Annotated in this window: 55 protein-coding genes; 45 read left to right on the top strand and 10 right to left on the bottom strand. The window is 71.5% G+C overall.

Annotation, left to right across the window (positions count from 1 at the left end):
- The first annotated feature begins 27 nt into the window (after positions 1–27).
- The 4 genes from VMR86_14205 to holA all read left to right on the top strand — a co-directional run bounded on the left by VMR86_14205 (position 28) and on the right by holA (position 4,138).
- Entirely contained in the window at positions 28–1,272 is a 1,245-nt protein-coding gene (locus tag VMR86_14205; GenBank protein ID HTO08199.1) for a DUF4388 domain-containing protein, read from the top strand.
- A 116-nt stretch (positions 1,273–1,388) separates the two neighbouring features.
- Positions 1,389–2,399, top strand: a complete 1,011-nt coding sequence (locus VMR86_14200) for a zinc-ribbon domain-containing protein (protein ID HTO08198.1) — start codon at positions 1,389–1,391, stop codon at positions 2,397–2,399.
- A 253-nt stretch (positions 2,400–2,652) separates the two neighbouring features.
- Entirely contained in the window at positions 2,653–3,174 is a 522-nt protein-coding gene (lptE, locus tag VMR86_14195; GenBank protein ID HTO08197.1) for an LPS assembly lipoprotein LptE, read from the top strand.
- Between the two features lie 13 nt (positions 3,175–3,187).
- Positions 3,188–4,138 carry a DNA polymerase III subunit delta gene (gene holA, locus VMR86_14190; GenBank protein ID HTO08196.1) on the top strand — a complete coding sequence of 317 codons (951 nt, stop codon included), beginning with the start codon at positions 3,188–3,190 and terminating at the stop codon, positions 4,136–4,138.
- A gap of 123 nt (positions 4,139–4,261) precedes the next feature.
- On the opposite strand, the gene rpsT is transcribed toward holA, so the two are convergent.
- Positions 4,262–4,615: a 30S ribosomal protein S20 gene (rpsT, locus tag VMR86_14185; GenBank protein HTO08195.1), complete on the bottom strand. Its 354-nt coding sequence runs from the start codon at positions 4,613–4,615 to the stop codon at positions 4,262–4,264.
- Between rpsT and murJ the strand changes: the two genes are divergently transcribed.
- The 20 genes from murJ (at position 4,602) to lpxK (ending at position 29,299) form a co-directional block, all read left to right on the top strand.
- Positions 4,602–6,197, top strand: coding sequence for a murein biosynthesis integral membrane protein MurJ (gene murJ, locus VMR86_14180; protein ID HTO08194.1), 1,596 nt, complete (start codon positions 4,602–4,604; stop codon positions 6,195–6,197). The genes rpsT and murJ overlap by 14 nt on opposite strands.
- A gap of 53 nt (positions 6,198–6,250) precedes the next feature.
- Positions 6,251–8,089, top strand: a complete 1,839-nt coding sequence (locus tag VMR86_14175; protein ID HTO08193.1) for a hypothetical protein — start codon at positions 6,251–6,253, stop codon at positions 8,087–8,089.
- Positions 8,086–9,171, top strand: a complete 1,086-nt coding sequence (locus VMR86_14170; protein ID HTO08192.1) for a DUF4388 domain-containing protein — start codon at positions 8,086–8,088, stop codon at positions 9,169–9,171. Before VMR86_14175 ends, VMR86_14170 begins: the two co-directional genes overlap by 4 nt.
- A 9-nt stretch (positions 9,172–9,180) precedes the next feature.
- Positions 9,181–10,140 carry a PhoH family protein gene (locus VMR86_14165; protein HTO08191.1) on the top strand — a complete coding sequence of 320 codons (960 nt, stop codon included), beginning with the start codon at positions 9,181–9,183 and terminating at the stop codon, positions 10,138–10,140.
- A 7-nt stretch (positions 10,141–10,147) separates the two neighbouring features.
- Positions 10,148–12,589, top strand: a complete 2,442-nt coding sequence (locus VMR86_14160; protein ID HTO08190.1) for an HDIG domain-containing protein — start codon at positions 10,148–10,150, stop codon at positions 12,587–12,589.
- Positions 12,576–12,926 (top strand): rRNA maturation RNase YbeY, encoded by a 351-nt coding sequence (ybeY, locus tag VMR86_14155; GenBank protein HTO08189.1) that lies wholly within the window; start codon positions 12,576–12,578, stop codon positions 12,924–12,926. Before VMR86_14160 ends, ybeY begins: the two co-directional genes overlap by 14 nt.
- Positions 12,923–14,500 carry an apolipoprotein N-acyltransferase gene (gene lnt, locus VMR86_14150; GenBank protein ID HTO08188.1) on the top strand — a complete coding sequence of 526 codons (1,578 nt, stop codon included), beginning with the start codon at positions 12,923–12,925 and terminating at the stop codon, positions 14,498–14,500. The genes ybeY and lnt overlap by 4 nt, the downstream gene beginning before the upstream one ends.
- 1 nt (position 14,501) lies before the next feature.
- Positions 14,502–15,597, top strand: a protein-coding gene (gene prfB / locus VMR86_14145) for a peptide chain release factor 2 (GenBank protein ID HTO08187.1) whose coding sequence is annotated in 2 segments (ribosomal slippage) — positions 14,502–14,558 and positions 14,560–15,597 — 1,095 coding nt in all. Because the reading frame shifts where the segments join, the coding sequence is not laid out codon by codon here.
- Complete coding sequence (gene lysS, locus VMR86_14140; protein HTO08186.1) at positions 15,598–17,094, top strand: lysine--tRNA ligase; 1,497 nt, start codon at positions 15,598–15,600, stop codon at positions 17,092–17,094.
- On the top strand, positions 17,087–18,850 hold the full coding sequence (locus tag VMR86_14135) for a lipoprotein-releasing ABC transporter permease subunit (GenBank protein ID HTO08185.1): 1,764 nt from the start codon (positions 17,087–17,089) through the stop codon (positions 18,848–18,850). The genes lysS and VMR86_14135 overlap by 8 nt, the downstream gene beginning before the upstream one ends.
- Complete coding sequence (locus VMR86_14130; protein HTO08184.1) at positions 18,843–19,514, top strand: ABC transporter ATP-binding protein; 672 nt, start codon at positions 18,843–18,845, stop codon at positions 19,512–19,514. The genes VMR86_14135 and VMR86_14130 overlap by 8 nt, the downstream gene beginning before the upstream one ends.
- Before the next feature lie 109 nt (positions 19,515–19,623).
- A complete protein-coding gene (gene bamA / locus VMR86_14125; GenBank protein ID HTO08183.1) occupies positions 19,624–22,239 on the top strand; it encodes an outer membrane protein assembly factor BamA in 2,616 nt (871 codons plus the stop codon).
- Positions 22,240–22,302: 63 nt separating this feature from the next.
- Positions 22,303–22,827 (top strand): OmpH family outer membrane protein, encoded by a 525-nt coding sequence (locus tag VMR86_14120; GenBank protein HTO08182.1) that lies wholly within the window; start codon positions 22,303–22,305, stop codon positions 22,825–22,827.
- A 2-nt stretch (positions 22,828–22,829) separates the two neighbouring features.
- On the top strand, positions 22,830–23,285 hold the full coding sequence (gene fabZ, locus VMR86_14115; protein ID HTO08181.1) for a 3-hydroxyacyl-ACP dehydratase FabZ: 456 nt from the start codon (positions 22,830–22,832) through the stop codon (positions 23,283–23,285).
- On the top strand, positions 23,282–24,064 hold the full coding sequence (gene lpxA, locus VMR86_14110; GenBank protein ID HTO08180.1) for an acyl-ACP--UDP-N-acetylglucosamine O-acyltransferase: 783 nt from the start codon (positions 23,282–23,284) through the stop codon (positions 24,062–24,064). The genes fabZ and lpxA overlap by 4 nt, the downstream gene beginning before the upstream one ends.
- Before the next feature lie 27 nt (positions 24,065–24,091).
- The gene (lpxI, locus tag VMR86_14105) at positions 24,092–24,916 is read left to right on the top strand and encodes a UDP-2,3-diacylglucosamine diphosphatase LpxI (GenBank protein HTO08179.1); all 825 of its coding nucleotides are present in this window, start codon (positions 24,092–24,094) and stop codon (positions 24,914–24,916) included.
- A 1-nt stretch (position 24,917) separates the two neighbouring features.
- Complete coding sequence (locus VMR86_14100; protein HTO08178.1) at positions 24,918–25,889, top strand: Gfo/Idh/MocA family oxidoreductase; 972 nt, start codon at positions 24,918–24,920, stop codon at positions 25,887–25,889.
- A complete protein-coding gene (gene lpxB / locus VMR86_14095; protein ID HTO08177.1) occupies positions 25,886–27,013 on the top strand; it encodes a lipid-A-disaccharide synthase in 1,128 nt (375 codons plus the stop codon). The genes VMR86_14100 and lpxB overlap by 4 nt, the downstream gene beginning before the upstream one ends.
- Positions 27,010–28,242, top strand: coding sequence for a glycosyltransferase N-terminal domain-containing protein (locus VMR86_14090; GenBank protein HTO08176.1), 1,233 nt, complete (start codon positions 27,010–27,012; stop codon positions 28,240–28,242). Before lpxB ends, VMR86_14090 begins: the two co-directional genes overlap by 4 nt.
- 4 nt (positions 28,243–28,246) lie before the next feature.
- Positions 28,247–29,299 carry a tetraacyldisaccharide 4'-kinase gene (lpxK, locus tag VMR86_14085; protein HTO08175.1) on the top strand — a complete coding sequence of 351 codons (1,053 nt, stop codon included), beginning with the start codon at positions 28,247–28,249 and terminating at the stop codon, positions 29,297–29,299.
- Here lpxK and VMR86_14080 read toward each other — a convergent pair.
- The gene (locus VMR86_14080) at positions 29,296–29,661 is read right to left on the bottom strand and encodes a DoxX family protein (GenBank protein ID HTO08174.1); all 366 of its coding nucleotides are present in this window, start codon (positions 29,659–29,661) and stop codon (positions 29,296–29,298) included. The genes lpxK and VMR86_14080 overlap by 4 nt on opposite strands.
- A gap of 100 nt (positions 29,662–29,761) precedes the next feature.
- On the opposite strand from VMR86_14080, the gene bioB reads away from it, so the two are divergent.
- The 3 genes from bioB to VMR86_14065 all read left to right on the top strand — a co-directional run bounded on the left by bioB (position 29,762) and on the right by VMR86_14065 (position 31,919).
- A complete protein-coding gene (bioB, locus tag VMR86_14075) occupies positions 29,762–30,823 on the top strand; it encodes a biotin synthase BioB (protein ID HTO08173.1) in 1,062 nt (353 codons plus the stop codon).
- A 62-nt stretch (positions 30,824–30,885) separates the two neighbouring features.
- Positions 30,886–31,737 carry a 3-deoxy-8-phosphooctulonate synthase gene (gene kdsA, locus VMR86_14070; GenBank protein HTO08172.1) on the top strand — a complete coding sequence of 284 codons (852 nt, stop codon included), beginning with the start codon at positions 30,886–30,888 and terminating at the stop codon, positions 31,735–31,737.
- The gene (locus VMR86_14065) at positions 31,734–31,919 is read left to right on the top strand and encodes a Trm112 family protein (protein HTO08171.1); all 186 of its coding nucleotides are present in this window, start codon (positions 31,734–31,736) and stop codon (positions 31,917–31,919) included. Before kdsA ends, VMR86_14065 begins: the two co-directional genes overlap by 4 nt.
- Here the strand turns inward: VMR86_14065 and VMR86_14060 are convergent.
- Entirely contained in the window at positions 31,888–32,778 is an 891-nt protein-coding gene (locus tag VMR86_14060; protein ID HTO08170.1) for a lipopolysaccharide kinase InaA family protein, read from the bottom strand. The two genes, VMR86_14065 and VMR86_14060, sit on opposite strands and share 32 nt — an antisense overlap.
- The gene (locus tag VMR86_14055; protein HTO08169.1) at positions 32,778–33,899 is read right to left on the bottom strand and encodes an LptF/LptG family permease; all 1,122 of its coding nucleotides are present in this window, start codon (positions 33,897–33,899) and stop codon (positions 32,778–32,780) included. Before VMR86_14055 ends, VMR86_14060 begins: the two co-directional genes overlap by 1 nt.
- Before the next feature lie 8 nt (positions 33,900–33,907).
- Here VMR86_14055 and VMR86_14050 point away from each other — a divergent pair, with 8 nt between their 5' ends.
- The 12 genes from VMR86_14050 to VMR86_13995 all read left to right on the top strand — a co-directional run bounded on the left by VMR86_14050 (position 33,908) and on the right by VMR86_13995 (position 45,618).
- Positions 33,908–34,936 (top strand): glycosyltransferase family 9 protein, encoded by a 1,029-nt coding sequence (locus tag VMR86_14050; GenBank protein HTO08168.1) that lies wholly within the window; start codon positions 33,908–33,910, stop codon positions 34,934–34,936.
- 55 nt (positions 34,937–34,991) lie between these two features.
- Positions 34,992–36,074, top strand: coding sequence for a lipopolysaccharide heptosyltransferase II (waaF, locus tag VMR86_14045; protein HTO08167.1), 1,083 nt, complete (start codon positions 34,992–34,994; stop codon positions 36,072–36,074).
- Positions 36,071–36,985, top strand: a complete 915-nt coding sequence (locus VMR86_14040; GenBank protein ID HTO08166.1) for a glycosyltransferase family 2 protein — start codon at positions 36,071–36,073, stop codon at positions 36,983–36,985. Before waaF ends, VMR86_14040 begins: the two co-directional genes overlap by 4 nt.
- Positions 36,986–37,025: 40 nt before the next feature.
- Positions 37,026–37,898, top strand: a complete 873-nt coding sequence (locus tag VMR86_14035; protein HTO08165.1) for a YicC/YloC family endoribonuclease — start codon at positions 37,026–37,028, stop codon at positions 37,896–37,898.
- The gene (locus tag VMR86_14030; GenBank protein ID HTO08164.1) at positions 37,895–38,152 is read left to right on the top strand and encodes a DUF370 domain-containing protein; all 258 of its coding nucleotides are present in this window, start codon (positions 37,895–37,897) and stop codon (positions 38,150–38,152) included. The genes VMR86_14035 and VMR86_14030 overlap by 4 nt, the downstream gene beginning before the upstream one ends.
- Complete coding sequence (gene gmk / locus VMR86_14025) at positions 38,149–38,721, top strand: guanylate kinase (GenBank protein ID HTO08163.1); 573 nt, start codon at positions 38,149–38,151, stop codon at positions 38,719–38,721. Before VMR86_14030 ends, gmk begins: the two co-directional genes overlap by 4 nt.
- Positions 38,722–40,872, top strand: coding sequence for a bifunctional (p)ppGpp synthetase/guanosine-3',5'-bis(diphosphate) 3'-pyrophosphohydrolase (locus VMR86_14020; GenBank protein ID HTO08162.1), 2,151 nt, complete (start codon positions 38,722–38,724; stop codon positions 40,870–40,872).
- The gene (locus tag VMR86_14015) at positions 40,865–41,641 is read left to right on the top strand and encodes a glycosyltransferase family 2 protein (protein ID HTO08161.1); all 777 of its coding nucleotides are present in this window, start codon (positions 40,865–40,867) and stop codon (positions 41,639–41,641) included. Before VMR86_14020 ends, VMR86_14015 begins: the two co-directional genes overlap by 8 nt.
- Positions 41,638–42,768, top strand: a complete 1,131-nt coding sequence (locus tag VMR86_14010; protein ID HTO08160.1) for a glycosyltransferase family 4 protein — start codon at positions 41,638–41,640, stop codon at positions 42,766–42,768. The genes VMR86_14015 and VMR86_14010 overlap by 4 nt, the downstream gene beginning before the upstream one ends.
- 229 nt (positions 42,769–42,997) lie before the next feature.
- On the top strand, positions 42,998–43,471 hold the full coding sequence (locus VMR86_14005; protein HTO08159.1) for a GNAT family N-acetyltransferase: 474 nt from the start codon (positions 42,998–43,000) through the stop codon (positions 43,469–43,471).
- A gap of 10 nt (positions 43,472–43,481) precedes the next feature.
- Entirely contained in the window at positions 43,482–43,958 is a 477-nt protein-coding gene (locus VMR86_14000) for a pyridoxamine 5'-phosphate oxidase family protein (GenBank protein HTO08158.1), read from the top strand.
- A 40-nt stretch (positions 43,959–43,998) separates the two neighbouring features.
- Positions 43,999–45,618 carry an AAA family ATPase gene (locus VMR86_13995; GenBank protein HTO08157.1) on the top strand — a complete coding sequence of 540 codons (1,620 nt, stop codon included), beginning with the start codon at positions 43,999–44,001 and terminating at the stop codon, positions 45,616–45,618.
- Between the two features lie 64 nt (positions 45,619–45,682).
- On the opposite strand, the gene VMR86_13990 is transcribed toward VMR86_13995, so the two are convergent.
- Positions 45,683–46,240, bottom strand: coding sequence for an NADAR family protein (locus VMR86_13990; protein ID HTO08156.1), 558 nt, complete (start codon positions 46,238–46,240; stop codon positions 45,683–45,685).
- Positions 46,241–46,303: 63 nt separating this feature from the next.
- Here VMR86_13990 and VMR86_13985 point away from each other — a divergent pair, with 63 nt between their 5' ends.
- Positions 46,304–47,791, top strand: coding sequence for a HEAT repeat domain-containing protein (locus tag VMR86_13985; GenBank protein HTO08155.1), 1,488 nt, complete (start codon positions 46,304–46,306; stop codon positions 47,789–47,791).
- Between the two features lie 3 nt (positions 47,792–47,794).
- Here VMR86_13985 and VMR86_13980 read toward each other — a convergent pair whose 3' ends face one another.
- Complete coding sequence (locus tag VMR86_13980; protein ID HTO08154.1) at positions 47,795–48,508, bottom strand: crotonase/enoyl-CoA hydratase family protein; 714 nt, start codon at positions 48,506–48,508, stop codon at positions 47,795–47,797.
- Positions 48,509–48,578: 70 nt separating this feature from the next.
- On the opposite strand from VMR86_13980, the gene VMR86_13975 reads away from it, so the two are divergent.
- The 3 genes from VMR86_13975 to VMR86_13965 are packed head-to-tail and all read left to right on the top strand — an operon-like array spanning position 48,579 to position 50,777.
- Positions 48,579–49,187 (top strand): TetR/AcrR family transcriptional regulator, encoded by a 609-nt coding sequence (locus tag VMR86_13975; protein ID HTO08153.1) that lies wholly within the window; start codon positions 48,579–48,581, stop codon positions 49,185–49,187.
- A gap of 31 nt (positions 49,188–49,218) precedes the next feature.
- The gene (locus VMR86_13970; GenBank protein ID HTO08152.1) at positions 49,219–49,902 is read left to right on the top strand and encodes an FKBP-type peptidyl-prolyl cis-trans isomerase; all 684 of its coding nucleotides are present in this window, start codon (positions 49,219–49,221) and stop codon (positions 49,900–49,902) included.
- 8 nt (positions 49,903–49,910) lie between these two features.
- On the top strand, positions 49,911–50,777 hold the full coding sequence (locus VMR86_13965) for a pirin family protein (GenBank protein ID HTO08151.1): 867 nt from the start codon (positions 49,911–49,913) through the stop codon (positions 50,775–50,777).
- Between the two features lie 7 nt (positions 50,778–50,784).
- Here the strand turns inward: VMR86_13965 and VMR86_13960 are convergent, their stop codons facing one another.
- The 4 genes from VMR86_13960 to VMR86_13945 are packed head-to-tail and all read right to left on the bottom strand — an operon-like array spanning position 50,785 to position 55,399.
- Positions 50,785–51,939 (bottom strand): aspartyl protease family protein, encoded by a 1,155-nt coding sequence (locus VMR86_13960; protein HTO08150.1) that lies wholly within the window; start codon positions 51,937–51,939, stop codon positions 50,785–50,787.
- Positions 51,940–51,964: 25 nt separating this feature from the next.
- The gene (locus VMR86_13955; protein HTO08149.1) at positions 51,965–53,815 is read right to left on the bottom strand and encodes an ABC transporter ATP-binding protein; all 1,851 of its coding nucleotides are present in this window, start codon (positions 53,813–53,815) and stop codon (positions 51,965–51,967) included.
- Positions 53,816–53,821: 6 nt separating this feature from the next.
- Entirely contained in the window at positions 53,822–54,013 is a 192-nt protein-coding gene (gene rpmB / locus VMR86_13950) for a 50S ribosomal protein L28 (protein ID HTO08148.1), read from the bottom strand.
- A 60-nt stretch (positions 54,014–54,073) separates the two neighbouring features.
- On the bottom strand, positions 54,074–55,399 hold the full coding sequence (locus VMR86_13945; protein HTO08147.1) for an FAD-dependent oxidoreductase: 1,326 nt from the start codon (positions 55,397–55,399) through the stop codon (positions 54,074–54,076).
- 102 nt (positions 55,400–55,501) lie between these two features.
- Here VMR86_13945 and VMR86_13940 point away from each other — a divergent pair, with 102 nt between their 5' ends.
- Together VMR86_13940 and VMR86_13935 are read left to right on the top strand one after the other, a co-directional pair.
- Entirely contained in the window at positions 55,502–56,170 is a 669-nt protein-coding gene (locus VMR86_13940; GenBank protein ID HTO08146.1) for a TIGR04283 family arsenosugar biosynthesis glycosyltransferase, read from the top strand.
- Positions 56,167–56,856 (top strand): SAM-dependent chlorinase/fluorinase (locus VMR86_13935; protein HTO08145.1); only part of this gene is annotated, 690 nt, incomplete at its 3' end. The genes VMR86_13940 and VMR86_13935, both read left to right, overlap by 4 nt.

Here is a 56,856-nt window from a genome sequence, read left to right as displayed (position 1 = left end):
AGCGGCAAAATCCGATTCTTTGTCCGGATGAGTCTCGCCGGAAATCTGTCCGACTTGAGCTTGCCCGAGCTCTTGCAGGTCGTCGCGCTGTCGCGAAAGACCGGAGCGCTCGAGATCTGTTCCGAGCAGGGCGGAGTGGCGTGGCTCGGGCTGCGCGACGGCGGCATCGTGCGCGTGGCGCTCGAGAGCGGCGACTTGAACCGCGACGAGATCCTGCGCAAGGCGGGCCTCGACGAGGGCGGTGACTCCGACGTCGCCGCCGCCATGCTGTGGGACGCGGCGGTGCAGGCGATCCTCGCGATCTTCGACTGGGCCGAGGGCGATTTCACCTTCGAGCCGCTCGACGACCCGGCGCTGCAGTGGCGCGGGCCGCAGGGCATCCTGCTGCCGAGCCCCCTGTCTCCCGAGTTTCTCGCGCTCGAGGGCGCGCGCCTCGAAGACGAGAGCGCCGCACAGAACGTCGACGTGGTGTTCGAGGGCGAGGAGCCGCCCGCGAAGGCCGAGCCGGCAGTCACCGAGCCGGAGCCGGAGCCGGAGCCAGAGGAGATCGAGGTCACCGAGGCCGAGCCCGAGCCGATCGCAGCCAGCGCGGAAGAAGTCGAGGAGGAGGAGGTCGAGGCTGCGCCCGCCCCGAGCGTGCCCGAGATCGAGCCGCCGCCCGAACAGGAGCCGGCCCCCGACCTCGAGGCCGCGCCGCTGGTGCCGCCGCGCGAAGACGACGACACGCCGGTGCGCATGCGCCTGGGAGTCACTCCGGCCAGCGCGCGGCCCGCGCTGCGCGATCCCGACGCGACCGTGGTGTCGGGCACGCCGCTCGCCGACAGCGACGAGCCGGTCACCACCGAGGTGCGCGTTCCGGGCACGGCCAAGCTCCCGACCTCGCTGATCTGCATCGATGCCGACCTGCCGCTGCTCGAGAAGCTGAAGTCCGGGCTCGCCAGCCAGCCGATCCGCGTGCACATCTTCCAGAGCCCGGCCGACGCGCTGGCGCGCTTCAAACAGTACGTGGTGCGCGGCGAGATCCCGGCCGTGGTGCTGGGCTCGGCGGTCGAGGACCCGATCGACGCGCGCCAGGGCCTGGGCTGGCGCCGCTTCGCGGGCCGCATGCTGGCGATCGCGCCCCGCATGCGCCTCGTGGTGCTGGCCAAGCTGGGCGAGAAAGTCGCGGCACCGGGCCTCGCGGTCTTGCACCGGCCCGAGCCGCGGCCCAAGCCCGGCGACCTCGAGCACTTCCTGCGCGCGTTGACGAACGCGCTCGCCTCGGGCGCATAAAGCGTGGCCAAGTCACGGCCGATACTGCGTGCGGCTGCCTCCGGCGTGCACACATCAGTCACGCGACAAGTGGACGGCGCGGGCCTGCCCACGCTTCCGGACTCGAGGAGTCGCTCGTGATCGCCTCCTGCCCCCAGTGTCAGACCCGCTACCGGCTCGCCCGGGAGAAGATCGGTCCGCAGGGGGCCCGCATCCGCTGCAGTCAGTGCCAGACCATCTTCCGCGTGCAGGCGCCGCCCGAGGGCTCGCCGCCCACGCCGCCCGAGGCGAAGCCGTCGCCGGTGGCCGCCGCTCCCGCGAAGCCCGCAACTGTGCCGGCAGCGAAAGTGACTCCGCCGGCGCCCGCCGCGCCGCCGCCTGCGCCGCCCAAGCCCAAGCCGCTGCCGCCGCTCGCGCGCGCACTGATCGCGGAGCGCGACTCCGACGCGGCCAAGGCCGTGGTCGAGCTGTTCGCCGCGTGGCGCATCGAGAGCGACGTGGTCGACGACGGCGCCGAGGCGCTCGTGCACCTGTTCCGCCAGCCGCCGGCGCTTGCGGTGCTGGGCGAGGGCCTGCCCTCGCTGCCCGGCTCGCGCATCGCCGAGATCGCGCAGCGCGCCAGCGACCTGGCCGCCGTGAAGCTGATCCGCGTGGCGGGCTCGACCGACCAGACGGGCACCCCGGGCTACGACGCCGAGGAGATGCTCGAGGCCGGTGACTACCCCGCGGGCCTGGCCGAGATCCTGGAGCGGATCGGCGTGGGCGCGAAGCCGACCCAGGCAGTGACTCCGCCCGCGCCGGTCGCCAAGCCCGCTGCCCCCGTCGCGAAGCCGAGCCCCGTGGCCCCGCCCAAGCCCGCGCCTGCCCCGGCGGCCAAGCCGGCACCCGCCGCTCCGCCGCCACCCTCGAGTGACCCGGCGATCGCGGCGGCCGAACGCCTGGCGCGCATCGCCGTCTCCGACGTGATCCTCTACAACCAGGAGAAGTTCGCCGCGGCCGCCGCGCGCGGCACCGCGTCGAAGGAGCTCGCAGGCGAGCTCGCCGAAGCCCGCCAGCACTTCAACTCGCGCGTCGCCCCGGCCGTGCGCGCCGAACGCGACTTCCTGGTCGAAGAGCTCGAGCGCCGCGCGGCCCCTCTGCGGGCCTGATTGGCTTCGTTCGCCTGCGGCTCACTGCCGACATCGGACCGCGGGCCGATGTCCCGCGGTGGGGCTCGACCTGTGATCGCATGGGCACCCTACCCACGCTCGGCGCTTGCGGGCCTCGCTCAGGGCGGCCTTCGCTCGGCCTGATTGGCTTCGTTCGCCTGCGGCTCACTGCGCGCGCCTACGGCGCTTGCGGGCCTCGCTCAGGGCGGCCTTCGCTCGGCCGGTCCCCAATTGAGGGCTAATATCGCCAGCGATGAGTCGGTGGCGCGCGGGCCTGTGGCTCGCTGTGGTTCTCGCTCTGTCGGGGTGCGGCTATCAGGCGCTGAACGGCCGCAATCCGTTCGGACCCGGCGCCCAGTCGATCGAGCTCAAGTCGTTCGAGAACGACACGCGCGAGCCTGGCTTGGAGCAGCTCGTGGGCGAGGCGATGAACGAGGAGTTCGCGCGGCGCGGCTTGCTGAAGCCGCAGCTCGAAGGGCAGGGGGCGGCGGACCTCGTGCTGCGCGGCACCCTGCTCAGCGCTACGGTGCACTCGAGTTCGTATTCGTCGGGTGCGCTCGCCCTCGAAGAGGGCATCGACGTCGCGTTCAACGTCAGTGTGCACCGGGTCAGCAACGGCGAGCTCGTCTGGCAGCACAACGACCTCCACATGCGCGAAGTGTTCCTGTCGAGCGCCGATCCGCAGGTATACGTGAGCAACAAGGAGCAGGCGCTGCGCCGGATCTCGTCCGAGATTGCCGAGCGGGTCCACGATGAGCTCTTCCAGAAGTTCTGAATCTGTCGCGTCCGTGGTCCTGGTCGAAGGGCCGGAAGCGACGCTGCGCGATGCGGCGCTCGCCGAGCTGCGCGAAACCGTGTTGGCTGGCGCGCTGCGCGAGTTCAACGAGGACCGCTTCGACCTGTCGCTGTCCGGGCTGGATCCGCTCGCGATCATCGCAGCGGCGCGCACGCTGCCGGTCATGGCGCAGCGCCGGCTGGTGCTGGTGCGCGGCCTGGCCGAGAAGCGCGCGGAGAAGTTTCTCGACGGGGCGCTGCTCGAGTATCTCGAGGCGCCGCTCGAGACCACCTGCCTCGTGCTGGAGGCCGAATCGGTCGACAAGCGCCAGAAGTGGGTGAAGCGGGTGGCGAAGATCGGGCGCGTGATCGAGTGCGCCCCGCCGAACCGTCCGGCCGACGTGCGGCGCTGGATCGAGGGCCGGATGAAGCAGCGCGGTGTGCGCGCCGAGAGCGGCGTGGCCTCGACCTTGTTCGACCTGGTGGGACCCGACCTCGACCGGCTCGCGCTCGAGATCGAGAAGCTCGCGCTGTATCTCGGCGACGCCGGCACGCTCGACCCCGACGACGTGGGCGAGCTCGTGGGCCAGCTGCGCGAGCGCGCGGTCTACGAGCTGTGCGACGCGATCGGAGAGCGCCGGCTCGCGAACGCGCTGCGCATGGTGGGCGAGATGTCCGCGCAGGGGCAGCCGCCGCTCATGCTGGTGGGCGCGCTCGCGAATCACTTCCGGCGCCTCTTGCGCGCGCGCGAGCTGCGGCCGCTCGAGGCGAGCGCGGTGCAGCGCAAGCTCGGAATTCACCCGTTTGCGGCGGAGAAGCTGGTCGAACAGGCCCGCCGCTTCGACCTGCGCCGCCTGCGCGCGTGTCTCGATGCCGTGCGGCGCACGGACCTCGCGCTCAAGGGCGGCGTGCCGATCGGCCCGCGCATGGCCCTCGAACGCCTGGTGCTCGCCGTCTGCGCGTGACCAGGCCGAGCGAAGGCCGCCCTGAGCGAGGCCCGCAAGGCCCGAGCGTGGGTAGGGTGCCCACGCGGTCACATGACGAGCCGCGCGCAGTGAGCCGCAGGCGAACGAACGCCAGTAAGACGACTACCGGGCGAGCTTTGACAGGCGCGAGACCGTTCGCGACACGGTGCGCTTGTGGATCACGCCCTTGCTGGCGGCTTTGCGGAGCAGCCGCTCGGCGTCGCGCAGCAGGCTCGGAACTTCCTTGGATCCCGCGGCTTTGGCCTCGCGCAGCTTCCGGACCGCGCCGCGCACGGTCTTGTGGATCTGGTTGTTGCGCGCCCGGCGCCGAAGCGATTGAGCGTGGCGCTTCTTCGCCGATTGGTGGGTAGCCATGGAGACCTCCGAGGGAGCCGGTAAGTACCCCGAGGCGACCACGGTGTCAACGGACGCCGTGGCGCGGGTTTCCCGCTCGGCGGGCGTCGTGGCCGCCGCCACGATGGCCAGCCGCGTGCTCGGACTCGTGCGCGACAGCCTGATCGCGTACGCGTTCCCGGTCGCGGCGAGCGACGCGTTCTTCGTGGCGTTCACCATCCCCAATCTGTTCCGGCGGCTGGTGGGCGAGGGCTCGCTCACGCTCGCCTTCGTGCCGATCTTCAGCCGCGCGCTGCAGCGCTCCGACGACGAGGCGCGCCGGGTCTTCCACGCTACCTGGACGCTGGCGCTGCTGGCCGGGCTCGCGATCTGCCTGGTGGGCATGTGGGCGGCGGATCCTTTGGTGGTGACCTTCGCACCGGGCTACGCGGCCGACCCGGTGAAGCGCGCACTCACCGGCGACCTGCTCCGGCTGTGCTTCCCGTATATCGTGAGTCTCACGCTGGTCGCGGTGGCGATGGGCGCGCTCAACGTGATGGGTCACTTCTTCCGCCCGGCGATCGCGCCGGTGTTCCTGAACCTGTGTCAGATCGTCGCGGTGTTCGCGGGCGTGTGGTGGTTCGATCCGCCGATCACGGCTCTGGCCTGGGGCGTGGTGGCGGCCGGAGTGCTGCAGGTGCTGGCACAGCTCGGGCCGTTGCGCGAGCGCGGCTTCGCGCCGCGCATCCTGTGGGCGCCGAACGACCCCGCGATCCGCCAGCTCTTGATCATGCTGCTGCCGTCGATCGTCGGGGCGTCGGCCTACCAGCTCAACACGATCACCACCCGCGCGATCGCCAGCTTCTTCGGCGATGGCCCGGTCTCGTACATGTACTACGCGACGCGCCTGCTCGAGCTGCCGCTGGGCGTGTTCGTGTTCGGCATCGCCACGTCGAGCCTGCCGCTGTTCGCGCGCCAGGTCGCGAGTCAGGACCGCACGGGCCTGGAGCGCTCGTTCGCGCAGACCATCGGCCTGGTGCTGGCACTCACTCTGCCGTGCACCGCGGGCCTGGTCGTGCTGCGCGACCCGATCGTGTCGGTGCTGTTCGGCTGGAACCCGAGCACGTTCGGCCCCGAGGCGGTGCGGGGCTGCGGTCTCTCGCTGCTCTACTACGGCCTCGGGCTGGTGCCGATCGGCCTGGCGCGCATCTGGGTGAACTTGTGCATCGCCCACCACGACACGCGCACCGGCGCGCAGGCGGCGGTCGTGAGTCTTTTGGTGAACGTGATCGCGGCGCTCACCTGCGTGGGTCCGCTGCCCGCGGGCGTGCTGCCCGAGTGGGCGGTGGCCGCGCAGCACCGCTGCGTGATCGTCGACCTGGGCTGGCTGGGCGTGGCGTTCGCGACCTCGGCCGCGGCCGCGGCCAATGCCGGCTACGTGATCGCGGTCTCGCGCCTGCGCTACGGCGCGCACGTGCACGCGAGTGACTGGGCCGGCTATCTGCGGCTGGTGGCGGCCACGGCGCTCATGTCGCTCGTGCTCTGGGCCGGCGGGGCGCTCGCGCCCGCGCGGGCCTCGGTGGCCGCCGCGATCCGCCTGACGCTCCTGATCAGCGCTGGCGGGCTCGTCTATCTGGCGGGTCTCTGGCTGTTCGGCGCGCCGGAGTTCGCGCTCGTGCGCGGCGTGCTGCGCCGCGCGCTGCGCCTGCGACCTTCAGCGGCCTAGTCCGCGAGCCGAATCAAGGCACTGACTCGGTCTAGTTCCTGGAAGGGAGAGGCGTGCCCGCGATCTGGCGAATGCGCGCGATGGCGCTGGCGCTGCTGGCGCTCGCGACCGTCGCGGTCGCGCCTGGGGCGCTGGCCGGCGCGTCCGGTCAGCAGAAGCCGCTCGAGGTCCCGAGCGGGCCGCTGCCCGAGCCCGAGAGCGGGGCGGGGCTGTCGACGCCCGACCGCGTGAGTGGCGCCGCCGAGGCCATGCACGACCGCGGCTTCGACGAGCTGCCGATCCTGGCCTGGGCGCTGCTCGAGACCGCCCGCGCCGAGGCCCGGCCGGAGCTCGTGGACAAGGCCGTCGCGCTCGCGCCCGGCTCGCCCGGCGTGCGCTTCGAGGCGGCGCGCATCTCGGGCGATCCCAAGGAACTGTTCTTCGCGCTGCGCGCGCTCGGCTCGTGCCTGCCGGGTGCCCTGTTCGCGCTGGCGCTGTTCGCGATCACGGTCGGTGGGGGGATCCTCGCGCTGGCCGTGGGCGCTTCGATCTTCGCGGCGCTGCGCGGCTTCGGGCTGCACGGCCACGCCTTCGGCCACACGCTCTCGGCCCGGAACCCGCCGGGCTGGCCCGGAGTGCTGCTGCTGCTGGCGGCGCTCGGCGCAGCGCCGCTCTTCGGCATCGGACCGATCGCGCTGGCGGCGCTGTTCGGCGCGATCGGCGCCATGCGGCTGCCGCGGCGCGAGGCGCTGTTCGTGGCGGGGTCGCTCGCGGCCGCGGGCTTCGCGCTCGGGCCCGGGCTCGAGCGCAGCTCGCCGGCGCTCGCGGCGGTGGGTCGCGAGCCGGCGCTGATGGCCGCCTACCGCATCGACCGCGGCCAGTCACTTCCCGGCGACTTCGAGCGCGTGCAGGCGGCGAGTCAGCGCCAGCCCGACGACGCGCTGATGCGCCTGGCCCTGGCGACCGCCTGGCTGCGGCGCGGCGAGCTCGGGCGCGTGGAGGACGCGCTGGGCACGCCGAGTGACTCGCTGCCGCCGGCGATCCGTGCCGCACAGCTCAACCTGCGCGGCATCGTGCGGCTCGCGCGCGGCGACGTGAGCGAGGCGATCTCGAGCTTCGAGCGGGCGCGCGCCGCCGAGGAGACCGCGCCGGTGGTCTTCAACCTGTCGCAGGCCTACGGCCGCGCGTTCCGGCTCACCGAGCGCCCGGTCGCCTTCGACGCCGCGCGCGCGCTCGATCCCGAGCTGGTGAGCCGCTACAACGCGAACGAGGGCGTGAACGTGCACAAGTGCCTGATCGCGCCGTCGCTCTCGCTCGCGATCTACGGCGCCCGCGCGCTCGCGCCCAGCGAGGACTCTCGCGCGCTCGCGGCCGAGCTGCGCGAGCGCCTGCTCGGCACGTTCCAGCGCGACCGGCTGTGGATGCTCCTGCCCGCAGCCGCGCTGCTCGCGCTCGTGCTGCGCCGCGACAGCGTGTCGCGCTGCAGCCGCTGCGACCAGCCGATCTGCGCGCGCTGCTCGCGCGAAGCGCGCTCGGCGGGCACCTGCATGCGCTGCGTGCGCCTGTTCATCAAGCGCGAGCGCACCGACCCGCGCCTGCGCAAGCTCGAGCTCGACCGCGACCGCCGCCGCCAGCGGCGCGCGATCCTGAGTCAGTCACTCGCTTCGCTGGCCGCGCCCGGCTTGGTCGATCTGGTCGACGATCGCACCGTGCGCGGCACCTGGCTCTTGTTCTCGCTCGGGTCGGGGCTGGCGGCGCTGCACGCGCCGGGCATCCTGCCCGTGCCCTGGGACCTGGGCACGCTCGGCTTCGCGCTGCCGGTCGCGCTGGCGCTGTTCTTCCTGGCGCCGCCGGTCGCGCTGGGCGTGCTGCAGAGTGTCTCGAAGCTCGGCGGGCTGCGGAGGCCGGAATGAGTCTCTCGGGCATCCTCGCCGACTTCCCGGTCGCCGACGTCTTCCAGCTGATCGCGCAGCAGCGCAAGACCGGCGTGCTCGAGGTCGAACGCAAGGGCCGCACGCTCTTGGTGTATTTCCTGGAGGGCCAGGTGCTCGCGGCGCGGCCGTCCGAGACACGGCCCGACGGGTCACTCGCCGGCTACCTGCTGCGCGCGGGCGCGCTCTCCGAGTCGGCGCTGTCCGACGCGCGCAAGCACCAGGAGCAGACACTCGAGGGCCTGGTGCCGACGCTTTTGGCGCAGAACCTGGTGCCGCGCGCCGACCTGGAGCAAGTCACCAAGCTCGCCACCGGCGAGACGATCTTCGAGCTCTTCCTGTGGGACGAGGGCCGCTTCGCCTTCCGCGCCGAGGACGTGCACGCGGGCCCGGTCGACAAGGCCACGCCGGCCGAGATGGTGCTGCTCGACGCGCTGCGCATGCGCGACGAGTGGGTCTCGATCCAGGGCTGGCTTCCCGACCTGTCGGTCGTGCTGGTGCCGAACCAGGACGTCGAGGGCTTCCGCGCCAAGCGCGCCTCGATCGAGTCGGGCTCGGGCGTGCCCGGCGCCGACCTCGAGAAGCTGTTCACGCTGGCGAACGGCCGGCTGGCCGCGCGGCGGGTGATCGACCTCTCGCGCCTGGGCACCTTCCAGGGCGCGCGCGGTCTGGTGGCGCTGATCCGCAACGGCTCACTGCGCCCCGAGCAGCGCGAGGCCGAGGCCGAGGAGGAGCGCCCGGAGCGGCGCGCGGACCGGCCGCCGATCGCGGCGCTGGCGCTGCTCGTGGTGTCGGCCGTGCTGGCCGGCGCGCTGTTCCTGGCCAAGCTGCCCGCGCATCCGGGCCGGCCGCTGCCCAGCGATCCGGTCGCCGAGCTGCGCGAGAGCGCCGCCACCGAGCGCATCCAGGCCGCGCTCGAGGCGCACCGCTGGGCGAGCGGCCAATACCCCGAAACGCTCGACGGCCTGCGCGACGCCGGCGCGCTCTTGGCAGCGGTTCCGCTCGACCGATACAGTTACCAGCGCTCGCCCGACGGCTACCGTCTGTGGCGAATACGCCCCTAGGGAGGATCGTTGGCCGACGAAGATCCGCTGGTTCTCGAGGACAACGCGCTGGCCCAGGTCGTGTACGGACAAGGCGACCGGAACCTGCGAAAGCTCGAACAGCTCGTCGGCGTGCGTATCTCGGCGCGGGGAAATCGGGTACGCGTCTCGGGGCCGATCCTCGAGTCCAAGCTCACCCGGCGCGTGATCCGCGACCTGTACGACCTGGCCGCGGCCGGCGCGCCGGTCGAGGAGTCCGACGTGCGCCAGATGGTGCACCTGGCCGAGGACGGGCCTTCGCAAGCCGCCAGCGCGCTCATCTCGGGCACCAGCGTGGAGGTCGGGAGACACAAGCGCATCCTGCCGCGCACCGAGAACCAGCGGCTCTATCTCGAGACGATCCGCGAGCACGCGCTCACCTTCGGCATCGGCCCCGCGGGCACCGGCAAGACCTATCTGGCCATGGCCATGGCGGTCGAGTCACTCCTGCGGCGCGAGGTCGGGCGCATCATCCTGACCCGGCCCGCGGTCGAGGCCGGTGAGAAGCTCGGCTTCCTGCCCGGCTCGCTGTTCGACAAGGTCGACCCGTATCTGCGGCCGCTCACCGACGCGCTGCACGACATGCTGCACGGCGAGGAGGTCACGCGGCGCATGGAGCGCGGCGTGATCGAGATCGCGCCGCTCGCGTTCATGCGCGGGCGCACGCTGAACGACGCCTTCATCATCCTCGACGAGGCGCAGAACACCACCTCGGAGCAGATGCGCATGTTCCTCACGCGCATGGGCTTCGACTCCAAGGCCGTGATCAACGGCGACGTGACTCAGATCGACCTGCCGCGCGGCACGACTTCGGGGCTGATCGAGGCCAAGAAGGTGCTGGCCGAGGTGCCGGGAATCGCGTTCGTGCACTTCAACGAGAAGGACGTGGTCCGCCACCCGCTCGTGCAGGAAGTGATTCGCGCGTACGACCGCTACGAAGCCGAGCGCTGAGGCGCGCATGCCCAAGTCGGACTCGAGGACGATGCGCAGCGCGGCCAAGCCCGGGGCCGCGCCCGCCGAGGAGCGCGCGGGCGGACCGTCGCTGTGGATCGGCGCGCTGGCCGCGAGCCTGGTGCTCTCGGCGCTGCTCACGCTCGAAATCCTGCCGGCCGTGGGCGGCCTGGCCCTGGGGGTGCCCGCGGCGGGCGACATCGCCGACCACGACGAGAAGGCGCCGTTCGCCATGAACGTGGTCGACCCGGTGGCCACCGAGAGGCTGCGCCGCGAGGCGTCCGACGCCGCGCCCCTGGTCTACGACTTCGACGACAAGCGCTCGGGCGCGCTGCGCGAGAGCATCGTGGCGGCGTTCGGCGCTGCGCGCGCGGTGCACCCGGCGCCGCCCACCCGCGGAGCGACGCCCGCGCCCGACGCGAGCCCGCGCACCCCGGGCAGCGCCTTCCGCGAGTCACTGGGCCCGGACGTGCAGGTTCCCGACGCGTCGCTCGCCTGGGTCGAGAAGGGCGGCTTCTCGCTGCAGGAGCAGGCGTTCCTGATGCAGCTGGTGGACCCGGTCGCGCAGCGCATGATCGTCGACGACGCCGCCGACCTCGAGCACCAGGCCGAGCTGCGCAGCGTCGTGGTGCGCGACCTCGGCAGCGGCAACGAGCGCACGCTCAAGCCGGGCACGCGCGTGCTCACCACCGAGGCCGCGCGCGCGCTGATCGAGCACGCGGCGAACGACGTCGTGCCGGGCGCCTCGCCCGCCGCGCGCACGGCGCTGGTGCCGCTCGCCAAGGCGCTGATCCGCCCCAACCTCAACTTCAACCTGCGCGCCACCGACGAGCGCCGCAAGGCGGCCGAGGGCAGCGTGAAGGAGGCCACGATCTCGCTGCGCAAGGGCGAGATCATCGTGCGCGACGGCGACCCGATCACCGAGCGCCATCTGCTCATCCTGAACGAGATCCGCAGCAAGCAGAGCGCGCTGTCGCGGCTGGCGGTGTTCCTGGGAGTCACGCTGCTGATCTTCACGCTCATGCGTGTGATCTGGCGCTTCGGCGTGAACAGCCTGCAGCGCTTCCCGCGCCGCAACCGCGACGCCTGGTTCCTGCTCACGGTGCTGGTGGTGACTGCGCTGGGCACGACGCTGGCTCTGTTCCTGACCGACCTCGCGGGCGAGAGCCCGCGCCTGCAGCCGTGGGTCGACGAGTGGCCGGGCGTGCTGCAGTTCGTGATTCCCGTGGCCGCCGCGACCATGCTGGTGCGCATGGTGCAGAGCGCCGAGACCGCGGCCCTGTTCGCCGCGCTCTCGTCGGTGATCGCGGGGCTGCAGGTGCACGGCGACCTGGGCTTCACCTTCTACTCGCTGGCCGGCTCACTCACCGCGGCGCTGGGCGCGGCCAAGGTGACCCAGCGCGGCACGCTGATGCGCGCGGGCCTGCGCGTGGGCGCGGCCAACGCCACGGTGGTGCTGGCGCTCTTGCTGCTCGGCAACCACCTGGCGCCGGGCACGGTCGCGCTCGGGCTCGCGCTCGCGCTGGCCTGCGGGGCGCTGTGCGGGATTTTGGTGTCGGGCTTCGCGCCGGTGATCGAGTCACTGTTCTCGTACACCACCGACGTGAAGCTGCTCGAGCTGGCCAACCGCGAGCAGTCGGTGCTGCGCGAGCTCGAGCTGCGCGCGCCCGGCACCTACCACCACAGCATGATGGTCGGTCACCTGGCCGAGAAGGCCGCCGAGGCGATCGGCGCCAACGCGCTGCTCGCCAAGGTCGCGGGCTACTACCACGACATCGGCAAGATGCGCCGCCCGCAGTTCTTCGTGGAGAACGTCACCATCACCCAGGGCGAGAACCGGCACGAGAAGCTCTCGCCCTCGATGTCGGCGCGCATCATCCAGGCGCACGTGAAGGACGGCGTCGAGCTGGCCGAGAAACACAAGCTCGCGCTGCCGATCGCGCGCGGCATCATGGAGCACCACGGCACCAGCGTGATCCGCTTCTTCTACGAGAAGGCCAAGGAGAACGCCGACCCCGAAAAGGGCGACCTCGTGGCCGAGCACGATTACCGCTATCCGGGTCCCAAGCCGCAGACACGCGAGGCGGGCATCCTGATGCTGGCCGACTCGGTCGAGGCCGCATCGCGGACGCTGGTAGACACCTCGCCCGCGCGCGTGCAGCAGCTTGTCCAGCGCATCATCAACAACTACTTTCGCGACGGCCAGCTCGACGAGTGCAATCTCACGCTGCGCGACCTGCACGCCATCGCCCGCAGCTTCATCGACACGCTCTCCGCGATCCGCCACGAGCGCATCGACTATCCCGAGACCACCGACGCGACGGGCCGGCGGCTGGAAGAAGAGGTCGATGAAGGTTTCTCTGACCGCGGTGAAACGCGCCCCGGGAGTCGACCGGACGGCGCTCGCGAGAAACGCGAAGACGATATTAAGCGCCTTGGGCTCGACTGACGCCGAGCTCTCGATCGCGCTGGTCGACGACGCCGAGATCGCGCGCCTGGCCGGCGACTTCGGGCGCCGGCGCCGCGCCACCGACGTGCTGGCCTTCGCGCAGCGCGAGGGCAGGGGCCGCGGCGACTCACTCTGCCTGGGCGACGTGGTGATCTCGCTCGACACGGCGCGCCGGCAGGCGGCCCGGCGCGGAGTCACCTTGGACCGCGAGCTGCGTGCGCTCCTGATCCACGGCTGCCTGCACCTGCACGGGCTCGACCACATGCGGCCGGCCGACCGCGCGCGCATGCGCACGCTCGAGCGCCACCTCGAGTGGGAGCTCGCGCGGCTCGAGTGACACGCCTGGGACTCAGCCTGGCGTTCGCGGCGCTGTTCGCGCTCTCGTTCGCGTTCCGCGCCGGCGACGTGTTCTTCGACGTGGGCCCGGTCGCGGCCTGGGCCGCGGCCGCGCCGCTCTGGCTCCTGCTCCGCGACGCGCCGCCGCGCGCCGCGTTCGGGCGCGCGTTCCTCGCGGCCTGGCTCGGCTACGCGTGTGTGTTCTGGTGGCTGTTCATCGTGATCACCGTCTACGGCAAGGCCCCCGCCGCCGCTGGTGTGGCCGGCACGCTGGGCGTGGCCGCCTACTGCGCGCTGTGTCTCGCGCTGGGCGCGGCCGCGGCCGCGGCGCTGCGCCCGTGGGCCGGGCCCGCGGCCGCGCTGCTCCTGCCCGCGGCCTGGATCCTCGCCGACCGCGTGCGCGCGCTGGAGTCGGTCGCGGCCTTCCCGTGGGCCTTTCTCGGCTACGCGGCCCACGCCGACCCGCCGCTGCGCGGCCTCGCGTCGCTGTGCGGCGTGTACGGGCTGTCGTTCGTGTACGCGCTCTCGGGCGTCTGGCTCGCCGAGCGGCGCTGGCCGGCCCTGGCCGCGCTCGTGCTCGGCGCGCACGCCCTGGGCTGGCTCGCACTGCCCGGCGCGCTCGCGCCCGCAGACACTCCGCCCATCCACGTGGCGATGATCCAGGGGAACATCCCGCAGAGCGAGAAGTGGGACCCGGACTTCGAGTCACACAACTTCGCCGCGCAGCTCGAGCTCTCGCGCGAGGCGCTCGCCAGCGACCCGCCCGACCTGCTCTTGTGGCCCGAGGCCGCGGTCCCGGGCTTCCTGCTCGACCCGGGCGACGTGGCGAGATACCCCTTCCTGGCCGACTCACAGCGCGAGTTTCGCGACCCGCTGCTCGCGCTCGCACGCGACCGCCAGGTGCCGCTCCTGGTCGGGGCGCTGGCACTCACGCCCGTTCCCGGCCAGCGCATGCCGAACGTGTACAACAGCGCCTTCACGATCACGCCCCGCGACGGGCTCGCCGACCGCCACGACAAGACCGTGCTGGTGCCATTCGGCGAGTACATCCCGGCGCGCTGGCTCCTGTTCGGGTCGCTCAGCGCCGTGGCCTCCGGCGTGGCGAACCTGGGCGACGTCACTCCCGGCGACGGCGTGCGCCGGCTGCGGGGCATGGGCCGGCTGGGGGAGCATGCCCCTGCGGTGCTCATTTGTTATGAAGTCGTCTATCCGGGCGTCGTGAGCCGGGCGGTGCGCGAGGGAGCGCGGCTGCTGATCAACATCACCAACGACGCGTGGTACGGGCGGTCGAGCGCTCCGCACCAGTTCCTGGCGATCGCCCAGCTGCGGTCGGCGGAACACGGGTTGCCGATGCTGCGCGATGCAAACACGGGAGTGAGTGCCTTGATCGATGCGGGCGGAGCGGTGCTGTCCGAAACACCGATCTTCGAGCGCCACGTGCTGGCGGGCGAGGTTCCGCGCGCGCGCGCGTCGGCCACGCCCTACAGCCGCATCGGTGACTGGCCGCTCTGGCTGTGCGCCGCGAGCTTCGCGTTCCTGGGAGGGAGAGCCGTTGTCGGAAGACGCCGGCGCTAGGCTGCGCGAGCTGCGCGACGAGCTGCCCCGGCTGCGCGAGCGATTCGCGGAGCTGCGGAGGCATCTTTGACCTCGCCTCGAAGCAGGCGAAGCTCGAGGAGCTGCAACAGCGCGCCTCCGACCCCGAGCTGTGGAGCGACCGCGAGCGCGCCGAGCGCGTGCTCCGCGAACAGCGCGAGCTAGAGAAGAGCGTGGGCTTCTTCGCCGAGACCGAGAAGCTCTTCGAGGAGTCCGAGCTCATGCTGGAGCTCGCCGGCGAGTCACCCGACGCGGACTCGGTGGGCGAAGCCGCGGCCCCGCTCGCGACCCTGCGCGGGCGGCTCGAGGAAGCCGAGCTCGCGCGCATGCTCGCGGGCGAGCACGACGCGCTCGACGCGATCGTGTCGATCAACGCCGGCGCGGGCGGCACCGAGTCACAGGACTGGGCCGAGATGCTCTTGCGCATGTACCTGCGCTGGTGCGAGCGCCACGGCTACGCGGTCGAGATCGTCGACATCCAGCCGGGCGAAGAGGCGGGCATCAAGGGAGTCACCTTCACGGTGAAGGGTCAGTACGCCTACGGCCGGCTGCGCAGCGAGATCGGCATCCACCGGCTGGTGCGCATCTCGCCCTTCGACGCGCAGAAGCGCCGCCACACCAGCTTCGCCTCGGTCTCGATGATTCCCGACATCGGCGACGACATCGAGGTCGACCTGGACGAGAAGGACCTGCGCATCGACACCTACCGTGCGGGCGGCGCCGGCGGCCAGCACGTGAACAAGACCGACTCGGCCGTGCGGCTCACCCACCTGCCGAGCGGCATCGTGGTGCAGTGCCAGAACGAGCGCAGCCAGCACAAGAACAAAGCCCAGGCCATGAAGATCCTGCGCGCCAAGCTGTACGAGAAGGCGCGCCTGGAGCACGAGGCCGAGATCGAGAAAGTGGCGGGCGAGAAGAAGAAGATCGACTTCGGCAGTCAGATCCGCTCCTACACGCTGCACCCGTCGCAGCGTGTGAAGGACCACCGCACCGAGTTCGAGGTCGGCAACGCGCAGGCCGTGCTCGACGGCGATCTCGACGGCTTCATGCGCGCGTATCTCCTGTCGGAGGGCAAGTAAGTGGCCAGCGAGGCCGAGATCCTGGCCGCGCGCCGCAAGGCGGCCGAGGAGCTGCGCGCGCGCGGCGTCGACCTGTTCCCGGCGCGCGTGCCGCGCGACCGCACGACGATCCCCGAGATCCTGGCGCGCTTCGGCACCGCCGATGCCGCCGCGCTCGAAAAGGCCGACGTGAGCGCCTGCGTCGCGGGCCGGATCGTCGCGCTGCGCAGCTTCGGCAAGATGGCCTTCGCCACCGTGCAGGGCGACGGCGAGCGCCTGCAGCTGTGGCTGCGCAAGGACGCGCTCTCCGCCGAGTCGTGGGCCGAGTTCCAGCTCTACGAGGTCGGCGACTTCGCCTACGCGCGCGGCAAGCTCGTGCGCACCAAGAAGGGCGAGCTGTCGCTCGACGTGCACGAGCTCGGCTTCCTGGCCAAGTCGTACCGGCCGCTGCCCGAGAAGTGGCACGGCCTGCAGGACGTCGAGTCGCGCTACCGCCAGCGCTACCTCGACGTGCTCACCAACCCGGAGTCACGGCGCGCCTTCGTGATCCGCTCGCGCATGATCAGCGCCATGCGCGAGTATCTCGACGCGCGCGGCTTCCTCGAGGTCGAGACGCCGATCCTGCAGCCGATCTACGGCGGGGCGCACGCGCGGCCGTTCACCACGCTGCACAACACCTACGACCAAAAGCTCTTCCTGCGCATCTCGTTCGAGCTGTATTTGAAGCGCCTCATCGTGGGCGGCTTCGACCGCGTGTACGAGATCGGCCGCGACTTCCGCAACGAGGGCATCGACCGCAAGCACAACCCCGAGTTCACCATGCTCGAGGTGTACCAGGCCTACGCGGACTACCACGACATGATGGAGCTGGTCGAGAACATGGTCGCGCTGTGCGCGGAGCGCGCGCTGGGCACGCCGACCCTCGAGCGCGACGGCGTGAAGCTCGACCTGTCTCAGCCCTGGCCGCGCCGCAAGATGGTCGACTTGATCCGCGACGCGTGCGGGATCGACATCGAGCGCTCGGCCGAGCTCGACTCATTGCGCGCTGCGGTGAAGCAGGCGCGCGTGCCGAACGTCGATCTCGAAACGATCCACAGCTGGGCGGGCCTCGTGGACGCGGTGTTCTCCGAAACGGTCGAGCCATCGCTCGTGGCGCCGACGTTCGTCGTCGACTACCCGGCCGCGCTCTCTCCGCTCGCCAAGCGCGATCCCGCGCGCCCGCACATGGTGGAGCGCTTCGAGGGCTTCATCGGCGGGATGGAGATCTGCAACGCGTTCAGCGAGCTGAACGATCCCGACGACCAGCGCGTGCGTTTCGAGGAGCAGGCCGAGGCCGGCCGGAAGGGCGACGCCGAGGCGCAGCCGCTCGATGAGGATTTTCTCCTCGCGCTCGAGCACGGCATGCCGCCCACCGGGGGCATGGGGCTGGGCGTCGGGCGCCTGGCGATGATCCTGGCCGGCGCGAGTCACCTGCGCGAGGTGAAGCTCTTCCCCCATCTGAGACCGCGCGATGCTTGAGCTGCTCTCGCGCAGCCTCGGCTTCGTGTCGGCGAGCCTGGTGGCGCTGATCGCGCTCGGCTTCGCGGCCATGTTCCTGTTCTTCTCGGGCTCGGCGGCGCTGATTCTCGGTCACTTCCTGCGCTTCACGCGCGCGCCGCGCGTGGCGCTGCCCGCGATCGCGGCGGCCGCGGCGCTGCTCGCCGTGGTGTCGCGGCTCTCCGGGGTGGAGTGGGCCTGGTCGCCGGCGCTCGCGCAGATCGTGACCGGACTCGCCGCGTGGGGTCTCGTGCGCGTGCCGCGCGCGCACCGCGCGCTGCGCATCGGCTTCGGGGTGACGCTGGCCGTGTGCGGAGGGCTCTTCCTGCTGGGGCTGCTCGTGCCGCGCTTCTCCGAGGCCGCGCACGAGGCGGCCATGGTCGCGGCGCTGCTCCTGATCTTCCCCGCGCTCGGGCTCTGGCCGCTCGTGCTCGCGGGGCTGGTCGAGCACCGGCGCGCCAAGCCCGTCGAGTGGTTCGTGGGCCTGCGCTATCTCGTCGCGCGCCGGCGCCAGACCTTCATCTCGATCATCTCGGTGATCTGCGTGGTCGGCGTGGCGCTGGGCGTGGCGGTGATCACCGTCGTGCTCTCGGTCATGAACGGCTTCTCCTCCATGTGGGAGGAGAAGGTGATCGGCGCGCGCTCGCACCTCTCGGTGCTGTCGCGCGCCGGTGACATCGAGCACTACCGCGAGCTCGCCGCCGACGTGCGCACCGTTCCCGGCGTGGTGGGCGCGACGCCGTTCATCGCGACCGACGCCATCCTGCGCGGTCACGACGGCGGGCTGCAGGCGATCGTGCTGAAGGGCGTCGACCCGGAGACGGTCGCGCAGGCCACCCAGCTCGTGAGCACGATCCGCGCCGGGTCGCTCGCGGACCTCGCGCCCAAGCCCGACGGCACCGACCTCGAGCGGCTCTCGGGAGTGATCGTGGGCGCAGAGATCGCGAACCGGTTCCTCTTGCGCGTGGGCGACCCGCTGGTGCTGATCTCGCCCATGGGCGGGCAGCCCACGCCACTGGGCCCGGCGCCGCGGCTCGAGCGCTTCCGCGTGGCGGGCATCTTCCGCAGTGACTTCTTCCAGTTCGACGAGAGCTTCGTGTACACGAGTCTCGCCGGCGCCCAGAAGTTCATGAAGCTCGGCGACGTGGCGCAGGGCATCGAGGTGCGCACCGTCGACGCCTACCGCTCGCGCGCGATCGCGGGCCAGATCGAGGCGTCGCTCGACGCGACCGGCATCTACTACACGCGCGACTGGAAGGACTACTTCCCGAGCTTCTTCCAGGCGCTGAAGACCGAACGGGTGATGATGTTCGTGCTGCTCTCGTTCATCATGGTCGTGGCGGGGTTCATCATCGTCGCGACGCTGATCATGATGATCATGGAGAAGTCACAGGACATCGCGATCCTGAAGACCATGGGCTGTCCCGACGACGGCATCCTGCGCATGTTCGCGATCGAGGGCTTCCTGATCGGCGTGGTGGGGCTCCTGGTCGGGATCGGCATGGGCCTGGTGATCACCTGGAACCTCGACGTGATCCAGTCCGGTGTCGAGCGCACGTTCGGCTTCGACGTGCTGCCGGCCAACGTGTACCAGCTGCAGCGCCTGCCGCACTCGGTCGAGCCGGTGCAGCTCGCGCTGATCTCGCTGATCGCCATGGTGCTGTCGATCGGGGCGACGCTCCTGCCGTCCTGGCAGGCGTCGCGCCTCGATCCTGCGGAGGCGCTCCGCTATGAGTGAGCTCGAAGCCGTCGGCGTGGTGAAGCGCTTCCAGCTCGGCGACAGCACGATCGAGGTGCTGAACGGCGTGAGTCTCCTGCTACGGCCCGGCGAGTCACTCGCCGTGCTCGGCGTGTCCGGCGCCGGCAAGTCGACGCTGTTGCACGTGCTGGGCGGGCTCGAACGCCCGAGCGCCGGCGAGGTGCGCTTCGGCGGCAAGGACCTGTACGCGCTGCCGCAGGACGAAGTGGCCGCCTTCCGCAACCGCCAGCTCGGCTTCGTGTTCCAGTCACACCACCTGCTGCCCGAGTTCGACGCGCTCGAGAACGTGATGATGCCCTGCATGCTGGGCGGCATGTCCCGGCGCGAGTCGCGCGAGAAGGCGCGCGCCATGCTCGACGCCGTGGGTCTGTCGCACCGGCTGGCGCACAACCCCGGCAAGCTCTCCGGCGGCGAGCGCCAGCGCGTGGCGATCGCGCGCGCGCTCGTGCTCGATCCCGCGGTCGTGCTGGCCGACGAGCCCACCGGCAACCTGGACCCCCACACGGCCGACGACGTGGTCGATCTGTTCCTGAAATTGAACGCCCAGGCACGGACCGCCCTCGTGCTCGTCACCCACAACGAAAAGCTCGCGAACCGCCTGGCCAAGAAGCGTTACCTGGTCGAGGGCAGGCTCGAGTCTTAGCGATGCTCCCGGGGGGGCGTCTCGGGTACACTGCGGTCCCCCTCGAGGCGGACTTCCCCTTGAAGCTCCCATTCAGTGATCTCCGTCCGCAGCGTGCGGGGCAGCGCCCGTGACACGATGCCGTGTCGCTGCGCTGGGCTTTTTCTGTCTCTGCGCCGCACTCACTGCGCGCGCGCAGCAGCCGGCGCCCGCGGACCTGGCGGCCCCGGCCGAGGCCCCGCAGCAGGAGGCGCCGATCCCGCCCGGCTTCCGCGGCGTGGTCGTCTCCGACATCCAGGTGGCCGGCAACCGGCGCATCGAGGCCGACGCGGTGAAGGCCGTGATCGGCACCAAGGTCGGCGACAAGATCACGCAGTCGCGCCTGGCCGAGGACGTGAGGCGCATCTACGGGCTGGGTTTCTTCCACAACGTGCGCGTCGACATCGACCGCGCGCCGGGCGGCGGCGCGCTCGTGACCTACCAGGTCGAAGAGAACCCGGTCATCCGGCAGGTGAGTATCTCGGGGAACCAGAACATCGGCTCCGACGACATCAAGCAGAAGCTCACGATCACCGTCGGCTCGACCGTCGACTACCCGCTGTTGATGGAGAACAAGCAGCGTATCGAGGCCCAGTACCAGGCCAAGGGCTACTACCAGGCCAAGGTCGACTACACGCTGGAGCCGCAGGGCGAGGGCTCGGTGGGCGTGAACTTCGACGTGGTCGAGGGCAAGAAGCTCAAGCTCCGCGAGATCGACTTCCGCGGCAACAAGGCGCTCTCCGACCGCCAGCTGCGCGGCGCGATGCAGACCAAGGTCTGGACGCTCACCTCCTGGGTGACTCAGATGTGGGACAACTCGGGTCTGTACGCCGAGCCGCTGTTCTACCAGGACCTCGACAAGATCCAGCGCCTGTACATGGACCAGGGCTACATCCGCGTGCAGCTCGGCGAGCCCGACGTGCAGGTCAGCGACGAGGGCATCAAGGTCGCGGTCGACATCAGCGAGGGCCCGCAGTTCCACGTGGGCACGGTCGACGTGCTGGGTGACGAGACCATGGATCGCGACCAGCTGCTCTCGCTGCTCGAGCAGAGACAGGGCGACGTGTTCAGCCGCTCCAAGCTCACCGCCGACGTCGACCGGCTGCGCAGCTTCTACGGCGACCGGGGCTTCTACGACGCCGCGGTGAATCCGATCACGCAGGTCGACCCGGAGAAGCTCACCGTCGCGACCAACTTCGAGGTCAAGAAGGGCGAGCTGTACTTCGTCGACGGCATCGACCTGCACGGCAACACGCGCACCAAAGACACCGTCGTGCGCCGCGAGCTGACCATCGCCGAGGGCGACATGTACTCCACCGCCGCGGTCGCGATGAGCAAGATGCGCGTGCAGCGGCTGGGTTACTTCGAGGAAGTGGACATCGGGGCCAAGCCCTCCGATGAGCCGCACCGCGTGGCGATGAACGTCGACGTGGTCGAGAAGCCGACGGGCAGCTTCAGCTTCGGTGCCGGCTTCGGCTCGGTCGACGGCTTCATCATCTCGGGCTCGGTGCGCCAGGACAACCTGTTCGGCACCGGCCGCTCGCTGTCGGCGGGCGTCGACCTGGGCTCGATCAACAAGAACTTCTACCTGCGCTTCATCGAGCCCTACGTGTTCGGCACGCAGGCCAGCCTGGCAGTCACCGGACAGAGCGCGGCCAGTCAGTACGTCGATTTCGAGGAGAAGCTCACCGGCGCCAGCGTGAACCTGTCGTACCCGCTCGACGAGTCGTACACCTACGCGTCGGGCGGCTACGCCTTCTCGGGCCGCAAGGTCACCGGCTTCGAGTCGGTGCAGGCCGCGTCGCTCCTGCAGCGCGAGGAGTTCCAGGGCCTCACCACCACGTCGCTCGTGACCTTCTCGCTGCGGCGCGACACGCGCGACGACCTGCGCTTCCCGAAGAACGGCAGTGTCTCGGGCATCGCGGTCGAGTTCGCGGGGCTGGGTGGGTTCTCGCAGTTCCTGCGCGCCGAGGCGCGCACCACGCAGTTCTACCCGCTGAAGCGCTGGCTCGGCTTCGACTCCACGTTCGTGTTCAACTCGCGCATCGGCTACGTGCTGCCGTTCAACAACATCTCGGACTTCAGCCTGCCGGGCTGCGGTCAGTCGGACTGCACGAGCCTCGAGACGGTGCCGCAGGTGAAGTTCCTGCAGGACATCGACACGGACCTGAAGCTCCCGCTCACCGAGCGCTACTTCCTGGGCGGCATCGGCGCGTTCGAGGTGCGCGGCTTCAAGCAGCGCTCGCTCGGGCCGCGGCGCACGATCCTGTCCCAGTTCCGCCAGGGCAATGCGCTCTTGTTCACGCCGTTCGGGCGCGAGACCAAGACCGGACAGACCACGCCCCAGGGTCAGTGCAAGCCGGGCAACGTGTGCAACGACATCACCGATCAGGACATCTCGGACTTCGAGAACCTGAAAGCCACCGACGTGATCGGCGGCAACTCGATGATGCTGATCAACCTGGAGTTCGATTTCCCCATCTCGGAAGAGCTGGGTCTGTCCGGGATCGTCTTTCTCGACATGGGCAACGCGTTCGCCGAAAACGAGTTCATCAACCCGGTGGACTTCCGCTTCGGCACCGGGGCCGGCATTCAATGGTTCAGCCCGTTCGGCCCGATCATGGTGATTCTGGGCTTCCCGCTGGACAAGCTGACCGACGAGCAGGGCTCGGTGTTCGAGTTTTCCCTCGGCGGGCAGCAGTACTGAAAAACGCTCACTTTCCCTCCGGGCCGCGAAACGGCACGGTGTAGCCCCCGCAAAGGAGACTCCATGCAGCTCTGCACCCGAAACGCCGGCCTCCGGCTCGGCCTGGCGCTCGCCCTCTTCATCCCGGCCCTTCCGGCCGCGGCCGATTTCAAGCTGGCGCTCGTCGATCGCCAGCGCGCGCTGATCTCGAGCGACCGGGGGAAGGAGGCCGAGAAGACCCTGACCCAGCTCCAGGAGAAGAAGAAGAAGGAGATCGAGCCGCGCTCGAACCAGTGCAAGAAGATCCAGGAGGACACCGAGTCGCAGAAGTTCGTGATGTCGGACGACGCCCTCCAGGAGAAGACCATCGAGTTCCAGCGCTGCACGCGCGACCTCGACCGCGACGTCCAGGCCGCGAAGGACGAGCTGGTGGTGCAGCAGCAGAAGCTGCTCTCGCCGATCGCGAAGCGGCTCGAGGAGATCGTGACCTCGATCGGCAAGGAGAAGCAGTTCGACCTGATCCTCGACCGCTCCACGCCCGGCGTGCTGTTCGCACCCGACGCGCTCGACGTGACCGACCTCGTGATCAAGAAGCTGAACGAGAAGTGACCATGGAGAAGGGACCCCTCGGCCGCGAGCGCATTCTCGAGCTGCTTCCGCACCGGTACCCGATGCTCATGATCGACCGCGTGCTCGAAATCGGCGAGAACTACGTGCGCGCCGAGAAGGTGATCTCTTCCAACGAGCCCGCGCTGCAGGGTCACTTTCCGGGCCGCCCGATCTTTCCGGGGGTGCTGATCCTCGAAGCCATGGCGCAGGCGGCGGGTATCTGGGCGGCGACCAACTCGCCCGCGCTGCGCGAGAAGCTCTCGGTGCTGGCGGGCATCGACGGCGCGCGCTTCCGCCGCCAGGTGGTGCCGGGCGACGTGCTCGTGCTCGAGGCGCGCGCGCTCGCGGCGCGCTCGAAGCTGATCAAGATCGAGGCCAAGGCGTCGGTCGGGGGAGAGACCGTCGCCGAGGCGGTGATCATGGCCGCGTTCGTTCCGAAGGAAGGGGGGGAGGCATGAAACGGATCCATCCGTCGGCGATCGTCGATCCCGGCGCGGAGCTCGCGGACGGCGTCGAGATCGGGCCGTTCTGCGTGGTCGGGCCCAACGTGCGGCTCGGCGAGGGCGTGGTGCTCCGCTCGCACGCCGTGGTCTCGGGTCACACCGAGGTCGGCCGCGAGACGCACGTGTTCCCCTTCGCGAGCCTGGGCGAGCAGCCGCAGGACGTGAAGTACAAGGGCGAGCACACGCGGCTCGAGATCGGCGCCCGCAACATGATCCGCGAGCAGGCGTCGATCCATCCCGGCACGGCGCTGGGCGGCGGCACGACGCGCCTGGGCGACGACAACATGATCATGATCAACGCCCACGTGGGTCACGACTGCATGATCGGCAGTCACGTGATCGTCGCCAACAACGTCATGCTCGCGGGTCACGTGGTGATCGAAGACTACGCATATCTCGCGGGCGGAGCCGCGATCCAGCAGCGCGTGCGCGTGGGTGAGTCGGTGATGGTGGCCGCGCTCTCCGGCCTCACCCAGGACGCCGCGCCCTTCACGCTGGTCAACGGCTGGCCGGCGCGCGTGATCAAGATGAACCGCGTCAACCTCGAGCGGCGCGGCCTGGCCGCGGAGCGCATCGAGGACGTGGAGCGCGCGTTCCGCATCATCTTCCGCGACGGGCTGCGCGCGCACGAGGCCTACGCCAAGGTGCGCGCCGAGCTGCCGAGCTCGCCCGAGGCGGAGCGCATGGTCGCGTTCCTCGAGAAGTCGGAGCACGGTTTCGCGCGGCGCCGCTGACGCGGCGCCACCGCGGGGCGAATCGCCATGGCGGTGCTCGGGCTGATCGCGGGCAGCGGGCCGCTACCCTTCGAGGTCGCGCGCGCGGCGCGCGAGCGCGGGCTCGGCCTGGCGATCGCGGCCATCGAGGACAACGCCGACCCCGCGATCGAGTCCGAGTCGAGTGACTCGTTCGCCTGGCTGAACGCGGGCGAGCTGGGCAAGCTGATCGAGTTCCTGCGCGGGGCGGGCTCGCGCGAGGTGATCCTGGCGGGCGCGGTGAGCAAGCGGGCGCTGCTCTCGGACCCGCGCCGGCTGCGGCCCGACGCGCGGGCGCTGGCGCTCTTGGGCAAGCTGGCCGCGCGCGGCGACGACGCGATTCTGCGCGCGGTGGCCGACGAGCTCGCGGCCGAGGGCCTGCCCGTGGTGGAGTCGACGCGCTATCTCGGCAGCCGCATGACTGCGCGCGGCTTGTGGTGCGGCGCGCCGCTCGACGAGAGGCTGCGCGCCGACCTGGCGCTTGGCCTGCGCGTGGTGGCGAGCCTGGGCGAGCACGACGTGGGCCAGGCCTGCGTGGTGCGGCAGGGCACCGTGCTCGCGGTCGAGGCGCTCGAGGGCACCGACCGCATGCTGCGGCGCGCCGCCGAGTTCGGCGCCGGCGCGGTGCTGGTGAAGGCCGCCAAGCGCGAGCAGGACATGCGCTTCGACGTGCCGGTGATCGGGCCCGGCACGATCGCGGTGGCGAGTGAGTGCCGGCTGCGCGCGATCGGTCTCGAAGCCGCGCGCACGCTCGTGCTCGAGCCCGAGAAGACCCGCGCCGCCGCCGAGCGCGCGGGCATCTCGATCGTCGGGCTCGGACCCGAGGACGCCTAGCGTGCCCACGCGGTCATCGCTCCCGCGCATCGCGGTCGTCGGTGTGGGTCACATGGGCCGCTTCCACGTCGAGAAGCTCGCGCAGCTGGCGGGCGAGGGCGTGATCGAGCTCGCGGGAGTGTGCGACCGCGACGCGGCTCGCGCCGCCGAGGTGGCGCAGAAGTTCGGCACGCGCGTGATCGGCAGCGTGGCCGAGATCGCCCGGCAGGCCGACGCCGCGATCGTGGCCGTGCACACCTCCGAGCACGCGCGCGTCGCGGAGGAGCTGCTCGAGTCCGGCGTCGACTGTCTGGTCGAGAAGCCGATCGCGACCACGCGCGCCGAGGCGCGCCGGCTGGTCGACACGGCGCGTGCGCGCGGGCGCATCCTGCAGGTGGGTCACATCGAGCGCTTCTCGCGCGCGTTCCGCGCCATTCGCCCCGCGCTCGGCCGGCCGCGCTTCGTGGAGGCGCACCGCATCGGGCCCTACCCGGCGCGCGCCACCGACGTGTCGGTCGTGCTCGACCTCATGATCCACGACCTCGACATCGTGGCCGAGCTCGCGGGGGGCGAGGCCGAGCGGGTCGAGGCGGTCGGCGTGCCGGTGTTGTCGAAGACGGAAGACATCGCGAACGCGCGGCTGCGGCTCGTGGGCGGATGCGTCGTGAACCTCACCGCCAGCCGCGTGTCACTCGAGCGGCTGCGCAAGGTGCGGCTGTTCCAGTCCGACGCCTACGTATCGCTCGACCTGGGCGAGAACAAGATCACGCTGGTGCGTCGCGAGGGCGTGCCGGGCGAAGGCGAGGCGCCGCGCATCGTGGTCGAGAAGCTCGAGTTCGACGCCGCCGACGCGCTGCTCTTGCAGGACCGCGCGTTCGCCGAGTGCGTGCGCACGCGCGCCGAGCCCGAGGTGAGTGGCGCCGACGGCGTGCGCGCGCTCGAGCTCGCGCTGCGCATCCAGGAGGCGATCGAGCCGATCGAGGCCGGCGGGTGAAGCTGTTCCTCTCCACCGCCGACGCCTCGGGTGACTTGCACGCCGCCGCGCTGGTCGAGGCGCTGCGCAAGCGCGTCCCCGAGCTCGACGCCTTCGGCCTGGGCGGGGCGTCGCTCGAGGCGGCGGGCTTCCGGCCCCTGGTCGCGCAGTCCGAGATCGCGATCGCGGGCCTGGTCGAGGTGCTGGGCGCGGCGCCGCGCGTGGCCGGGGCCTACACGCGGCTGCGGCGGGCACTCACGGGCGGGAAGCCCGAGCTCGCGGTGTTCGTCGACTCACCCGACCTGAACCTGCCGCTCGCCTCGGTCGCCAAGCGCCACGGCGTGCCCGTGCTGTACTACGTGGCGCCGCAGGTCTGGGCCTGGCGGGCCGGGCGCGTGCGCAAGCTCGCGCGCCGCACCGACCAGATGGCGGTGATCTTCCCCTTCGAGGAGCCGTTCCTGCGCGCCGCGGGCATCCGGGCCGAGTTCGTGGGTCACCCGCTGATCGACCGCCTGGCGCCGCTGGCGCACGAGCGCGACCGCTCCGAGCTCGCGCGCTCGCTCGGGCTCGACCCGGCGCAGCCGATCGTGGGTCTCTTGCCGGGCAGCCGGCACAACGAGGTCGAGCGCAACTGGCCGCTCATGCGCGAGTCACTCGAGCTGCTGCGCGGCGCGCTGCCCGGGCTGCAGGCGCTGCTGATCGTCGCGCCCACGCTCTCCGCCGAGTCGTTCGGCGCGCCGGACTGGCTGCGCGTGGTGCGCGGCCGCTCGCACGAGGCGATGGCGGCGTCGACCTGTCTCGTGTCCGCGGCAGGCACCGCCACGATCGAGGCGGCGATCCTGGGCGTGCCGCTGGTGGTCGCGCACCGCACGAGCCCGCTCACCTTCGAGCTGGCCCGGCGGCTCGCGACCGTGTCGTCGAGCTGCATGGTGAATCTGGTGGCGGGCGAGGGCATCGTGCCCGAACGCATCCAGGGCCAGGCGCGTCCCGCGGCGATCGCCGCGCTGGTGTCCCGGCTGCTGCACGACGCCGGCGCGCGCGCGGAGATGAAGCGCGGCCTGGCGCGCGCGGTCGCGAAGCTCGGCCCGCCCGGCGCCGCAGAGCGGGTGGCGGACCTGGCGCTCGGGCTGGTGAAGCGGGCGTGATCTTCGCCTACGACCTGCTCCTTTTGCCGCTCGCGCTGCTGGCGGCGCCGTTCCTCGTGGTCGCGGCGCTGTTCGGCGCGTTCGGGCCGCTGGGCTCGGTGCTCGAGAGACTGCGCCCGCTGCCGCGCATGCCGGCCGGCACGGTGTGGGTGCACGCCGCGAGCGTGGGCGAGGTCGAGGCGGCGGCGCCGCTGGTCGCGCGGCTGGTCGAGCGCGGCCTGCCCGTGATCGTCACGGCAGTCACGGTGACCGGGCGCAGCCGGCTGCGCAACGTGCTGCCGCGCGTGCGCACGCGCATCGCCCCGCTCGACCTGCCCGGGCTCGTGCACCTCTCGCTGGCGCGCGCGCGTGTCTCGGTGCTGGTGCTGATCGAGACCGAGCTGTGGCCGAACCTGATCTCGGCGGCCGCGGCACGCGGCGTGCGCGTGATCGTGGCCGGCGGGCGCATCTCGGACCGGAGCTTCCCGCGCTACCGGCTGTTCGCGCCCTTCTTCGCGCCGCTGCTCGCGAAGCTCCACGCGGTGGGCGCGCGCGCCGAGCTCGACCGGGCGCGCTTCGTGGCGCTGGGCGCGCCCGACGCGCGCGCATCGGTGGTGGGCGACCTGAAGCTCGACCGTCCGCGCGCGCCCGAACCGAGCGAGGCGCTGCGCGACTCACTGGGCCGCGGCCCGTTCCTGATCGGCGGCAGCACCCACCCGGGCGAGGAGGAGGCGCTGGTCTCGGCCTGGCAGCGGCTGCGCGCCACGCGCGCGCCCGAGCTGCGGCTGGTGCTCGCACCGCGTCACCCCGAGCGCGTGCCCGAGGTCGCCCACACCGTGCGGCGCGCCGGCGCGCGCGTCGGCCTGCGCACGCAGGGCGCCGCCGACGCCGACGTGGTGATCGTGGACAGCGTGGGCGAGCTCGCGAGTCTCTACCACCTGGCCGACCTGGTGTTCGTGGGCGGGAGTCTCGCGCCGATCGGCGGTCACAACCTGATCGAGCCCGTGCAAGCGGCGCGCGTGGTGGTGCACGGTCCGAACGTGCAGAACCAGCGCACGCAGGTCGCGCTGCTGGGCCCGTTCGGCGTGCTGCACGCGATCGAGAACGCGGCCGAGCTCGAGCGCGTGCTGCGCGAGCTGTGGGCCGACCCCGAGCGCAACGCGCCCGCGCGCGAGGCCGCGAAGCGCCTCGAGGAGCACCGCGGCGCCACCGACCGCGTGCTGGCGCTCGTGACCGAGGCGAGGGGCTGACTCGATGCCCGAGCTCGAGTTCCTGTGGCGCGTGCACGAGTCACCCGCACAGCGCCTCGCGCTGGCGCCGCTGGCGGCGGCCGAGCTTCTGTACGCGGCCGGCGCACGCCTGCACAGACTCGTGTACGACGCGGGCTGGCGCCGGCGCACGCGCCTGGCCGCGCAGGTGGTGTCCGTGGGGAACCTGGCGGTGGGCGGATCGGCCAAGACACCGGTCGCGGCGTTCCTGGCGCGCGAGCTGCGCGCGCGCGGGCGCAAGGTGGCGCTACTCTCGCGCGGCGTCGGCGGCCGGCGCACGCGCGGGGTGAACGTGGTGTCCGACGGCGAGCGCGTGCTCGCCGCGCCCGCCGACGTGGGCGACGAGCCGTGTCTCCTGGCCGCGGCCGCGCCCGGCGTGCCCGTGCTGGCCGGAGCCGAGCGCGTGGCCATCGGCTTGCGCGCGATCGCCGCCTTCGGCGCCGAGGTGCTGGTGCTCGACGACGGCTTCCAGCACCACCCGCTCGAGCGCGACGTCGACCTGGTGTGTCTCGACGCGCGCCTCGGCCTGGGCAACGGCCACGTGCTGCCGCGCGGTCCGCTGCGCGAGCCGCCCGGGGCGCTGCGGCGCGCCGACGCGCTGGTCTGGACGCGCGCCGAGCCGGGCGACCCTGCGCCGCCGGGCCGCGACCGACTCCCCGCGGGCCTGCCCGAGTTTCGCGTGGCGCTGCGCAAGCTCGGACTGCGGCCCCTGGCGGGTGGCGAGCGGGCGCCGCTCGAGCGACTGCGCGGCGCGCGCGTGGGGCTCGTGGCGGCGATCGCGCGCCCGGACCGCCTCGCGCGCGACCTCGACTCACTCGGCGCCGAGGTGTGCGCGCGGCGGGTCTTCGCCGACCACCATGTCTACACGCCGGCCGATCTCGCCGGGCTGGACCGCGAGCTGCTCTGGGTCACGACCGCGAAAGACGCCGTGAAGATCCCGCCGGCCTGGGCCGGCCCCGCGGAGCTGGTCGTGCTCGACGAAGACGTCGAGCGCGAGGCCGCGTCGGCGCTGGTCGAGTTCGTCGCCTCGAAGCTCTAGCTCAAGAGCAGCGCCTGCTGGCGCCTCACCGATGCGACGAAGGCGAGCAGCACGAGCGCGATCACCACCACCGGCAGATGACTCGCCTCGTCGTGAGTCAGGTGCGCGTGCGCCGCGCCCAGCATGATGATGAACAGGCCGCAGGCCGACCAGAACGCGAGCCGCGGGACGAGCAGCGCGATCGCGCCCAGCAGCTCACAGCTGCCGATGAACATGCGGAAGCCGTCGGAGTAGCCGAACTTGTGGAAGCCGTCGACCGCCTGGGGATCACTCATGAGCTTCGGGTACGAAGCGAACAGGTAGAGCGCCGCGAGCAGCCCGCTCGCCAGCCAGGTCGCGATCATCACGTTGCGGCTCGACATGGCGGTCTCCCCGATGTTGGACGACGAGTCAGCGTGTCACGGCCCGCGCGAGCCGGTCAAACGGAGCCGCGGGCGCGAGTCTGATATGCTGCGCGGCCTCATGGATCTCGCACGCCGCTCTCTTCACGGCCCCCCGCTCGAGCGCGCGGAGCTGCTCACCACGTTGACTGCGGAGCTTCCGCTGCTTCCGCTCTTGCACGAGGCGCGCGTCGCGCGCGAGCACGGCTTCGGAAACCGCGTGCGCGTGCACATCCTGAGCAACGCGCAGAACGCGCGCTGCCCCGAAGACTGCGGCTACTGCTCGCAGTCGGCGGTCACGAACGCGCCGCTCCGGCCCTATCCGTGGAAGCCCAAGGAGGAGCTGATCGCCGAGGCCAAGCGCGCGCACGCCGCGGGCGCGTTCCGCTACTGCATGGTCGCGAGCGGGCGCGGCCCGAGCGATCGCCAGGTCGAGTTTCTCGCCGACGCGGTGCGCGCGATCCGCGCCGAGGTGCCCGTACGCATTTGTGTGTCGGTAGGGCTGCTCGACGAAGACAAGGCGCGCCGGCTGAAGGAGGCCGGCGTCGACCGGCTGAATCACAACCTGAACACCAGCGAGCGGCGCTACCCCGAGATCTGCAGCACGCACACCTACGCCGACCGCGTGGCCACCTTGCGCGCGGCCCGTGCCGCGGGGCTCGAGCAGTGCAGCGGGCTGATCGCGGGCATGGGGGAGGCCGACGAGGACCTGGTCGACGTGGCGCTCGAGCTGCGCGGGCTCGAGATCCCCTCGATCCCGGTGAACTTCCTCCTGCCCATCGAGGGCAACCCGCTGCAGTCCGACGGGTCACTCACGCCGGAGCGCGCGCTGCGCGTGCTGGCGATGATGCGGCTGGCCAACCCGCGCGCCGAGGTGCGTATCGCCGCCGGCCGCGAGGGACACCTGCGCTCACTGGAGGCACTTTCGCTCTGGCCCGCCAACTCGCTGTTCGTCGAGGGCTACCTGACCACCAAGGGCAAGGGCGCCGTGGCCACCTACCGCATGATCCGCGACGCCGGCTTCGTGGTCGAAGGGCCCGAGGGGGAGATCATTCCCTGGGCCGCCCTGGGGCTCGACGACGTGTTTCGCGTCGAAGGCGAAGATCAGATCCTGAAGCCTGCGGTCCTGGCCCAGCTCCGCTAACCTGCCCGTCCGATGGTCGCGTGGGCACACTACCTACGCTCGGGGGGGGCCGCGTGAAGCCCATACGGACCGTGGAGATCGGCGATTCGACGTCGGGCCGCTTGCGGCTCGGGGCCGGTCTGCCGCTCGCCTGGATCGCCGGGCCGTGCGTGATCGAGAGCCAGACGCTCATGGCCGCGACCGCCGAGCGTCTGAAGAAGCTCTCCGAGAAGCTCTCGACGCCGCTGATCTTCAAGTCGTCCTATCTCAAGGACAACCGCAGCGACGAGCTCTCCTACCAGGGCCCGGGGCTCGACGACGGGCTCGAGATGCTGGCCTGGATCCGCAAGGAGTTCGAGCTGCCAGTGCTGTCCGACGTGCACAGCGTGGAGGAGATCGCGGCCGCGCGCGAAGTGCTCGACGTGATCCAGATCCCCGCATTCCTGTGCCAGCAGACCTCGCTCTTGATCGCCGCGGGCAAGTCGGGCAAGCCGGTGAACGTGAAGAAGGGCCAGTTCATGTCGCCGAGCGCGATGAGTCACCCGGTCGGCAAGATCGAGCGCACCGGGAACCAGCGCGTCCTGCTCACCGAGCGCGGCGCGCAGTTCGGCTACCACAACCTGGTGGCCGACATGACGGCGATCCCGCTCATGAAGGAGATCGGCGTTCCGGTGGTGTTCGACGCGGGTCACCAGGTGCGGCGCTACGGCATTCCCAGCACCGACCCCGCCGGGGGCGGCCCGCGCGAGCACATTCCCGTGCTGATCCGCTCGGCGGTCGCGGCCGGCGCCAACGGCGTGTTTCTCGAGACCCATCCCAACCCGCGCGAGGCGCTGTGCGACGCGGCGAGTCAGTTTCCGCTCGACCAGCTCGAGGAGCTCATGATGCAGACGAAGGCGCTGGCCGAGCTGATGCGCGGACAGGGTCACGCATGAGCGCGCGCATCGACCCCGAGCTGCTCGAGATATTGGTCTGCCCGAAGTGCAAGGCCGACCTGGACGTGAAGCGCGCGGCCGACGGCGCCGAGCAGTCACTCGACTGTCCGAAGTGCCGGCTGTCCTATCCCGTCGAGGACGGGATCCCGGTCATGCTCGTCGAAGAGGCGCGGCCGCTCTAGCCGCGCTGCGCTCGCCCGACAGCCGGTAACCCAAACGGTGCAGCGCGAGCTTCCACTGCTCGCGGCGCATCCAGCCGCGCAGGGCGGCGCGCAGCTTGCGGTCGCGGCCCGTGTAGGCGCCGATGAACGCCGCCAGCTCGCGGCGGCCGATCGGGCCGCGGAACAATCCCGCTTTCACGGCCGAGCGCGTCAGTCGGCCCAGGTTCCGCGCGCGCAGGCGCGGCGGCAGCCCCCCGCGCGGGTGGTACACGGCGCGGTCGAGGTCGACCACCACGATGCGCCGCCGGCCCGCGTCCTCGACCACCAGCACGTTGTGGAGCTGCAGGTCGCGGTGGTCGACGCCCGCGTCGTGGAGCCGCCGCACGGCCTCGCCCACCTCGCGCAGGAGCGTGCGCTGCGCCTCGGCGGAGGGGGCGCTCAACAGGGCGTCGAGCAGGTCGCGCGCGCCCCGCTCCTCGCGCGTGCCGATCAGCGCCGACCAGAACGGCCCGGCCGCCGGCCACAGCGCCAGACACAGCACGTGCGGCACGGGTGCGCCCATGGATTCGGCGCGCGCGGTCACGTGCAGCTCCTCGAGCGCGCGCGCCGGCCCCAGATAGAGTGACCCGGTGAGTCCGCCGAGCAGCCCGCCGTGCTGGTAGCGGCGCAGCACCACGTGCGTGTCGCGCCGCAGTGACACGCTCGGCACCACCCCGCGGCCGCGGCGCGGCGCGCGCGCGAACAGGCGCTTGCGCGCCTCGGGGTCGGCCAGCCGCAGCGCCACGAGCTCGGACGCGAGCTCGGCGTCGAACACGAGATAGGCGTCGGCGACGCGGTGCACCACGTAGCCGGCGGGCACGTGCCGCACGGGCCCGCGCATCAGTCGTCGCTCCGGCCGAGCCGCCGCATGAGATAGATGCCGATCGCGAGCGCGAGCGTGTTGGGCAGCCACAAGCCGAACCAGGCCGGCACCACGCCCTTGGTGGAGGCCATGTCGCCCAGCGAGAACGTGATCCAGTACAGCGCCATGACCACGATCGCGGTGAGCGCGCCCGCGGAGCGGCCCGAGCGCATGGGCCGGATGCCGAGGGGCACGGCGATCAGCGCGAGCAAGATCGACGCGGCCGGGAACGCCAGCCGCCGGTTGATCTGCACCGAAAGCCCCGTGCCGTAGCGGCCGTCGAGCCGCTTGTGCTCCGGATCGTCCTTGGGCAGCCGCCAGGCGGCGATCAGCTCCTGGAACGTGAGCTGACCCGTGCCGACCTTGGGGTCGGTGTACTGCGACACGTCGACCGCGGTGCGCATGGTGTGGAAGCGGATGCGCCGGTAGTGACTCGGGTCGGGGTCGCGGAAGTGGATCGAGCCGTCGTGCATGAGGAACGCGAGCGAGCGTGCGTCGGGGTCACTGTCCAGCGTGCCGCAGCGCGCGGCCGCGTAGAAGCTGCGGCCGCCTTCCTCCTCGCTGGCGCTGCCGATCAAGACGCCCTCGAGCGGACAGCTCGCCCCGCCCAGTGAGTGCACGAACATCAGCTTGTCGCCGAACTCCATGAACTTCCCGGGCTCGATCACCTGGATCGATCCGGCCAGCTGGCGCAGCAACACGCGCATCTTCATGGCCGCCTTGGGCTGCACCTCGAACAGCATGTAGGTGGCGGCCAGCGCGGCGATCACGCCCAGCGCGAGCGCCGGCGGCAACAGCCGCGCCACGCTCAGGCCGCTGGCGCGCATGGCCACGATCTCGCCGTCGGCCGACATGCGGCCGAGTGACAGGAGCACCCCGAACAGCAGCGCCGAGGGCAGGGCGTACGAGGCGTAGGCGGGCAGGATCACCATCACCAGCTGCCCCAGGCCCTCGAGGCCCACCCCGGCGGCCGCCAGCTCCTCCATGAAGCGCAGGAGGTTGCTGACCACGAGCAAGAGGATGATCGCGAACAGACCCAGCAGGGCGTGCAGCAGGATGTCGCGGAACATGTAGCGCCACAGGAGGAGCGGAGCGACCATCGCAAACCATGCTAGGGCCCATCCCGGCGGAGCGCATCCTCGTGATTCGCCTCGGCGCGCTCGGCGACGTAGTGCGCACGCGCTGGGCGTTTGCCGGCGTGCGCGCGCTCTATCCCGAGGCGCGCATCGACTGGCTGGTGGAGGATCGCGCCGCCGCGGGCCTGATCGCGCTTCCGGGTCTGTCGGAGCAGGTGGTCGTGCCGCGGCGCAAGCTGCGCGCCCGCCACCCGTGGCTGGCCCTGACCAGCTTGCGCGAGCTCGCGCGCGAGCTGCGCGAGCGCCGCTACGACCTGTCGATCGACTTCCACGGCGTGTTCCGCAGCGGCTTCCTGGCCTGGGCCGCCGGCATCCCCGTGCGGGTCGGCTACGCGGCGCCGACCGCCAAGGAGTGGAGTCACTGGTTCGCGACCCAGCGCGCACCCGCGCAAAGACACGTCTCGCGCTTCGAGCGCAACGCGGCCCTGGTGCGCTTCCTGGGCGGCGAGGTTCCGGCGCGGCCGAACGTGCTGGCGCTCGACCCGGCGCTGGCCGAGAAGCTCGACCTGCCGCGCCGCTTCGCGCTGATCCACCCGGGCACGAGCCCCAAGACCACTTACAAGCGCTGGGAGGCCGAGCGCTTCGCCGCGGTGGCGCGCGGGCTGCGCGCGCGCGCCGGCATCGAGACACTCGTGGCGTTCGGCCCGGTCGCGGGGGAGCGCGAGGCGGCGCGCGCGGTGGTGGCGGCAGCGGAGGGCGCAGCGGCGCTCGCGCCCCCGACCGAGTCACTGGCCGAGCTGCTGGCGCTTTTGACGCGCGCGCGGCTGTTCATCGGCTGCGACTCGGGCCCCATGCACCTGGCGGCGCTGGCGGGAACGCCCGTGGTGGCCATCTTCGGGCCCACCGACCCGGTCGAGAACGCCCCCAGCCAGGGCGTCCCGCACCGGATCGTGCGCCACGACGTGGGCTGCAACCCCTGCCGCGAGGGCTGCCCCGCGCGCGCCTGCATGCGCGCGGTCGAGCCCGAGGGCGTGCTCGAGGCCGCTCTCGCGTTGCTCTAGCGCCGCCGGCAGGGTATCTAGGAGGCGGGGGAACCGACCGGGGCTTGGCGACTAAGTGGCCGTAGCGAAAGAGAAAATTGCGGTCGTGCTGCCGAATCACCTGGGCGACGTGGTGATGGCGACGCCCGCTCTGCGCGCGCTGCGCCGCGGCCGCCCCGAGGCCGAGATCACGGCCGTCGTGCGCGACACGCTGGTGGGCGTGCTGCGCGGCTCGCCCAACGTGGACCGGATCGTGGCCCACGAGATCTACCGGCGGCGCGGCGCGCTCGCACGGCTGCGCGAGCGGGCGCGCGTGGCGCGCGGCCTGCGCGGCACGGACACCGTGCTCGTGCTGCCCAACTCGTTCGCGGGGGCGCTCCTCGCCTTTCTGACTCGTGCACAGACACGCGTCGGCTACGCGCGCCGCGCGCGCGGGCTCCTGCTCACCCTTGCCGTGCCCGCGCCGCGCGAGAACGGCCGCTTCGCCCCGCAGGCCATGGAGCGCTACTACCTCGAGCTGGCGCGCCGGCTGGGCGCGCCCGACCTCGGCACGCAGCTCGAGCTGTTTCTCGAGCCCGAGGCCGAGCGCGAAGCTGACTCGCGCTTCGCCGCGGCCGGCCTGGGCGGCGGGCGGCCGCTCGTGTGTCTCGCGCCCGGTGCGGGCTTCGGACCGTCGAAGCTGTGGCCGCTCGAGTACGTGGCCGAGCTCGCGCGCAGCCTGCGCGGCGAGGGTGCCGACGTGGCGCTCGTGCACGGCCCGGGCGAGGGCGCGCTGGCCGACGAGATCCTGCGCCAGGCCGGCGTGCCGCTCGCGCTGCTGGGCGGCGACTCACTCTCGCTCTCGGTGCTGAAGTCGCTGCTCGCGCGCGCGCAGCTCCTGGTGTGCAACGATGCCGGCGCGAGACACATCGCCGCGGCTTTCGAGGTGCCCACGATCGTGCTCATGGGTCCGACCGCGATCGGCTACACCAACTTGAACTTGAAGCGCACCAAGCTGCTGCGCGAGCCGGTCGAGTGCTCGCCGTGTCAGCTGAAGGTCTGTCCGATCGACCACCGCTGCATGACCCGGCTCCTGCCGCAGCGCGTGCTGGCCGAGGCGCGCGCCGCGCTCTCGCAGCGCGACTGGCAGGGCTCGGTCGAGCTGGAGCTCGCGCCGTGACCGGCGAGGTGGACCTCTCGATCGTGATCGTGGCCTGGAACGTGCGCGACCTGGTGCTCGACTGTCTCGCCTCGATCCGCGAGGCCAAGCTCGGCATCACCTACGAGGTGATCGTGGTCGACAACGGCTCGGTCGACGCCACGGTCGAGTCGGTGGTGCGCCAGTTCCCCGAGACACGCGTGCTGGCGCTGCCCAAGAACATCGGCTTCGGCGCGGGCAACAACCGCGGGCTCGAAGTCATGCGCGGCCGGCACGCCGTGCTGTTGAACAGCGACACGATCGTGCTGCCGGGCGGGCTCGAGGCCTGCGTGCGCTTCCTCGACGAGCACCCCGAGGTGGGCGCGGTCGGCCCGCAGCTGCTCAACCCCGACCGCACCAAGCAGAACTGCATCCACAACTCGCCGACGCTGGTGTCCGAGATCGTCGGTCAGTCGTTCCTGCGCCGTGTCTTCCCGCGCCGCTGGCCCAGCAAGAACGTGCACTACGACGCGCCGGTCGAGGTCGAGGCGGTGCTGGGCGCGTGCCTGTTCGCGCGCCGCGAGGTGATCCAGCAGGTCGGGCTGATCGACGAGGACTACTTCTTCTTCCTGGAAGAGACCGACTGGTGTCACCGCATGCGCGCGGCCGGCTGGCGGGTGTTTCACCTGCCGGACGCGTACGTGATCCACCTGTACGGAGAGTCCACGAAGAAGAAGCTGCCGCTGCGCACGCGCATCGAGTACTACCGCAGCCGGTACATCTTCTTCCGCAAGAACCGCTCGCCCGCGGTGTACGCGGCGCTGCGCGCGATCGTGATGGCGAAGATCCTGGTCGGCAGCGTGTTCGGCGGGCGGCGGGCGGCCGAGTACCGCAAGATCCTCGCCTGGCACGGCGCCGGCGAGCCGGCGACCTCGGGGCTCGCGGCCGCGTGACTCGGCGCCGATCCAGAACGAGCATGCGTAGGAGGCCAGATTGCCGCGGCGTTCGATGACGGGCTTCGGGCGCGCGGAGAGCCAGGACGGCATCTCCGCCGAGGTGCGGGGCGTGAACTCGCGCCACCTCGAGGTGCGCGCGCGCCTGCCGCGCGAGCTGGCGGCGCTCGAGAGCGAGGTGCGCGCGCTCGCGGGCCGCCACTTCGAGCGCGGGCAGATCGAGATCAGCGTGCGCCTGCCGCGCGAAGGCGCGTTCGCGCCCCGGCTCGAGATCGACCTCGAAGCGGCGCGCGCCTACGCGCGCGCGGCCAAGGAGCTGGCGCAGGGCCTCTCGAAGCCCGAGGAGCTCGAGGTCGCGGCGCTGCTGGCGCTTCCTGGAGTGTCTCGCCTGCGCGAGCCCGAGCTCGAGGCGGAGTCACTGGCCGCGGGCATGCTGGCCACCATCGACCGCGCCTGCGCCGCCGCCGCCGAGATGCGCGCGCGCGAGGGCGAGGCGCTGGAGCGCGAGCTGCGCGGGCGGCTCGACGCGATCGAGGCGCAGTTGCGCGCGGTCGAAGCGCGCGTAGAGGTGGTGCGTGGCGGCATGCGCGAGCGGCTCGAGAAGCGGCTCTCGGCCCTGGCCCCGGCCATCGAGCTCGACCCGGGCCGGCTCGAGCAGGAGATCGTGCTGCAGATCGACCGCATGGACGTGACCGAGGAGACGGTGCGCCTGCGCAGTCACCTGGATCAGTTCCGCGAGACGCTCGACGCGCCCGGTGCGGTCGGGCGCAAGCTCGAGTTCGTGCTGCAGGAGATGGGGCGCGAGACGAACACGATCGGCTCCAAGTCGGCCGACACCGAGCTCTCGCGCGCGGTGGTCGCGCTCAAGACCGAGCAGGAGAGGCTGCGCGAGCAGGTCCTGAACGTCGAGTGAAGCTGTTGAACATCGGCTATGGCAACGTGATCGTCGCGGACCGCGTCGTGGCGGTCGTGGGCTCGTCGGCTGCGCCGATCCGGCGCCTGCGCGAAGAGGCCGGCCCGCGTGGCAAGCTGGTCGACGCGACCCAGGGCCGGAAGACGCGCTCGGTGATCATCACCGACTCCGACCACGTGGTGCTGTCGGCCGTGCAGCCGGAGACGATCGCGGCGCGGCTCACGGGGGCGGCCGACGACGAGGAGGCCCAGTGAGTCGCCGCGGCATCCCGTTCGTGGTCTCCGGCCCCTCGGGCGTGGGCAAGAGCACGATCGTGCGCCAGGTGATCGCCAACGACAGAGGCGTGGCCTTCTCGATCTCGCACACCACGCGCAGGCCGCGCGCCGGCGAGAAGGACGGCGTGGACTACTTCTTCGTCGACCGCGCCGAGTTCCAGGAGCTGATCGCCGCCGACGCGTTTCTCGAGCACGCCGAGTACCAGGGCAACCTGTACGGCACCAGCCGCGCAGCGGTCGCTCGGCCCACGGCCGAGGGCTACGATCTGATCCTCGAGGTCGAGATCCAGGGCGCGCAGCAGCTGCGCAAGCGCCTGCCCGAGGCCGTGCGCATCTTCATCGAGCCCCCCTCGTTCGAGATCCTCGAGGAGCGGCTGCGCGGGCGCAGCACCGAGACCGACGACGTCATGCGCGCGCGGCTCGAGCGCGCGCGCGAAGAGCTGGCCTACGCAGATCAGTGTCACCACCGGATCGTGAACGAGTCGATCGACGCGGCGGTCGACGAGTTCCTCGAGATCGTCCGCGAGGCGCGCAAGGAGCGCGGCTAGATGGCGCGCATCAACGAGATCGTCGAGCAGGTCCAGGGCAACGCCCCCGACGCCGACGTCTCGCTGCTCGAGCGCGCCTACGTGTACTCGGCCAAGGTGCACCAGGGGCAGATGCGGCTCTCGGGCGAGCCCTACCTGACGCACCCGCTGGCCGTGGCCGAGATCCTGGCGAACATGCGCATGGACCCGGTGACGGTGGCGGCGGGCCTGCTGCACGACACGGTCGAAGACACGCTGGCGACCGACCGCGACATCCGCAACCAGTTCGGCGACGAGGTCGGCGACCTGGTCGCGGGACTCACGAAGCTGTCGAAGATCGAGTTCCAGAGCCGCGAAGAGGCCCAGGCCGAGAACTTCCGCAAGATGCTGATCGCGATGTCGAAGGACATCCGCATCATCCTGATCAAGCTGGCCGACCGGCTGCACAACATCCGCACGCTCGACTTCATGAAGGAGGAGTCACGGCAGCGGATCGCGCGCGAGACGCTCGACATCTACGCGCCGCTCGCGCACCGGCTCGGCATCTACTGGATGAAGGAGGAGCTCGAGGACCGCGCGTTCCGCGTGCTGCACCCCGAGGTCTACCGCTCGATCGAGGAGCGCATCGCCGGCACCAAGAAGGAGCGCGAGCGCTACATCGACGACGTGCGCACGCGGCTCCAGGCCGAGCTCTCCGCGCGCGGCCTGCACTGCGAAGTCACCGGGCGGCTCAAGGAGGCCTACAGCCTCTACAAGAAGATGTCGCAGCAGAACGTGTCGATCGACCAGATCTACGACCTGATCGCGTTCCGCGTGATCGTCGACGGCACGACCACCACCTGTTACGAGACGCTCGGCATCGTGCACGGGCTGTGGAAGCCGGTCCAGGGCCGCTTCAAAGACTACATCGCGATGACCAAGCCCAACGGCTATCAGTCGATCCACACCACCGTGATCGGGCCGTTCGGCGAGCGCATGGAGGTGCAGATCCGCACGCAGGAGATGCACCGCGTGGCCGAGCTCGGCATCGCCGCGCACTGGAAGTACAAGGGCGACGGCGCCACGCGCCCCAGCGACGAGCAGAAGTTCGCCTGGCTGCGCCAGCTGCTCGAGTGGCAGCAGCAGCTCAAGGACCCCAACGAGTTTCTCGAGACCGTGCGCGTCGACCTGTTCTCGGACGAGGTCTACGTGTTCACGCCCAAGGGCGACGTGCAGGCGCTATCCGCGGGCGCGACGCCGATCGACTTCGCCTACGCGGTGCACAGCGAGGTCGGGAATCACTGCGCGGGCGCGAAGATCAACGGCCAGCTCGTGCCGCTGCGTCACAAGCTCACCAACGGCGACACGGTCGAGATCGTGACTTCGCCGCACCAGCGGCCGCGCCAGGAGTGGCTCGACATCGTGGTGACCGGCCGCGCGCGCAGCCGCATCCGGCACTTCTTGAAGTCGGAGCAGGTCGAGCGCTCGCGCGCGCTGGGCCGGGACCTCTTGCACCGCGAGCTGCACAAGCGCGGTCTGTCGTTCGAGAAGCTGGCGAAGGCGGGCGAGCTGAAGAACGTGGCCAAGGAGCTGGGCGTGCGCGACCTCGACGGCCTGCTGCAGGCCGTGGCCTACGGCAAGCACGACGCGCGCGCGGTGGCGCGCAAGATCGCCGGCGTGGGCGAGGACGAGCCCGAGCCGAAGCCGTCGCTCTTGCGGCGCGTGCTGTCGGTGGGCCGGGGCGGACCCGGTCAGGTGCGCGTGTCGGGCATGGACAACGTGCTCGTGCGCTTCGCCAAGTGTTGCTCGCCGGTGCCCGGCGAGTCGGTCGAGGGCTTCATCACGCGCGGGCGCGGGGTCACCGTGCACGCGAGTGACTGCTCGAAGATCTTCCACCTCGACCCCGACCGGCGCGTGCCGGTCACGTGGGAAGACGTGGCGGGCGCGCCGCCCGTGAACGTGAAGGTGCGCGTGGTGTCCGAGGACCGGCAGGGCTTGCTGGCCGCGGTGACCAACAAGATCAGCGCCGAGGGCGTGAACATCGACAGCGCGCAGATCTACACCGAGCCCGACGGGCGCGCGATCCAGGTGTTCGAGCTCTCGGTCAAGAACCGCAAGCATCTCGACGGCGTGCTGCGCCAGATCGCGAAGATCCGCGGGGTGGTCACGGTCGAGCGGGTGCGCGGTGAGTGACTCGCCGGCCGGCCGGCCCCCGATCTCGGGGGTCGTGATCTGCATGAACGAGGCGGACCGGATCGGCCGCTGCCTCGAGTCGCTCTCGTTCTGCGACGAGCTGGTGGTGGTCGACTCGGGCTCGAGCGACGGAACGCGCGAGGTGGCCCGGCGCTTCACCGAGCGCGTGATCGAGCAGCCGTTCCTGGGCTACGTGAAGCAGAAGAACTTCGCGCTCGAGCGCGCGACGCACGACTGGGTCGTGTGTCTCGATGCCGACGAAGCGCTCTCGCCCGAGCTGCGCGAGGCGGTGCTGGGGGCGATCTCGCGCCCGGAGCCGGCGGCCGGCTACGAGCTCGACCGCATCACGCACTATCTCGGCGTGTGGCACGACCACGGCGAGTGGTATCCCGACTGGCAGCTGCGCGTGTTCCGGCGCTCTCGCGGTCACTGGGCCGGCATGGATCCGCACGACCGCGTGGAGCTCGACGGCCCTGTGGAGAAGCTGCGCGGGCGGCTGTGGCACTGGAACTACCGCAATCTCTCGGAGCACATCCAGACCACCGACCGCTTCTCGGCGCGCATGGCGCGCTCGATGCAAGAGTCCGGCGTGCGCTTCCGGGTGAGTGACCTCTTGCTGCGGCCGCCGGGGCGCTTCTTCAAGGGCTACGTGCTGCGCCAGGGCTACCGCAACGGGCTGCCGGGGTTCATCGTCTGCGCCGCGACCGCGTACTACGTGTTCATGAAGTACGCGAAGCTGTGGGAGCTCGAGCGCGCGGCCAAGAGATGAAGATCCTCCAGCTCACGAGTGACTGGAAGTGGACCGGGCCCGCCGAGCCCATGCTGCACGCGGTGGCCGGACTGCGCGCGCGCGGGCACGAGGTCGATGTCGCGTTTCCGGCCACGCCAGCGGGTCATGCAGGTGGCCTGTCCGAGCGGGCGCGCGAGCGCGGAGTCACTCCGCTGTTCGAGCCGGCTGCGGGGCAGGGCTACTGGCCCTGGCGCGACGGGGACGAGGTGCGGCGGCTGCGGGCCCTGCTGGCCGGACGGCGCTACGACGTGGTGCACGCGACGCACGCGCGCGCGCACCTGCTGACGCGCTTCGCGCTGGGCGGTCGCCGCGAAGGCACGAAGCTCGTCGCGGGCTGGGCCCACGGTGAGCCGATCCCGCGCCGGCCCTGGAACCGCTGGCTGTACGGCCCCGCCGGATGCGACGGCGTGGCCCTCCTGAGCGGGAGGCTGGCAGAAGATGCCCGCCGGCTGGGGAGTCCGTGCGTCGGAGTGATCTCGGGCGTGGTCGACACGGCGCGGTTCGCGCCACGCCAGAGGCGAACCGACCTGCGCGAGTCACTCGGGCTCAAGCCCGAGCAGCGCGTGATCGGCCTCGTGGCCCGGCTGCAGCCGCACCGGCGCGTGGACCTGATCCTGGCGGCCCTGGCGCGGGCGCGAGCCGAGGCCCCCGACCTGAAGCTCGTGGTGGTCGGCCGCGGCACCCGCGCGCGCGAGGTGCTCGACGTCCCGGTGCAGCGGCTCGGCCTGGACACGGCCGTGGCCCGCGCCGGATACCTGCGCGGCGACGACTATCTCGACGTGCTCGCGCAGATGGACGCGCTCGTCTATCTCGTGCCCGGCTCGGACGGCTCGTGCCGCGCTGCGCTCGAGGCCATGTCCCTGGGCATTCCCGCGATCGCCTCGCGGCGCGGCGCGCTGCCGGACTTGCTCGGCGACACGGCGCTGTACGCCGGCGAGCGGGTCGACGAGCTCGCCGCCGCCTTTGCGTCCGTGGCGCGCGATCCCTCGCCCTGGCGCGCGCGCGGCGAGGCCGCGCGCCAGCGCGCGCTGAACGAGTTCGCGATCGACCGCTACGCGGCGCGCTGTGAGTCGCTGTACGAGGCCCTGCGCGCGCGCGCGACGTAGGCCCAGGCGCCCGCACACAGCAGCCCGAGCGCCCCCGTGCCCGGCTCGGCCGGATCCGCGATGTCGGTCGGGTAGGGGGGCTGGGGCAGGGCTCCCGACCCGTCGAACTGGGCACCTGTCCAGTTGGAAAGAGCTGACTCGGGGTGTAGCCTGTCGAGGTCATGTGCGGACCGGACTCACGCTCGATCGAGCCGATCTGAGTCACCTCCCAGACACGAAGGGAAAGCACATGAGTACGCAGATTCGCGCCCTCGAAGGGCGCGACGTTCCTGGCTGCGAGCGCGTGCTGCGCGCTCTACCGGCCTGGTTCGGCATCGAGGCATCGAACCGAGCCTATGTCGAAAGCCTGCGGCGCCTGCCCGCCGCGGTGGCCGAGGCCGACGGCGAGATCGTCGGCTTCATCGCCCTGGAGGCGCACAACCCACTGTCGTTCGAGATCCACGTGATGGGCGTCGAGCCTCGCCGGCACCGGCACGGCGTGGGGCGCGAGCTGGTGCGCTGGGCACGCGGCTTCGCATCGGAGCGCGGCGCCCACTGGCTGCACGTGAAGACGCGCGGCCCGCTCACTCCCGATGCCGACTACGAGAAGACGCGCGCCTTCTATCTCGCGCAGGGCTTCGAGCCGCTGTTCGAGTCATTGGCGCTCTGGGGTCCCGAGAACTCGGCGCTGGTGCTCGTCTCGCGCCTGGCCGGGGAAGGGTAGAATCGGCGCCATGACCGACCTCAAGGACATCGCCCCGAAGTTCGTCGAGCTCGCCCACCGCATCGTCTGGTGCAGCGCGGCCAGCGTCGACCCGCGCGGCCGGCCCTTCACGCGCATCCTGCACCCGATCTGGCAGTGGGACGGCGCGCGACTCGTCGGCTGGATCGCGACCGCGCCGACGCCGCTGAAGCGCGCCCATCTGGCGAAGAGCCCGAACCTCTCGCTCTCTTACTGGACTCCGACTCACGACACCGCCCAGGCCGAGTGCCGCGCGGAGCTCTTCTTCGACCTCCCGACCCGTGAGCGCGTTTGGAATTTGCTGAAGAACGGGCCCGCGCCGGTCGGCTACGACCCCGCGATCATCCCGGGCTGGACGAGCCCCGCGGTCGACGCCTTCGCCGCCCTGCGCGTCGAGCCCTGGCGCATCCGCATGCTGCCCGGCAGCGCACTGGCGACCGGGCAGGGGGGTCTCCGCTGGCGGGAGTGAGTTCGAGCATCCTCGCCGCGTTCGGGAGGTGAGCAGGCGGATGCCGGCCTCCCCTCCGATCGAGGGCCTGGACCCGGGGCTGGTGGCGGCGCTGGAGCGGCCCGAGGCTTATCCCGGCGATCCGGGCGCGGCGGATGGCATCCAGCACATCCAGACCCACCTCTCGCACGTGTTTCTCACTCGGGGGCACGCGTACAAGCTCCACAAGGCGGTGCGCTTCCCGTTTCTCGACTTCGCCACCCGCGCGGCGCGCAATGAGGACTCGCTGCGCGAGGTGCGGCTCAACCGGCGGCTCGCGCCCGAGATCTATCTGGGCGTGGCCCCGGTGGAGATCCGCGAGGGCTTCGTACGCGTCGGTGCGACCCGAGAGTCACTCGCGTCTGCTGGGGCCGAGCACTGCGTCGTCATGGTCCGTCTCAGCGAGGGCCGGGACGCGCTCTCGCTGCTCCAGCGTGGCGAGCTCGAGGCGCCTGAGGTCGATGCGATCGCGCAGCGGATCCTCGAGTTCCATCGCGCGCACGGGATGGGCGCACCGGCGCCGTGGCCTGCCGCGGAGTGGCTCGAGAGGGTCGGCGCGCCCGTGCGCGAATCGTTCTCCGAGATCGCCGAGGTCGGCCCGCTCGCCGAGCGCGCGGGCGCGGCCCTGAGACGCGCCGAGCAGTTCCTCGCGCGCCACTCCAGCCGCTTCGAGGTGCGGCGCCAGGCCGGCCGCGTCGTCGACGCGCACGGCGACCTGCACCTGCAGCACGTCTGGTTCGAGCGGCAAGGCGCCCCGCCGATCGCGATCGACTGTCTCGAGTTCCGCAGTGACTACCGCGAGATCGACGCCGCATCGGAGGTGGCATTCCTGGCCATGGACCTCGCCTACCGCGGGCGGCGCGACCTGGGCGAGCGCTTCCTGCGCCGCTACGCCGAAGCGATGGACGACTACGACCTGTACGGCGTGGTCGACTTCTTCATCGCCTATCGCGCGGCCGTGCGCGCGAAGGTCGCCGCGCTGGCATCGCGCGACGCGGCCGTCTCCAAGGCGCAGCGCGAGGCAGCCTCGGCCAGCGCCGAGCGGCACCTCACGCTGGCCGAGGCGGCGCTGGCCGAGCCCGCAGCCGGTCGGGTCGTGGCGCTGGCCGGGATCGTGGGCACGGGCAAGAGCACGGTCGCGCGCGCGTTGGCCGACGACCTCGGCGGCGTGGTCGTCACCTCGGACCGCGTGCGCAAACGCCAAGCGCGTCTCGGAGACACCGCGCGCGGACACATGGAGCTCTACACTGAACAGCGTACGGCGAACACTTACGCGGGGCTGCTCGAGCGCGCGCTGCCGGTGGTGCGTTCGGGCCGGACGGCGATCCTCGATGCGACCTACGCCCGGACCTCGCTGCGCGCCGAGCTGCTGCGCTGGGTGGCGAGCGAAGGCGTGGGGGCCTTCCTGGTCGAGACGACTTGCGCCGCACCGGTCGCGCGCGCGCGGCTCGAGGCCCGGTCGCGCGCCGGCGGCGATCCGTCCGACGCGGGCCCGGAGCTCTACGAAGCGAGCGCTCGTGGCTTCGAGTCACCGGCAGAGTGGCCGGCGGACGCGCGCGCGACCCTCGCCACCGACGCGCCGAGCTGGCGGGCCGAGGTGACCGCGCTCGCACGGCGTATCGCCGGCCGCGAGTCACGCTAGCCGCCTGAGCCGCTGCACGAGCCGCGGGCGGGTCACTCTGGCAAAGAGTCCTGGCGTATTAGGGTCACCTGCCGCGCCGCAGCTCGTCTCGCACGCGCATGAGCGCGAAGCCGAGCAGGTTCTGACCGCGCCATTGGCGCGGTGAGCGCGCATTCGGGTTGCTCTCGCCCATGCCGATGCCCCAGATCCGGTCTCGCGGGCTGGCTTCCACGATCACCGAGCCACCGGTGCCGAGGAGATACTCCCGGAGCAGGGGGTTCTGTCCGAACTTCGCGGCGTTTCCCCGGACCACGAGCTCGAAGCGCGCGGCCTCCCACCTCGCGCCGTCGAAGCCGCGTACTCTGCGGCCGAGCTGCTTCGCTTCGCGCGGCGTTCCGGCGCCGAGGATGAGCGCGAGCGCGGGCGGATCAGCGAACAGGCGCGCCTTCTCCGCCATCATGAAGTGCTCGGCCGTCGGATACGAGACAGCGTCGACCGTGAACGCGGCGGGCCACCACTGCGACAGGCAGTGTTTGCCGGGCGCGTCGCTCTTCGACGTGTGGCCCCAGAAGAACAGAAACTCCGGCCGGTGGCCGGCGTCCATGGCGTCGGCGAGGGCAGCCCGGCTGTAGTGAGAGGACATGCCGGTACTTTACTCAGTCCGGGCCGACGGCCGTAGAGAAGGGGCTCACAGTCGGAGACGCACATGAGTCCGCAGCAGCAATCGGCCAGCCCCGAGCAAGTCGCCCGGCTGCTGCCCCAGCTGCTGGCTCCGGTATTTCGCATCCGGCGCGCGGCAGATTCACTCCTATTCGCGGTCACCATGCGGGAGCCATCGGTCGGAGGGCGCTGGACCGGAGGGCTGGCGCGGGGATTCGAGCTCCTGGGCCGGGGCCGGGACGAGTTCCTGCACGCCCTGATCTCGTTCTGGGCGGGTCGCATGTCCCGCCAGTACGAAGCACGCATGTCGAATTGGGGCGCCCGGGCGCGTGCGCAAGGCGACGCGCGCTGGAGTCACGCGGCCGAGGCGAGATATCCAGTATCGGGAGACGAGCTCCGGGGTCCCGCGGAGCTCTATGGCGGGAACATCGCTCGCTGGCTCGGCGGCATCGGGCCGGCGGGAGCCGCGTGCCTCGACCAGCTCGTGACCTGTCTCGATCACCCCGAGCCGATGGTGTCCTCCTGCGCCGTGATTCCCGCGCTTGGATCGATGGGTCCGGCTGCGGTCCCGGCGGTGCCTCGGCTGCTCGAGAGGGTGCGCATGCTCGGAGTGGATAGTCAGCCCTTCCACCTGGGCATCGCGCTCGCTCGGATCCTCGCCGATGACTCCGATGCCGCAACCCGGATCACGGCCGAGATCGATCCCACCGGTCCAAGCGAAGCTTTCTACGGTCTCTGTTGGCTGCTCGAGGAGATCGCGCGCCCGAGCCCGGCAGCGAGTGACCTCATGCTCGAGAAGCTGCGCGACGCTCCGCCCGATCGTGTCTCCGGGGTGTTGTGGATCGGGAGTGGGTTGGCTCGCCGCAGCGGCAGCACGCGGTCACAGGCCTGGCGCGATCAAGCGCTCCGCCCGTGCCACGACCCGGACGACACCGTGCGGGCTGCAGCGGCCCACGCGCTGGGGCAGGTCGGTGTCCCGGAGTCCGACACGGCGCCGCTCGTCGAGCTGGCGGGCGATCCGGCGTGGAAGGTGCGCGCACAGGCGTACCGCGCGGCGAAGGAGTGGCGCGCCCCGGCCCCTGAGCTCGTGCGCGCGATGGGCAGAGACCTGCAGAGCGACGACGACGATGCGACGGAGGCCGCGCTCCAGGGGCTCGACTCACTTGGCTCGCGTGTCGCGCCCGCGCTCGATTCGATCCGTACGTGGATCGACCAGGGCGTTGCGCGGCTCGGGTCGGGCGGACCCGACGAGCGGTTCGTGTTCAGCGTACTCGGACTGATCGAGAGCCCGGGCGATGACGCGCAGCCGCTCCGGCCCTCGCTCGCACGTCTACACGAGATCCTCCGCGCGGAGCGACTCACCGCGCTCGAGGCGACGCGGCGGGACGCGGATAGCAAGCCACCTCCGCCACCCGAAGAACCCACCGACGCCGAGCTACTCGCCGAGGAGATCGGCCTGATCCTCGCGCCGCTCGTCCATGACGAGGGCGAGATGGAGCGCGCCGCGCGACTCCTGCAGCAGCTCCGTCCGTAGCGGTCACAAGATGGCTTCCGAGGCTCCGAAGCTCGCCCCGGGCGCGAGCTCCGCGTCGATCGCCTCTCGCACGGCCTGGATCGCGCCTGCGCGCAGACGTGCCTTGGTGTTTGCGTGCGGCAGGCGGTGCACTTTGTGGAGTGCCTGAGTCGCCGATTCGACCGCTGTCTCCAGCTCGGCCGCCGGCACCACCCGATCGAGAAATCCGGCGGTCACTCCCTCGGCCAGTGAGTACATCTCTCCGGTGGTCGCGCTGCGGCTCAGATACGCCGGCGCCAGGCGCTGCCGCGCCAGCTCGAGCGCGAAGCTCGGCACGGCGATGCCGATCGCGACCTCGTTCAGGCCGATCTTGAACGGCCCGTCGACGCCGATCCGCAGGTCCGAAGCCAGGAGCAGGAAGGCGCCCATCGGGAAGGCGTGGCCCTCGCATATCGCGAGCACCGGGGCAGGGAAGGACAGCAGCTTCAGCGCGAGCTCGGCGCCGGCGCGCACCATCGCCACACTCCGGCGGGCGTCGTTGGCGGCAAACACCTTGAGGTCGAAGCCGGCCGAGAAGATCCCGGGCCGGCCCGAGCGCAGCAGCACCATCGCCCCGTCGCGCGCGGCGCGCTCGAAGGCCGCGTGCAGCGCCTGCAACATCGGGAGCGACATCACGTTCACTTTGCCGTCGTCGATCGTGATCCGGGCGACGCCGGCGGTGAGCTCGTATTTGACCATGTAGACCGGTCAATATAGTTTGTCCGAGCCGGATGGCGAGTCCCGCGGCGCTGTGCGAACCAACACCCGGATGTCGGCACCACCCAAGCACCGGCGCGCGATCGTGGACGCGGCCGTCACGCTGTTCCGCCAGAAGGGCTACTCGGCGACGGGGTTGTCCGACATCGTGGAGCTGTCGGGTGCGCCGAAGGGCTCGCTCTATCACTACTTCCCGGACGGCAAGGCGCAGATCGCCGACGCCGCGGTGCGCGAGGCGGGGCGGCGCGTGGTGGCCACTGTGGAGGAGCTCGCTCTGAAGGCGAAGTCGGCCGGCGAGCTCGTGAAGGCGCACGCGCGGCTGCTCGCGAAGTGGATGTCGCAGTCCGGCTGGCGAGACGGCAGCCCGATCACCACCGTGCTGCTCGAGAACGCGCCGAGTGACCCCGAAGTGACCGCGGCGGGGCGCGAGGCGCACGCGGAGTGGCGGCGCATCCTGGCCGCGCGGCTGCTGGCCGACGGCTTCCCGGCGCGGCGCGCGGAGCGGCTGGCCGGGCTCGCGATCGCGGCGCTCGACGGCGCGCTGGTGCAGGCGCGCGTGGAGCAGAGCGGGACGCCGCTGCTCGCCGCGGCAGAAGAGCTCGACTCACTGCTGGCAGCAGGCCGGAAGGCGCCGGTTCGCAAGCGGCCGCGCCGCAGGTAGGATTCCTGATTCATACGAGGGGAAGCACCGCATGAACCGATTCGCCGTCCCGATGCTCCTGGCCCTGCTCGCGCTCGCGTGCAAGCCGTCGATGAAGTCGGCCGACTCGGCGCGGCTCCAGGACGACGACCAGCGCTCGGTCTACGCGCTCGGCGTCATGATGTCGCGCAACCTCGCGCCGTTCTCACTCAGCGACGACGAGCTCGCGCTGTTCGAGCGCGGGCTGCACGACGGCCTGGCCGGCAAGCCGCAAGTCAGCGTCGAGGAGTGGGGGCTGAAGATCCAGGAGTTCATGGCCGCTCGCGCCAAAGCGGCGGCAGCCCAGGAAGAGAGCGCGGGCGCGAGCTTCCTGGCCGCCGCGGCGGCCGAGCCGGGCGCCGTGAAGCTCGACTCGGGAGTCATCTATAAGGAGCTCACTCCCGGTACGGGCGCCACACCCGGCAACGCCGACCGCGTGAAGGTGAACTACACCGGCAAGCTGCGCGACGGAACCGTGTTCGACAGCTCGACCGAGCGCGGGCCGGCGGAGTTCGCTCTGAACGGAGTGATTCCCTGCTGGACCCAGGGCGTCGCCAAGATGCGCGTGGGCGGCAAGGCCAGGCTCACCTGTCCCCCGAGCACGGCCTACGGCGACCGAGGCGCCGGGCCGAAGATCAAGCCCGGGGCCACGCTCGCCTTCGAGGTCGAGCTGCTCGACATTCCGTCTCAGAAGTGAGCTGACTCGTGATCGAGCGGGTGATCGAGCAGCGGCGCCGCGACCTCGGGGGCTTCGAGGTCGGGCGCGTCTTGCCCTACGCGGGCGGCCAGATGGTGGGGCCGTTCATCTTCTTCGATCACATGGGGCCGGTCGACTTTCCGCGCGGCATCCCGCGCACGGTCGACGTGCGGCCGCACCCGCACATCGGCCTCTCCACGCTGACCTACCTGTTCGCGGGCGAGATCATGCACCGCGACAGCGTCGGCTCCGAGCAGCCGATCCAGCCCGGCGAAGTGAACTGGATGACCGCGGGCCGCGGCATCACTCACTCCGAGCGCTTCGAGCGCGCGCGCCGCGAGGGCGGAGCCATGCACGGCATCCAGGCCTGGGTGGCGCTGCCCGAGCGCGACGAGGAGACCGACCCCAGCTTCACGCACTACGGCGCCGACGCGCTGCCGCGCCAGGAGGCCAAGGGCCTGCGCGGCCGGCTGATCGCGGGCGAGGCGTACGGCCTGCGCGCTCCGGTCACGACTCACTCGCCGCTCTTCTACCTGCACTGGGAGCTCGACCCGGGCGCTCGCGCCGAGCTGCCCGACGAGCCCGCCGAGCGCGCCGCGTACGTGGTGACCGGCTCGGTCGAGGTCGACCAGCGCAGCTACGGCGCGGGCCAGATGCTGCTGTTCGGTGCCGGCCGTCCCGCGGCGTTGGCCGCGCTCGAGCCCTCGCTGGTCATGGCGCTGGGCGGTGAGTCGCTCGGGCGCCGCTACATCGAGTGGAACTTCGTGTCCCACTCGCGCGAGCGCATCGAAGACGCCAAGGCCGACTGGCGGGCGGGCCGCATGAAGCTCCCCGACCTCGACCAAGTGGAGTACATCCCGCTGCCGGGCGAGTGAGCTCGAGCTACTCCTGCTTGCCGCCGAGCTGTATCTGCTCCGGCGGCAGGTTCTCACCGCCATCGCGCACGACCGTGATGCGATCGCCGCGTTCGATCGTCGCCAGCGTCTCCTCGAGCGCCTTGGCCTGCGCCTCGCCGTGGAACTCGATCTCGTCGCCGGGCCGGATGCCCATGCGGGCCGCGGGGGTGTCGGGAAGCACGCCGTCGACGTGGATGCCCTGGCTCGTGACCGACGCGAACAGCCCCGCACGCCGGACGGCGGCCCAGGGCTGGCCGAGCCAGGCCAGCGGCTCGTCGTCCTCGCGCTTGAGCCACAGGCGCTTGTGCGGATAGTCGATGCGCACGTGGAAGTGACACAACAGGTCGTAGCCCAGCGCCGAATCGGACGAGCCGCCCATGTTGTACGCGCCCTTGGGCGAGAACACGATCGGCGCCGGCGCGAACTTGAACGGTCCCACGGTGAGCTCGTTGGCCTCGACCGCGTACGACTCGATCCGTCCGAGCACCCCGGCCACGTCCACCTTGCCGAGCGGCGGCTTGTCGAAGCCGGCGCGTCGCGCGCTCGCGCCCGAGAGACTCAGCACCGCTGGATCGCCGGTGTCGAGCAGGATGTCGACCTCCTTGCCCTCGAGCCCGATCTTCGCGAACGGACGGTTGCCCATCACACGCAGCGGCAGCACCGCCTCGTCCGGCGCGGCGACCGACTGGGGCACCTGCCAGCGGCTCGCGTCGATGAGCCGCACGCGGCGCTGCTTGAAGTCCAGGTCGAGCACGTACTCGCCGTAGAAGTTCCCGCCCAAGAGGCCGTACTCCCAACCGGTGCGCGATGCGGACTCGCTGGACGAGGTGTCCACCCAGAACTGCAGGTTCCGGCCCAGCCGCGTCTCCCGCTCGTACGCACGGTCTCTCGCGCTGCGCACGTTCACGCCGAGCTCGCGCGCGTAGCGCGGGGTGAGCAGGCTGCCCTCGGCACCCGTGTCGAGTATCAGCCGGAACTCCTTCTCTCCGTCGGGCGCCAGGTTCACGAAGATCCGGTTCGTCTCCTGCGCAGCGAGGAAGGGCAGGGTGCCCACGATCGCCTCGGCTGGCGGGTCGGCGGGCGCGTCGGCACGGGCGGCCAGAGCGAGACTCAGAACGACGAGGCCGAGTGTCTTGGCCACCCCGCGATTCTACACCGGTAGCTCGCTAGCTGGCGGGACTCAGCTGTAGCTTCACGAGCTTCTGGTACAGCCCGCCGCGCGCGGCCAGCTCGTCGTGAGTCCCGGTCATGCTGATCACGCCGTTCTCGAGCACGGCGATGCGGTCGGCCGACTGCACGGTCGAGAGCCGGTGGGCGATCACCAGCACCGTGCGGTGCTTCATGAGCTCGCCGATCGCGGCCTGGACGGCCTGCTCCGAGATCGCGTCGAGCGCCGAGGTCGGCTCGTCCAAGATCAGGATCTGCGGATCGCGCAGCATCGCGCGCGCCACGGTGATGCGCTGGCGCTGGCCGCCGGAGAGCTGGCCGCCCAGCTCGCCCACGGGCGTGTCGTAGCCCTGCGGCAGCTTCTCGATGAACTCGTGCGCGTTCGCGGCGCGCGCCGCGGCCTCGACCTCGCTGTGACTCGCCTCGGGCCGGCCGAAGCGGATGTTCTCGAGGATGGTCGCGTCGAACAGGAACGCCTCCTGAGTCACCACGGCGCACATCTCGCGAATCGACCTGCGCGAGAGCTTGCGCGCGTCGATGCCGTCGAACTCGATCGTGCCCGACTCGGGGTCGTGGAAGCGCAGCACCAGGTCGGCCACCGTGGTCTTGCCCGAGCCGGTCGGTCCCACCAGCGCCAGGGTCTTGCCCGCCGGGATCTCGAGGTCCAGTCCCTTCAGCACCTCTTCGCGGCCGTAGTGGAACACCACGTCGCGGAAGCGGATGCCCTGGTCGAGCCGCGCGTGGTGCAGCGCGTCGGGCGGGTCGAGCAGCTCCTCTTCGGCGTCGATCACCTCGAAGATGCGCTCGGCCGAGGGCGCGGTCTCGTGCACCTGGTTCCAGAGCTGCGTCAGCGCCTTCATCGGCCGGTAGAGACTGCCGGTCACGAACGCGAAGCCGATCAGCCGGCCCAGGGTGAGTCCCCAGAAGTCGCCGATCACCGCCCAGATGCCGAGCACCACCACGCCGACCATGACCCCCTGGGTCACGAACTCGACCAGCGAGCGCGAGAACACGCGGTTGCGCACCACGCGCAGCGAACGGCGGAAGTAGCGCAGGATCTCGTCGTCGAAGCTCTTGCGCTCGGTCTCCTCGGCGCCGAAGGCCTTGATCAGCTTGATGCCGGAGAGGATCTGCACGAAGCGCTGCATGACTTCGCTGATCTGCTCCTGGCGCCGGCGGCTGGCCTTGCGGATGCGCTGGCCGAAGGCCGACAGCACGAACGCGACCGGCGGACCGATGCACAGCAAGAGCAGCGCGAGCGGCCACGAGAGCAACGCCGCGCCCACGACCGACATGACCACCACGCCCACGTCTTCCAGCACGTCGCCCAGGATTTGTGACTGGAGCCGGTTCGCGACCGCGGTGTCGTTGGTGAGTCGCGAGATCGCGTCGCCGCGCGTGTCTCGCTGGTGTCTCCCGAGCGGCAGCCGCAGGAGCTTCGCCGCCAGGTCGCGCTGCAGGTCGACCAGCAGCCGCGACATGAGCCACTCCGAGGCGTAGTCACGCACCAGCCGCACGATCGGCATGAACACCACGAGCGCGAGACCCGACAGGAACACGCGCAAGAGGTTCTTGCGCACCCGATGCTTGAGCTGCCTGCGCTCCTTGACCAGCTGCTCGGGGTTGGTGGTGTCGATCGTGGGGTGCTCGAGCATCTGGCCGATCGACTCGGCGCGCGCGTTCTGCAGCGCCACGTCGTCGACCAGTCCGCGCAGGATGAACGCGCGGCCCGTGACTCCGCCGCCGTAGAGCATCGAGAACAGGATCACGAGCCCCACGAGCCAGGCGTAGGGGCGCGCGTAGAGCAGGAGCCGCCGGATCGGACGCGTCGGGGCCGGTGAGTCGGGCACGGCCGCCTAGGCGACCTTCGTGACCTTCCCCGAGCGAATGCACTGCGTGCAGACCCGCAGCTTCCGCACCCGACCGGAGACGTTCGCGCGGACGCTCTTCAGGTTCGGCAGAAAGCGCCGGCGCGACTTGTTGTTCGCGTGGCTCACGTTGTTGCCCGAGGAGGGCTTCTTTCCGCAGAACGCGCACGCGTACGCCATGGCGATTCCCCTGGGGGCTTCAGTTCCCGGGGGGCCTTGTACCAAAAGCCCCGAGCCCTGTCATGGCAATCCGCGCTTTGCCCCGAGGCGCTCGGCGAGGCGAAGCGCCGCCTGCCGCGCGAGCAGGAGCTCGCCCTCGAAGCCCAGCCCGGGAGCGAGCTCCGGGCCCACGGCGTAGACGGGGGGCTTGGTGCGGACCGCGGATTCGCTGCGCGGCGAAAGGAAGCGGTGGTCGGCGGCGTCCCGGTCCCAGCGCGGGGCGGCGCCCAGGTCGACGGGCACCAGGCCGTCGTCCGGGAAGGGATTGAGCGCGCCCAGCGGCTGGTCGGGTGGAAGGCTGGCCGCACCCGGTCCGGCCACGAGCAGCCACTCGACCCCTTCCTGAACCGGGTCGGCGTGGCGCGCGATCCAGTGCAGGGCGTCCGGGGCGCCGGGCGCGACGACGGCGCGCGCGCCGAGCCCCACGGGCAGGGCATCGGGCTCGGCGCGGAACAGCCGCACGGGCACGTCGACGGGCGGGGTGCGCGGGGCGAGCCAGCGCGGCGCGGTGCCCGCCGCGGTCGAGACGCGGCGCAAGAGCTCGAGCGGCGCCGCCAGCACCACCCCGCGCGCGAACAGCCGCCCGCGCGGCAGCTCGACGCCCAGCTCGCCGCGCTCGGTCACCAGCGCGAACTCACCCGCGGCGCGGATCTCGCCGTGCAGCGTGAGGAAGCGGCGGCGGAACAGGTCGAGGAAGGGCGAGCCCGCGTCGGGCATGAAGAAGCCGCCCTCGCGCGTGCCGCGCAGCAGCATCGCGGCGTCGCGGCCCGGCGAGCTCTCGGGAGTGAGTCGCGACAGCGCCGCGAGCAGCGCATTCACCACCGGCGCGAGCCCGTCGGGCACGGGCCCGAGGCTCTGGTCGATGCCGCCGTTGCGGCCGGCGCGGGTGAGCAGGCGCTGCACGAGGGGCGCGCCCGCGTCGCCGCCCTCGCCCTCGACGAGCCGCGCGCGCAGCTCGTCGCCGCGCGCGTCGATCGCCTCGAAGAAGGCCTGCGCCGCCGCCGGGTCGCACACCTGGAACGCGTCGAGCTCGCGCGCGAAGTCGCGCCGGCCCGCGTGCACGTCGAGCCGGGCGTTCGGCAGCAGCACCTGCACGGCCACGGAGCGCTGCGCGACGCGGCGCTGCTCGATCAACGGCAGCGCCAGCTCGCGGAACACGCGGTGCGCGGGGCCTTCGATCTCGAGCCCCGAGAGCGCAAACGGCTCGCGCAGGAGCGGCGGCCGCTTCGCGAGACAGTCCTCCTCGATCAGCACGGTGCGCAGCCCCGCGCGCGCCAGGTAGGTCGCGGCGACCAGGCCGCCGAGCGAGCTCCCGACGACGAGGACGTCCGAGCGCAGCGTGGTCATCGGCCGTTCTCACCCCCAAGGCCAGTTCCGCCAAACATTGTAATTCCCCGGAGCGCCTCGCACTCTAGGTTCGTGCGTCCGGGCGAAACGGCGATCAGCGTAGTGATCCCGACCCTGAACGAGCAAACCCGGATCGAGGGCGCCCTGGCTTCCGCAGCGGCGCCGGGTGTCGAGCGGATCGTGGTCGACGGCGGCTCGACGGACGGCACCGCAGAGCTCGCGCGGCGGGCGGGGGCCGAGCGCGTGATCGAGTCACCGCCCGGCCGCGCCCGCCAGATGGACGCCGGCTGGCGCGCGGCGCGCGGGGCGGCTGTGCTCTTCCTCCACGCCGACACGCGCTTGGCCGCGGGATGGCAAGCAGCTCTCGAAGGCGCGCTGGCAGACCCGGGCGTGGCCGGCGGCGCGTTCGAGCTGCGCTTCGAAGGGCCGGGGCTGGCGCTGCGGGTGCTGGAGTGGGGCGCGCGGGCGCGTGCGCGCCTGGGCGGGCTCCCGTACGGTGACCAGGCGCTGTTCGTGCGCCGGCGTCTCCTCGAGGCCGCCGGCGGCATCGCTCCTGTACCGATCTTCGAGGACCTCGACCTGGTGCGAACGATCCAGCGAAACGGCCGGCTCGCGCTCCTGCCCGTGTGGGTGCTGACCTCGGCGCGCCGCTACCAGCGAAACGGCGTGCTGCGGCAGTGGCTGCGGAACCAGGTGGCGCTCACGGGCTATCTCTTGCGGCTCCCGCGCGAGAGCGTGGCCGCCTGGTACCGGGGGCGGCCGGCGGCGTGACTCCCTCGGGCATCGTCACGCTGACCAGCGACTTCGGCACCGCCGACGGCTACGCCGGCGCGCTGAAGGGAGCGGTGCTCGAGCGGCTGCCAGGCGCGCGCCTGGTCGACCTGTCGCACGAGCTCGCGCCGGGCGACGTGACCGCCGCGAGTCACCTGCTGGCCCGCGCCGCGCCGCTCTTCCCGCCCGGCACGGTGCACGTGGCGGTGGTCGACCCGGGCGTGGGGACCGCGCGCCGCGGGCTCGCGCTGCGCGCCGGGCCACAACTCTTCGTGGGCCCCGACAACGGGATCTTCGGCGGCGCGCTCGAGGCGCTGGCCGAGACGCCTGTCATTCACGTGCTCGAGAACCGCAGTCTCTGGCGAGCCAGCGTCTCGCCGGTGTTTCACGGCCGCGACGTATTCGGACCCGTCGCCGGCTTCCTCGCGAGCGGCGGCGAGCTCGCCAGCGTCGGTCCGGCCATTTCCGCGGCAGAGCTCGTCCGCCTGTCCGCTCCCGTGCCGTCTCCCGTCGCCGGCGGCCTGCGCGGCGAGGTCGTCCACGTCGACCGCTTCGGGAACCTGGTGACGAACCTGCGCGCGCCCGACGCTGCGCCCGCGTCGCTGGAGGTCGCGGGCCACACGCTCCCGCTGTCGCGCACTTACGGTGACGTCGCGCCTGGCCGGCTCGTCGCCGTCGTGGGCTCG

This window comes from Myxococcota bacterium, from assembly GCA_035498015.1.
GTDB lineage: Bacteria > Myxococcota_A > UBA9160 > SZUA-336 > SZUA-336 > VGRW01.
This window is presented reverse-complemented; position numbering and strand designations above follow the sequence as displayed.

Coding starts and splice junctions, on each gene's coding strand:
- VMR86_14205 (HTO08199.1), top strand. CDS start 28: ATGAGTCTCGCCGGAAATCTGTCCGACTTGAGCTTGCCCGAGCTCTTG.
- lptE (HTO08197.1), top strand. CDS start 2,653: ATGAGTCGGTGGCGCGCGGGCCTGTGGCTCGCTGTGGTTCTCGCTCTG.
- VMR86_14170 (HTO08192.1), top strand. CDS start 8,086: ATGAGTCTCTCGGGCATCCTCGCCGACTTCCCGGTCGCCGACGTCTTC.
- VMR86_14160 (HTO08190.1), top strand. CDS start 10,148: ATGCCCAAGTCGGACTCGAGGACGATGCGCAGCGCGGCCAAGCCCGGG.
- VMR86_14135 (HTO08185.1), top strand. CDS start 17,087: ATGCTTGAGCTGCTCTCGCGCAGCCTCGGCTTCGTGTCGGCGAGCCTG.
- VMR86_14130 (HTO08184.1), top strand. CDS start 18,843: ATGAGTGAGCTCGAAGCCGTCGGCGTGGTGAAGCGCTTCCAGCTCGGC.
- VMR86_14120 (HTO08182.1), top strand. CDS start 22,303: ATGCAGCTCTGCACCCGAAACGCCGGCCTCCGGCTCGGCCTGGCGCTC.
- fabZ (HTO08181.1), top strand. CDS start 22,830: ATGGAGAAGGGACCCCTCGGCCGCGAGCGCATTCTCGAGCTGCTTCCG.
- lpxA (HTO08180.1), top strand. CDS start 23,282: ATGAAACGGATCCATCCGTCGGCGATCGTCGATCCCGGCGCGGAGCTC.
- lpxI (HTO08179.1), top strand. CDS start 24,092: ATGGCGGTGCTCGGGCTGATCGCGGGCAGCGGGCCGCTACCCTTCGAG.
- lpxK (HTO08175.1), top strand. CDS start 28,247: ATGCCCGAGCTCGAGTTCCTGTGGCGCGTGCACGAGTCACCCGCACAG.
- VMR86_14080 (HTO08174.1), bottom strand. CDS start 29,661: ATGTCGAGCCGCAACGTGATGATCGCGACCTGGCTGGCGAGCGGGCTG.
- bioB (HTO08173.1), top strand. CDS start 29,762: ATGGATCTCGCACGCCGCTCTCTTCACGGCCCCCCGCTCGAGCGCGCG.
- VMR86_14065 (HTO08171.1), top strand. CDS start 31,734: ATGAGCGCGCGCATCGACCCCGAGCTGCTCGAGATATTGGTCTGCCCG.
- VMR86_14060 (HTO08170.1), bottom strand. CDS start 32,778: ATGCGCGGGCCCGTGCGGCACGTGCCCGCCGGCTACGTGGTGCACCGC.
- VMR86_14055 (HTO08169.1), bottom strand. CDS start 33,899: ATGGTCGCTCCGCTCCTCCTGTGGCGCTACATGTTCCGCGACATCCTG.
- VMR86_14050 (HTO08168.1), top strand. CDS start 33,908: ATGCTAGGGCCCATCCCGGCGGAGCGCATCCTCGTGATTCGCCTCGGC.
- VMR86_14020 (HTO08162.1), top strand. CDS start 38,722: ATGGCGCGCATCAACGAGATCGTCGAGCAGGTCCAGGGCAACGCCCCC.
- VMR86_14010 (HTO08160.1), top strand. CDS start 41,638: ATGAAGATCCTCCAGCTCACGAGTGACTGGAAGTGGACCGGGCCCGCC.
- VMR86_14005 (HTO08159.1), top strand. CDS start 42,998: ATGAGTACGCAGATTCGCGCCCTCGAAGGGCGCGACGTTCCTGGCTGC.
- VMR86_14000 (HTO08158.1), top strand. CDS start 43,482: ATGACCGACCTCAAGGACATCGCCCCGAAGTTCGTCGAGCTCGCCCAC.
- VMR86_13995 (HTO08157.1), top strand. CDS start 43,999: ATGCCGGCCTCCCCTCCGATCGAGGGCCTGGACCCGGGGCTGGTGGCG.
- VMR86_13990 (HTO08156.1), bottom strand. CDS start 46,240: ATGTCCTCTCACTACAGCCGGGCTGCCCTCGCCGACGCCATGGACGCC.
- VMR86_13985 (HTO08155.1), top strand. CDS start 46,304: ATGAGTCCGCAGCAGCAATCGGCCAGCCCCGAGCAAGTCGCCCGGCTG.
- VMR86_13980 (HTO08154.1), bottom strand. CDS start 48,508: ATGGTCAAATACGAGCTCACCGCCGGCGTCGCCCGGATCACGATCGAC.
- VMR86_13975 (HTO08153.1), top strand. CDS start 48,579: ATGTCGGCACCACCCAAGCACCGGCGCGCGATCGTGGACGCGGCCGTC.
- VMR86_13970 (HTO08152.1), top strand. CDS start 49,219: ATGAACCGATTCGCCGTCCCGATGCTCCTGGCCCTGCTCGCGCTCGCG.
- rpmB (HTO08148.1), bottom strand. CDS start 54,013: ATGGCGTACGCGTGCGCGTTCTGCGGAAAGAAGCCCTCCTCGGGCAAC.
- VMR86_13945 (HTO08147.1), bottom strand. CDS start 55,399: ATGACCACGCTGCGCTCGGACGTCCTCGTCGTCGGGAGCTCGCTCGGC.